The organism is Streptomyces sp. P9(2023), assembly GCF_032436795.1.
Taxonomy (GTDB): Bacteria; Actinomycetota; Actinomycetes; order Streptomycetales; family Streptomycetaceae; genus Streptomyces.
Map to the genome: position 1 here is coordinate 1 of NZ_JAUPWM010000034.1, position 54,585 is coordinate 54,585.

General features: G+C 70.7%; 57 protein-coding genes (1 of these 57 only partly in view). 29 read left to right on the forward strand and 28 right to left on the reverse strand.

Annotated features, from left to right (window positions below; genetic code table 11):
• Nucleotides 1–373: 373 nt before the first annotated feature.
• The 3 genes from Q5762_RS29470 to Q5762_RS29480 form a co-directional block, all read right to left on the reverse strand.
• On the reverse strand, nucleotides 374–1,582 hold the full coding sequence (locus Q5762_RS29470) for a DUF5667 domain-containing protein (protein ID WP_315895309.1): 1,209 nt from the start codon (nucleotides 1,580–1,582) through the stop codon (nucleotides 374–376).
• 298 nt (nucleotides 1,583–1,880) lie between these two features.
• Nucleotides 1,881–2,675 carry an ECF subfamily RNA polymerase sigma factor, BldN family gene (locus tag Q5762_RS29475; protein WP_315895310.1) on the reverse strand — a complete coding sequence of 265 codons (795 nt, stop codon included), beginning with the start codon at nucleotides 2,673–2,675 and terminating at the stop codon, nucleotides 1,881–1,883.
• 550 nt (nucleotides 2,676–3,225) lie between these two features.
• On the reverse strand, nucleotides 3,226–4,185 hold the full coding sequence (locus tag Q5762_RS29480) for an HAD-IB family hydrolase (RefSeq protein ID WP_315895311.1): 960 nt from the start codon (nucleotides 4,183–4,185) through the stop codon (nucleotides 3,226–3,228).
• 156 nt (nucleotides 4,186–4,341) lie between these two features.
• On the opposite strand from Q5762_RS29480, the gene Q5762_RS29485 reads away from it, so the two are divergent.
• The 6 genes from Q5762_RS29485 (at nucleotide 4,342) to hemB (ending at nucleotide 10,822) form a co-directional block, all read left to right on the forward strand.
• A complete protein-coding gene (locus tag Q5762_RS29485; RefSeq protein WP_399495292.1) occupies nucleotides 4,342–4,632 on the forward strand; it encodes a glutaredoxin family protein in 291 nt (96 codons plus the stop codon).
• 272 nt (nucleotides 4,633–4,904) lie between these two features.
• Nucleotides 4,905–5,696, forward strand: coding sequence for a redox-sensing transcriptional repressor Rex (locus Q5762_RS29490; RefSeq protein ID WP_315895313.1), 792 nt, complete (start codon nucleotides 4,905–4,907; stop codon nucleotides 5,694–5,696).
• A complete protein-coding gene (locus Q5762_RS29495) occupies nucleotides 5,693–7,048 on the forward strand; it encodes a glutamyl-tRNA reductase (protein ID WP_315895314.1) in 1,356 nt (451 codons plus the stop codon). The genes Q5762_RS29490 and Q5762_RS29495 overlap by 4 nt, the downstream gene beginning before the upstream one ends.
• Entirely contained in the window at nucleotides 7,045–8,031 is a 987-nt protein-coding gene (gene hemC / locus Q5762_RS29500; RefSeq protein ID WP_315895315.1) for a hydroxymethylbilane synthase, read from the forward strand. Before Q5762_RS29495 ends, hemC begins: the two co-directional genes overlap by 4 nt.
• Complete coding sequence (locus Q5762_RS29505; protein WP_315895316.1) at nucleotides 8,028–9,698, forward strand: uroporphyrinogen-III synthase; 1,671 nt, start codon at nucleotides 8,028–8,030, stop codon at nucleotides 9,696–9,698. Before hemC ends, Q5762_RS29505 begins: the two co-directional genes overlap by 4 nt.
• A 116-nt stretch (nucleotides 9,699–9,814) precedes the next feature.
• On the forward strand, nucleotides 9,815–10,822 hold the full coding sequence (hemB, locus tag Q5762_RS29510; RefSeq protein ID WP_315895317.1) for a porphobilinogen synthase: 1,008 nt from the start codon (nucleotides 9,815–9,817) through the stop codon (nucleotides 10,820–10,822).
• Here hemB and Q5762_RS29515 read toward each other — a convergent pair.
• Complete coding sequence (locus Q5762_RS29515; protein ID WP_315895318.1) at nucleotides 10,812–11,702, reverse strand: NAD(P)-binding domain-containing protein; 891 nt, start codon at nucleotides 11,700–11,702, stop codon at nucleotides 10,812–10,814. The genes hemB and Q5762_RS29515 overlap by 11 nt on opposite strands.
• A 175-nt stretch (nucleotides 11,703–11,877) precedes the next feature.
• On the opposite strand from Q5762_RS29515, the gene Q5762_RS29520 reads away from it, so the two are divergent.
• Nucleotides 11,878–12,147, forward strand: coding sequence for a DUF1876 domain-containing protein (locus Q5762_RS29520; protein ID WP_315895382.1), 270 nt, complete (start codon nucleotides 11,878–11,880; stop codon nucleotides 12,145–12,147).
• Nucleotides 12,148–12,226: 79 nt separating this feature from the next.
• Here the strand turns inward: Q5762_RS29520 and argS are convergent, their stop codons facing one another.
• The gene (argS, locus tag Q5762_RS29525) at nucleotides 12,227–13,987 is read right to left on the reverse strand and encodes an arginine--tRNA ligase (RefSeq protein ID WP_315895319.1); all 1,761 of its coding nucleotides are present in this window, start codon (nucleotides 13,985–13,987) and stop codon (nucleotides 12,227–12,229) included.
• A 200-nt stretch (nucleotides 13,988–14,187) separates the two neighbouring features.
• Between argS and lysS the strand changes: the two genes are divergently transcribed.
• On the forward strand, nucleotides 14,188–15,912 hold the full coding sequence (gene lysS / locus Q5762_RS29530) for a lysine--tRNA ligase (RefSeq protein WP_315895320.1): 1,725 nt from the start codon (nucleotides 14,188–14,190) through the stop codon (nucleotides 15,910–15,912).
• 162 nt (nucleotides 15,913–16,074) lie between these two features.
• On the forward strand, nucleotides 16,075–16,281 hold the full coding sequence (locus Q5762_RS29535) for a hypothetical protein (RefSeq protein WP_315895321.1): 207 nt from the start codon (nucleotides 16,075–16,077) through the stop codon (nucleotides 16,279–16,281).
• Nucleotides 16,282–16,351: 70 nt separating this feature from the next.
• Here Q5762_RS29535 and Q5762_RS29540 read toward each other — a convergent pair whose 3' ends face one another.
• From Q5762_RS29540 to Q5762_RS29550, 3 genes are all read right to left on the reverse strand, one after another.
• Nucleotides 16,352–17,578: a DUF2637 domain-containing protein gene (locus Q5762_RS29540; protein WP_315895322.1), complete on the reverse strand. Its 1,227-nt coding sequence runs from the start codon at nucleotides 17,576–17,578 to the stop codon at nucleotides 16,352–16,354.
• Nucleotides 17,579–17,750: 172 nt separating this feature from the next.
• Nucleotides 17,751–18,476 carry a DUF3558 domain-containing protein gene (locus tag Q5762_RS29545; RefSeq protein ID WP_315895323.1) on the reverse strand — a complete coding sequence of 242 codons (726 nt, stop codon included), beginning with the start codon at nucleotides 18,474–18,476 and terminating at the stop codon, nucleotides 17,751–17,753.
• A gap of 155 nt (nucleotides 18,477–18,631) precedes the next feature.
• Nucleotides 18,632–19,576: a DUF3558 domain-containing protein gene (locus Q5762_RS29550; RefSeq protein ID WP_315895324.1), complete on the reverse strand. Its 945-nt coding sequence runs from the start codon at nucleotides 19,574–19,576 to the stop codon at nucleotides 18,632–18,634.
• Nucleotides 19,577–19,750: 174 nt separating this feature from the next.
• Here Q5762_RS29550 and Q5762_RS29555 point away from each other — a divergent pair, with 174 nt between their 5' ends.
• On the forward strand, nucleotides 19,751–20,944 hold the full coding sequence (locus tag Q5762_RS29555; protein WP_315895325.1) for an RtcB family protein: 1,194 nt from the start codon (nucleotides 19,751–19,753) through the stop codon (nucleotides 20,942–20,944).
• A gap of 98 nt (nucleotides 20,945–21,042) precedes the next feature.
• On the opposite strand, the gene Q5762_RS29560 is transcribed toward Q5762_RS29555, so the two are convergent.
• Nucleotides 21,043–21,807: an SDR family NAD(P)-dependent oxidoreductase gene (locus Q5762_RS29560; protein WP_315895383.1), complete on the reverse strand. Its 765-nt coding sequence runs from the start codon at nucleotides 21,805–21,807 to the stop codon at nucleotides 21,043–21,045.
• Between the two features lie 60 nt (nucleotides 21,808–21,867).
• The gene (locus Q5762_RS29565) at nucleotides 21,868–22,203 is read right to left on the reverse strand and encodes a YnfA family protein (protein ID WP_315895326.1); all 336 of its coding nucleotides are present in this window, start codon (nucleotides 22,201–22,203) and stop codon (nucleotides 21,868–21,870) included.
• Between the two features lie 75 nt (nucleotides 22,204–22,278).
• Here Q5762_RS29565 and Q5762_RS29570 point away from each other — a divergent pair, with 75 nt between their 5' ends.
• A complete protein-coding gene (locus tag Q5762_RS29570; protein WP_315895327.1) occupies nucleotides 22,279–22,749 on the forward strand; it encodes a hypothetical protein in 471 nt (156 codons plus the stop codon).
• A gap of 21 nt (nucleotides 22,750–22,770) precedes the next feature.
• Here Q5762_RS29570 and Q5762_RS29575 read toward each other — a convergent pair whose 3' ends face one another.
• Nucleotides 22,771–24,153 (reverse strand): FAD-dependent oxidoreductase, encoded by a 1,383-nt coding sequence (locus tag Q5762_RS29575; RefSeq protein WP_315895328.1) that lies wholly within the window; start codon nucleotides 24,151–24,153, stop codon nucleotides 22,771–22,773.
• A gap of 127 nt (nucleotides 24,154–24,280) precedes the next feature.
• On the opposite strand from Q5762_RS29575, the gene Q5762_RS29580 reads away from it, so the two are divergent.
• Entirely contained in the window at nucleotides 24,281–24,841 is a 561-nt protein-coding gene (locus Q5762_RS29580; RefSeq protein WP_315895329.1) for a TetR family transcriptional regulator, read from the forward strand.
• A 34-nt stretch (nucleotides 24,842–24,875) separates the two neighbouring features.
• Nucleotides 24,876–25,361, forward strand: a complete 486-nt coding sequence (locus Q5762_RS29585; protein ID WP_315895330.1) for a MarR family transcriptional regulator — start codon at nucleotides 24,876–24,878, stop codon at nucleotides 25,359–25,361.
• 49 nt (nucleotides 25,362–25,410) lie between these two features.
• Here Q5762_RS29585 and Q5762_RS29590 read toward each other — a convergent pair whose 3' ends face one another.
• A complete protein-coding gene (locus Q5762_RS29590; protein WP_315895331.1) occupies nucleotides 25,411–26,148 on the reverse strand; it encodes a Mut7-C RNAse domain-containing protein in 738 nt (245 codons plus the stop codon).
• 113 nt (nucleotides 26,149–26,261) lie between these two features.
• Nucleotides 26,262–27,113, reverse strand: a complete 852-nt coding sequence (locus Q5762_RS29595; protein ID WP_315895332.1) for an NAD(P)H-binding protein — start codon at nucleotides 27,111–27,113, stop codon at nucleotides 26,262–26,264.
• A 180-nt stretch (nucleotides 27,114–27,293) separates the two neighbouring features.
• On the opposite strand from Q5762_RS29595, the gene Q5762_RS29600 reads away from it, so the two are divergent.
• Entirely contained in the window at nucleotides 27,294–27,737 is a 444-nt protein-coding gene (locus tag Q5762_RS29600; protein ID WP_315895333.1) for a GNAT family N-acetyltransferase, read from the forward strand.
• Here Q5762_RS29600 and Q5762_RS29605 read toward each other — a convergent pair.
• From Q5762_RS29605 to Q5762_RS29615, 3 genes are all read right to left on the reverse strand, one after another.
• A complete protein-coding gene (locus Q5762_RS29605; RefSeq protein WP_315895334.1) occupies nucleotides 27,734–28,312 on the reverse strand; it encodes a GNAT family N-acetyltransferase in 579 nt (192 codons plus the stop codon). The two genes, Q5762_RS29600 and Q5762_RS29605, sit on opposite strands and share 4 nt — an antisense overlap.
• 14 nt (nucleotides 28,313–28,326) lie before the next feature.
• Nucleotides 28,327–29,298: a helix-turn-helix domain-containing protein gene (locus tag Q5762_RS29610; RefSeq protein ID WP_315895335.1), complete on the reverse strand. Its 972-nt coding sequence runs from the start codon at nucleotides 29,296–29,298 to the stop codon at nucleotides 28,327–28,329.
• Nucleotides 29,299–29,361: 63 nt separating this feature from the next.
• Nucleotides 29,362–29,607: a hypothetical protein gene (locus Q5762_RS29615; protein ID WP_315895336.1), complete on the reverse strand. Its 246-nt coding sequence runs from the start codon at nucleotides 29,605–29,607 to the stop codon at nucleotides 29,362–29,364.
• A gap of 260 nt (nucleotides 29,608–29,867) precedes the next feature.
• Between Q5762_RS29615 and Q5762_RS29620 the strand changes: the two genes are divergently transcribed.
• Nucleotides 29,868–30,734, forward strand: coding sequence for an ABC transporter substrate-binding protein (locus tag Q5762_RS29620; protein ID WP_315895337.1), 867 nt, complete (start codon nucleotides 29,868–29,870; stop codon nucleotides 30,732–30,734).
• A gap of 171 nt (nucleotides 30,735–30,905) precedes the next feature.
• Here Q5762_RS29620 and Q5762_RS29625 read toward each other — a convergent pair whose 3' ends face one another.
• A complete protein-coding gene (locus tag Q5762_RS29625) occupies nucleotides 30,906–31,292 on the reverse strand; it encodes a MerR family transcriptional regulator (RefSeq protein WP_315895384.1) in 387 nt (128 codons plus the stop codon).
• Nucleotides 31,293–32,167: 875 nt separating this feature from the next.
• The gene (locus tag Q5762_RS29630; RefSeq protein ID WP_315895338.1) at nucleotides 32,168–32,761 is read right to left on the reverse strand and encodes a hypothetical protein; all 594 of its coding nucleotides are present in this window, start codon (nucleotides 32,759–32,761) and stop codon (nucleotides 32,168–32,170) included.
• Between the two features lie 256 nt (nucleotides 32,762–33,017).
• Between Q5762_RS29630 and hemL the strand changes: the two genes are divergently transcribed.
• The 8 genes from hemL (at nucleotide 33,018) to Q5762_RS29670 (ending at nucleotide 41,494) form a co-directional block, all read left to right on the forward strand.
• Nucleotides 33,018–34,325 (forward strand): glutamate-1-semialdehyde 2,1-aminomutase, encoded by a 1,308-nt coding sequence (gene hemL / locus Q5762_RS29635; RefSeq protein ID WP_315895339.1) that lies wholly within the window; start codon nucleotides 33,018–33,020, stop codon nucleotides 34,323–34,325.
• Nucleotides 34,322–35,017: a histidine phosphatase family protein gene (locus tag Q5762_RS29640; RefSeq protein ID WP_315895340.1), complete on the forward strand. Its 696-nt coding sequence runs from the start codon at nucleotides 34,322–34,324 to the stop codon at nucleotides 35,015–35,017. Before hemL ends, Q5762_RS29640 begins: the two co-directional genes overlap by 4 nt.
• A 309-nt stretch (nucleotides 35,018–35,326) precedes the next feature.
• Nucleotides 35,327–36,601 (forward strand): hypothetical protein, encoded by a 1,275-nt coding sequence (locus Q5762_RS29645; RefSeq protein ID WP_315895341.1) that lies wholly within the window; start codon nucleotides 35,327–35,329, stop codon nucleotides 36,599–36,601.
• Nucleotides 36,602–36,697: 96 nt separating this feature from the next.
• Nucleotides 36,698–37,303 (forward strand): TlpA disulfide reductase family protein, encoded by a 606-nt coding sequence (locus Q5762_RS29650; protein WP_315895342.1) that lies wholly within the window; start codon nucleotides 36,698–36,700, stop codon nucleotides 37,301–37,303.
• Between the two features lie 4 nt (nucleotides 37,304–37,307).
• Nucleotides 37,308–38,045, forward strand: coding sequence for a cytochrome c biogenesis protein CcdA (locus Q5762_RS29655; protein WP_315895343.1), 738 nt, complete (start codon nucleotides 37,308–37,310; stop codon nucleotides 38,043–38,045).
• A gap of 8 nt (nucleotides 38,046–38,053) precedes the next feature.
• A complete protein-coding gene (locus Q5762_RS29660) occupies nucleotides 38,054–39,829 on the forward strand; it encodes a cytochrome c biogenesis protein ResB (protein ID WP_315895344.1) in 1,776 nt (591 codons plus the stop codon).
• 11 nt (nucleotides 39,830–39,840) lie between these two features.
• Complete coding sequence (ccsB, locus tag Q5762_RS29665) at nucleotides 39,841–40,929, forward strand: c-type cytochrome biogenesis protein CcsB (RefSeq protein WP_315895385.1); 1,089 nt, start codon at nucleotides 39,841–39,843, stop codon at nucleotides 40,927–40,929.
• A gap of 37 nt (nucleotides 40,930–40,966) precedes the next feature.
• Entirely contained in the window at nucleotides 40,967–41,494 is a 528-nt protein-coding gene (locus tag Q5762_RS29670; RefSeq protein ID WP_315895345.1) for an SRPBCC domain-containing protein, read from the forward strand.
• A gap of 18 nt (nucleotides 41,495–41,512) precedes the next feature.
• Here Q5762_RS29670 and Q5762_RS29675 read toward each other — a convergent pair whose 3' ends face one another.
• From Q5762_RS29675 to Q5762_RS29695, 5 genes are all read right to left on the reverse strand, one after another.
• The gene (locus Q5762_RS29675; RefSeq protein ID WP_315895346.1) at nucleotides 41,513–43,051 is read right to left on the reverse strand and encodes a hypothetical protein; all 1,539 of its coding nucleotides are present in this window, start codon (nucleotides 43,049–43,051) and stop codon (nucleotides 41,513–41,515) included.
• Nucleotides 43,052–43,054: 3 nt separating this feature from the next.
• Complete coding sequence (locus Q5762_RS29680) at nucleotides 43,055–45,127, reverse strand: hypothetical protein (protein WP_315895347.1); 2,073 nt, start codon at nucleotides 45,125–45,127, stop codon at nucleotides 43,055–43,057.
• Nucleotides 45,128–45,213: 86 nt separating this feature from the next.
• Nucleotides 45,214–46,125 carry a 2-oxoglutarate and iron-dependent oxygenase domain-containing protein gene (locus Q5762_RS29685; protein ID WP_315895348.1) on the reverse strand — a complete coding sequence of 304 codons (912 nt, stop codon included), beginning with the start codon at nucleotides 46,123–46,125 and terminating at the stop codon, nucleotides 45,214–45,216.
• Complete coding sequence (locus Q5762_RS29690; protein ID WP_315895349.1) at nucleotides 46,118–46,570, reverse strand: nucleoside deaminase; 453 nt, start codon at nucleotides 46,568–46,570, stop codon at nucleotides 46,118–46,120. Before Q5762_RS29690 ends, Q5762_RS29685 begins: the two co-directional genes overlap by 8 nt.
• A gap of 31 nt (nucleotides 46,571–46,601) precedes the next feature.
• Entirely contained in the window at nucleotides 46,602–46,862 is a 261-nt protein-coding gene (locus tag Q5762_RS29695; protein WP_315895350.1) for a GntR family transcriptional regulator, read from the reverse strand.
• 163 nt (nucleotides 46,863–47,025) lie between these two features.
• On the opposite strand from Q5762_RS29695, the gene Q5762_RS29700 reads away from it, so the two are divergent.
• Together Q5762_RS29700 and Q5762_RS29705 are read left to right on the forward strand one after the other, a co-directional pair.
• The gene (locus Q5762_RS29700) at nucleotides 47,026–47,337 is read left to right on the forward strand and encodes a hypothetical protein (RefSeq protein WP_315895351.1); all 312 of its coding nucleotides are present in this window, start codon (nucleotides 47,026–47,028) and stop codon (nucleotides 47,335–47,337) included.
• Nucleotides 47,334–47,690, forward strand: a complete 357-nt coding sequence (locus tag Q5762_RS29705; protein WP_315895352.1) for a hypothetical protein — start codon at nucleotides 47,334–47,336, stop codon at nucleotides 47,688–47,690. The genes Q5762_RS29700 and Q5762_RS29705 overlap by 4 nt, the downstream gene beginning before the upstream one ends.
• A gap of 99 nt (nucleotides 47,691–47,789) precedes the next feature.
• On the opposite strand, the gene Q5762_RS29710 is transcribed toward Q5762_RS29705, so the two are convergent.
• The 3 genes from Q5762_RS29710 to Q5762_RS29720 form a co-directional block, all read right to left on the reverse strand.
• Complete coding sequence (locus Q5762_RS29710) at nucleotides 47,790–48,461, reverse strand: class I SAM-dependent methyltransferase (protein ID WP_315895353.1); 672 nt, start codon at nucleotides 48,459–48,461, stop codon at nucleotides 47,790–47,792.
• Between the two features lie 69 nt (nucleotides 48,462–48,530).
• Nucleotides 48,531–49,001 (reverse strand): hypothetical protein, encoded by a 471-nt coding sequence (locus tag Q5762_RS29715; RefSeq protein WP_315895354.1) that lies wholly within the window; start codon nucleotides 48,999–49,001, stop codon nucleotides 48,531–48,533.
• The gene (locus Q5762_RS29720) at nucleotides 48,998–49,171 is read right to left on the reverse strand and encodes a hypothetical protein (protein ID WP_315895355.1); all 174 of its coding nucleotides are present in this window, start codon (nucleotides 49,169–49,171) and stop codon (nucleotides 48,998–49,000) included. The genes Q5762_RS29715 and Q5762_RS29720 overlap by 4 nt, the downstream gene beginning before the upstream one ends.
• Nucleotides 49,172–49,290: 119 nt before the next feature.
• On the opposite strand from Q5762_RS29720, the gene Q5762_RS29725 reads away from it, so the two are divergent.
• Complete coding sequence (locus Q5762_RS29725; protein WP_315895356.1) at nucleotides 49,291–50,055, forward strand: helix-turn-helix transcriptional regulator; 765 nt, start codon at nucleotides 49,291–49,293, stop codon at nucleotides 50,053–50,055.
• 104 nt (nucleotides 50,056–50,159) lie between these two features.
• Complete coding sequence (locus Q5762_RS29730) at nucleotides 50,160–51,095, forward strand: DMT family transporter (RefSeq protein WP_315895357.1); 936 nt, start codon at nucleotides 50,160–50,162, stop codon at nucleotides 51,093–51,095.
• Here Q5762_RS29730 and Q5762_RS29735 read toward each other — a convergent pair.
• Both Q5762_RS29735 and Q5762_RS29740 read right to left on the reverse strand, forming a co-directional pair.
• Nucleotides 50,986–51,882: a LysR family transcriptional regulator gene (locus tag Q5762_RS29735; RefSeq protein WP_315895358.1), complete on the reverse strand. Its 897-nt coding sequence runs from the start codon at nucleotides 51,880–51,882 to the stop codon at nucleotides 50,986–50,988. The two genes, Q5762_RS29730 and Q5762_RS29735, sit on opposite strands and share 110 nt — an antisense overlap.
• Nucleotides 51,882–52,277 (reverse strand): PLD nuclease N-terminal domain-containing protein, encoded by a 396-nt coding sequence (locus Q5762_RS29740; RefSeq protein ID WP_315895359.1) that lies wholly within the window; start codon nucleotides 52,275–52,277, stop codon nucleotides 51,882–51,884. Before Q5762_RS29740 ends, Q5762_RS29735 begins: the two co-directional genes overlap by 1 nt.
• A gap of 89 nt (nucleotides 52,278–52,366) precedes the next feature.
• Here Q5762_RS29740 and Q5762_RS29745 point away from each other — a divergent pair, with 89 nt between their 5' ends.
• Together Q5762_RS29745 and mqnP are read left to right on the forward strand one after the other, a co-directional pair.
• Nucleotides 52,367–53,818 carry a menaquinone biosynthesis decarboxylase gene (locus Q5762_RS29745; RefSeq protein WP_315895360.1) on the forward strand — a complete coding sequence of 484 codons (1,452 nt, stop codon included), beginning with the start codon at nucleotides 52,367–52,369 and terminating at the stop codon, nucleotides 53,816–53,818.
• Nucleotides 53,815–54,585 carry the 5' portion of a menaquinone biosynthesis prenyltransferase MqnP gene (mqnP, locus tag Q5762_RS29750; RefSeq protein WP_315895361.1) on the forward strand. Its footprint extends 132 nt past the window's final position, so the window shows 771 of its 903 coding nt (coding positions 1–771); it begins with the start codon at nucleotides 53,815–53,817; its stop codon lies off the right edge, out of view. The genes Q5762_RS29745 and mqnP overlap by 4 nt, the downstream gene beginning before the upstream one ends.

The following is a 54,585-nucleotide window of genomic DNA, read 5'->3' on the forward strand; positions in this document are numbered from 1 at the left end:
CGGCCCGCCACGGTTCGACGGACGCCCGCCGCGGAGCGGCTGAACGCGGCGCAGCCTGCCGAAGCCCGTGAGGCCCCCTGGGGCCGAGCGGTGCGAGGGAGGCAGAGAAAGAGGGGCCGCTCTACAAGCTGCTGGTGCAGCGGCGGTCCGTGTTCTTCTGAGGCGTGGTGCCCGGATGTCGGCCCGCCACGGTTCGACGGACGCCCGCCGCGGAGCGGCTGAACGCGGCGCAGCCTGCCGAAGCCCGTGAGGCCCCGCTGCTGGTGCAGCGCAGGTCCGTGTTCTTCTGAATCCTCTGAGATCAGCTTGCTTCTGGGTGCAGCAGGGCCGCCCCTTCGAGTGAAGGGGCGGCCCTGCTGCGTACTGCTGTCGCCTAGCCGGTGCTCTCGCTGTCGATGCCGAGCCCGGGGAGCAGGCCCGGGAGTAGCGGCGGGAGGGTGACGTCCGGCATCGGGGGTGTCTGCTGGCTGCCCGAAGGCGTCGGCAGGGTGCCCGTCGGCGCGTTGTCGAGGAGTCCGCCCGTGTTGCCACCGAGCAGGCCGTCGTTCTCCGGGGAGCCCGTGCCCGAGCCGCTGCCCGAGGGCTGGGGCCGGGTGGAGCCTTCGCCGCCCGTGGAGGGGGCGGCGGGGGAGGACGGCGGGCGCTGGGTCTGCGTACGCGGCGGGTCCTGTTGCGGGGTGCCGGCGCCGCCGCTGTCGACGGCGCCCTTCTGCGGGGTGCGGGGGAGCATGCCCTGGAGCGGCTCGACCTCTTCGTCTATGGCGACGAAGACGTCGTTCACCTCGTTGCCGACGTCGCTCAGCTGGACCGGCAGTCGGTCGCGCAGGCCTACCCACGTGGAGCGGTGGGCCTGGGCGAACGAGTTGAGCCGGGCCATCGGGCCGATCTCGCCGTCCCGTTCGTACGCCTGGCGGAGCAGCCGGTGGCCTTCCGAGGCGTCGTGCTTCATGCCACCGAGGACCCGGCGGATCTCGCCGAGCGACTCGTGGTCGAGGTCGCCGAGGCGGCCCCGCTCCATGAGTCTGCGGGCCTCGCTGAGCCGGGTCGACGCCTGGTCCAGGTAGATCCCGCCCCGGTCCGCGTCGTCGTCGGCCATCCCGAGCTTGATGTCCTCCATGCCCCGCTTCAGCCCGTAGAGCGAGTCACCCGGCAGGGCGTCGGAACTCGCAGCGGCCACACCGCTGAAAGCGCCCGCGGCCACACCGACCGTGAGGCCGCCCGCGGCGATGCCCTTCGACCAGCGGGAGCGGGGGCGCAATTTCCGCAGCGGGGAGGCCCGGTGGGCACCCCGCCCGCTCGGTGTCCGTTGCTCCGGCACCGTAGGGCCCGTGCTTGCGCTCCCCTCCGCGAGCATCGCTTCCATGGCGGCCACGAGCTGCGCCCGTTGCACCACCTTGACCTCGGGGTCCATCTCCGGCTTCGGCAGTTCACCGAGGCCGTTCGCCAGAGCCAACAGCCGCCCCTGCTCGGCCGGTTCGGCCGACGCCTCGGGCTGCTCGGCCGTCGCGTCGTCGGGCGTCCGGTCATCCAGGGCCTGGGCGAAGGCGTTCGCCCGCCGGTGCGCCGATACGTTCGCGATCACTGGCGGCACCTCCTCTCGTCATGACGGTCGACTCCCCGGGGTGTCCGGAAGGTTGCACGCCTTGAACACATCCACACGAACGAGTGAGTGGCTGTGGGCATGGCGTGACCACAGGGAGCCTGCATCCCGCACAACGAGCGGCGCGGCACTTGGGTTACGCGCGAAAGATGATCGGACCAGTGCGTCATCGAGGCGTCACCGACTGTGAGTTGGGCGGGGGTCGGGGGACATGGGGGGAGGGGTTGGGGAGGGGGCGCGACACGGTCGGTGGGGGGCGCGTGTGGGGGGCGCGGAGCGGTCAGCGGGCGTCGTCCGGGAGTAGCCGTGCCAGCGTGCGCACGGCCCGGTACTGGAGGGTCTTGATCGCACCCTCGTTCTTGCCCATGGCCCGGGCCGTCTCGGCGACCGAGAGGCCCTGCAGGAAGCGCAGGGTCACGCACTCCTGCTGCTGGGGGTTGAGCCGGCGGACGGCGTCGAGGAGCGCGGCGTTGGAGAGGGACTCCAGGACCGAGTCCTCGGGGCTGCGTTCGACCTCGTTGGCGTCGAGCATCTCGCCGGTGGTCACTTCGAGGCGGAAACGGCTCGACTTGAAGTGGTCGGCGACCAGGTTGCGGGCGATGGTGACCAGCCAGGCGCCGAAGTCGCGGCCCTGCCAGGTGAAGGTGGAGATCCTGCGCAGGGCGCGCAGGAAGGTCTCGCTGGTCAGGTCCTCGGCCGTCGCCTTTCCGCCGACGCGGTAGTAGATGTAGCGGTAGACGGTGTCGCTGTACTGGTCGTACAGCCGGCCGAAGGCCTCGGCCTCACCGGCCTGGGCGCGTTCGACGAGGTCCATCATGCGCGCGCTGTCGCTGTCGGCGGTGGGGCGGCGGGCGGCGGTCGAGGTTCCGGTGCCGCCGCGGCTGCCCCTTCTGCCGACAGCGGCGGCTCCGCTCTCGGCGAGGGCATAGCAGGGACCGGCGGGTGCCGGTGCGGCGAAGGCAAAGGCGGGGACAGGGACGGCGTACGCGGTGGGGACGAAGCCGCGCAACTGGTCGATGACCGTTGCGCGCAGCGTAGCCAGGCCCGAGGCGTCAACCCCGACGTGTGGGTACACGGGACTCCCAGAGGCAGAGCTTCCATCACGTGCAGTGCGAAACCGTTCACTCGTCGTGGCGACGTGTGGGTTCCGTTGTGCGTCTGAGGAGAATAACGCTTCGTACAGGCAGCGCTACACCCAGTTGCTCAAATCATCGATTCCGTCGCATTGGTTACTGCTTGTGGACGGGATCAGTCGCGCTTCGTGACCGGTTATTGATCGGATTGCTTCCGACTGTGACTGCGCGCACGCTCTGTTGTGCTCAAGTGCTAGGGCGTGGAGTGATCCGCCCTGCGGCTGGGTAAGAAGCCGCGAATGCGCCCGAGTCGACGTGTGCGGCGGTGTTCGACCACGGACGGGTGAGGGGCGATGGTCCCGGGTTGTCGCAGGTGATCGCAGCCGAAACGTATCGGCAGCGGTGTGGCGCGCCGCGCGGGGCCGCGTTGAGCGGCAGCGGGCCAGCGACGGAGGGTCAGCGACGGAGGGTCAGCGACGGGGGTCAGCGACGGAGGGTCAGCGACGGAGGGTCAGCGACGCGGGTCAGCGACGGAGGGTCAGCGACGGAGGGTCAGCGGCGGCGGCGGTGCAGGGCGACCGCGGCGGCCGTGCCGCCCGCCAGCGCGCCGACACCGGCGGCGGCCGGGATGCCGACCTTGGCGGCCTTGCGGCCGGTCCGGTAGTCGCGCAGCCGCCACTCACGCGCCTTGGCGTGCTTGCGCAGCTTGGTGTCCGGGTTGATCGCGTACGGGTGGCCGACCAGCGAGAGCATCGGGATGTCGTTGTGCGAGTCGCTGTACGCCGCGCACCGGTTGAGGTCCAGGCCCTCGGCCGCGGCCAGGGCGCGTACCGCCTCCGCCTTGGCGGGGCCGTGCAGGGGCTCGCCGACCAGCTTGCCGGTGTAGACGCCGTCGACGGACTCGGCGACCGTGCCGAGCGCGCCGGTCAGGCCGAGGCGCCGGGCGATGATCGTGGCCGTCTCGACGGGCGCGGCCGTGACGAGCCAGACCTTCTGTCCTGCGTCGAGGTGGGCCTGGGCGAGCGCGCGCGTGCCGGGCCAGATGCGGTCGGACATGTACTCGTCGTAGATCTCCTCGCCGATGGACATCAGCTCGGAGACGCGGTGGCCCTTGACGATGGACAGGGCGCTGTCGCGGGCGTCCTGCATGTGCTCCGGGTCCTCGACGCCGGCCAGCCGGAACCAGGCCTGCTGCCAGGCGAACCGGGCCAGTTCGCGGCGCTGGAAGAACTTCCGCTTGTACAGGCCGCGGCCGAAGTGGAAGATCGCGGCGCCCTGCATCACGGTGTTGTCGAGGTCGAAGAAGGCGGCGGCCTCGGCGTCGCCGACGACGGGGAACTCGGGCTCGGCGGGCTTCGCCGGCTTCTCGGCCTCGGCCCGGGCCGCCGTCTCCCGTTCGGCTTCGAGCTGTTGCGAGGTCTTGCGGGCCGCCTCGGCGGCGGCCTCGCCTGCCAGGACGCTGCGCGCGGTGGCGGAGCGCCTACGGGGGGTGAGCCATCCCAGTGCGGCCATGTCGTGAGCATAGCCAGTCTGTTCGGAACTTCCCGACCTCTCGGGATGCCGAGGCGTGAACACTCCGCGACTCTCCTGTTAAACGGACAATGGGGGCAAGCTGGAGACAGGGGACTCGGCCCTCTGGGCCGGGGGCGGCGCCCGGCGCGGCGCAGAATGGACGGCATGTTTGGACGAGCGAAGAAGAAGGACCCCGCCGCCGATGCCGCCGCGCGGACGGTGACGCTGATCGGGAAGCCGGGCTGTCATCTCTGTGACGATGCCCGGGCCGTGATCGAGGCCGTCTGCGCCGAGACCGGGGCGCGCTGGGAGGAGAAGGACATCACCGAGGACGAGGAGCTCCACCGGGCGTACTGGGAGCAGATTCCGGTGGTCCTGGTCGACGGTGAGCAGCACACCTTCTGGCGGGTGGACGCCGGGCGGCTTCGGCGTGAACTGGGTGGCTGACGCGAAGACGGTTACCATCGTGGACGTTTTGTTGGGTTCCGGGGGCGTGGTCGTGAGGAGAGTGTGCGGTTTTGCCCCCTTCGGGTTTTCAACGGGCTGACGCGCTCCCCGGTTCCGTCCTGGCGCGAACCGGTCGCGTGACCCCGGTCACTTTGGCCGGACAAAACGGACACCATCTTTGTGCACGCGTTCACAAAGACATAGCCTGCATTCGACGGGGCGGTCTTGGGACACACGGCCGCCTGCAGCCCCGCTCATCCCGCAGGAGCACCGTGGCAACTGGCCGAACTCACCGACCGGCGACCCGTAGCCGAGGAATTCCCGAGGCCACCGTCGCCCGGCTTCCGCTGTATCTGCGTGCGCTCACCGCACTGTCGGAGCGCTCCGTACCCACGGTCTCCTCCGAGGAGCTCGCAGCCGCCGCGGGCGTCAACTCCGCGAAGCTGCGCAAGGACTTCAGCTACCTCGGCTCGTACGGGACGCGCGGTGTCGGCTACGACGTCGAATACCTCGTCTACCAGATCTCCCGTGAGCTCGGCCTGACGCAGGACTGGCCCGTCGTCATCGTCGGTATCGGTAACCTCGGCGCGGCCCTCGCCAACTACGGCGGGTTCGCCTCCCGTGGCTTCCGGGTCGCGGCGCTGATCGACGCCGACCCCGCCATGGCCGGTACGCCGGTCGCCGGGATCCCGGTCCAGCACACCGACGAGCTGGAGAAGATCATCTCCGACCAGGGTGTCTCCATCGGCGTCATCTCCACGCCCGCCGGCGCGGCCCAGCAGGTCTGTGACCGGCTCGTGGCCGCCGGGGTCACCTCCATCCTGAACTTCGCCCCGACCGTGCTCTCCGTGCCCGACGGCGTGGACGTGCGCAAGGTCGACCTCTCCATCGAGCTGCAGATCCTCGCCTTCCACGAGCAGCGCAAGGCCGGCGAGGAGGCGGACGCCGAGGCCGCAGCCGTACTCGCGCCGCCCGCGCCCCTCGCCGCCGCCGGCGAGACGCAGCCCAAGTCCACCGGTCGTAAGGGACCCGACGGGGACGTCCCCGCCGTGATGCCGGCATGAGCCTCCTCGTCGTCGGTCTCAGCCACCGCAGCGCCCCGGTCAGCGTCCTGGAGCGGGCCTCGCTCGCCGCGGACACCCAGGCCAAGCTGCTGCAGGACACCCTCGCCGCCGAGCCGGCCGCCGAGGGCGCGGTGCTGGCCACCTGCAACCGCATCGAGCTCTACGCCGACGTGGACAAGTTCCACGCCGGTGTCGCCGAGCTGTCCACGCTCCTCGCCCAGCACAGCGGCGTCGGTCTTGAGGAGCTCACCCCTTATCTCTACGTGCACTACGAGGACCGGGCCGTCCACCACCTCTTCTCGGTGGCCTGCGGGCTCGACTCCATGGTCGTCGGCGAGGGCCAGATCCTCGGCCAGATCAAGGACGCGCTCGCCCTCGGCCAGGACCTGCACACCGCCGGACGGCTCCTCAACGACCTGTTCCAGCAGGCGCTGCGGGTCGGCAAGCGGGCCCACAGCGAGACCGGGATCGACCGGGCCGGGCAGTCGCTCGTGACCTTCGGGCTCCAGCAGGTCGCCGACGGCGCGGATGTCGACGCCTGGGCGAAGGGCAAGCGCGCGCTCGTCATCGGCGCCGGCTCGATGTCCTCGCTGGCCGCCGCCACCCTCGCGCGGGTCGGCGTCTCCGAGATCGTGATCGCCAACCGTACGGCCCCCCGCGCCGAGCGGCTGGTGCAGATCCTCACCGAGCCCGGTGGTACGGGTGTGGCCGCCCGGGCGGTCGAGATGGTTGCCGTCGGCGACGAACTGACACGTGCCGACATCGTCGTCTCCTGCACCGGAGCCACCGGACTCGTCCTGACCGGCGAAGCCGTCGAGACCGCGATGGCCGGCCGTACGGCCCCGCTCGCGCTGCTCGACCTCGCCATGCCCCGCGACATCGACGCCGCCGCCCACCGCATGCCGGGCGTCCGCCTCGTCGACATCGAGTCGCTCGCCGAGGCCTCCGCCGACGCCCCCATGGCCGCCGACGTCGACCAGGTCCGCTCCATCGTCTCCGACGAGGTCGCCGCCTTCGGCGCCGCCCAGCGCGCCGCGCACATCACCCCGACCGTCGTCGCGCTGCGCACCATGGCCGCCGACGTCGTCGCCGGTGAGGTCGCCCGGCTGGAAGGGCGCCTGCCCGGCCTCGACGACAAGCAGCGCGCCGAGATCACCCAGACCGTGCGCCGGGTGGTCGACAAGCTCCTGCACGCGCCGACCGTGCGGGTCAAGCAGCTGGCCAGCGAGCCCGGCGGCGCCGGGTACGCCGACGCGCTGCGGACACTCTTCGACCTCGACCCGGAGACGGTCGCCTCCGTCTCCCGGGCCGACCTGAATGACGCCGACGTCAAGAACCGAGGGCGAGTATGACCGAGAGGGCACTGAGGCTCGGGACCAGGCGCAGCAAGCTCGCCATGGCCCAGTCCGGGCAGGTGGCCGACGCCGTCCGGCGGGCGACGGGCCGGTCCGTCGAGCTCGTGGAGATCACGACGTACGGGGACGTCTCGCGTGAGCACCTCGCGCAGATCGGCGGCACGGGCGTGTTCGTCGCCGCGCTGCGCGACGCGCTCCTGGCCGGCGAGGTGGACTTCGCCGTCCACTCCCTGAAGGACCTGCCGACCGCGCAGCACCCCGACCTGGTGCTGGCCGCGATCCCCGAGCGCGAGGACCCGCGCGACGTCCTCGTCGCCGGCCCCGGGGTGACGCTCGACCGGCTGCCCGAGGGCGCCCGGATCGGCACCGGTTCGCCGCGCCGCACGGCCCAGCTCAACGCGTACGCGCGCAGCCACGGGCTGACCATCCAGACCGTGCCGATCCGCGGGAACATCGACACCCGCGTCGGATACGTACGAGGCGGAGAGCTGGACGCGGTGGTTCTCGCCGCGGCCGGTCTCAACCGCATCGGCGGGACGGCGGAGCTCACCGGCTCCCTGTCGCTCGACCACCTGTCGGTCGACGCCGTCCTGCCCGCCCCCGGCCAGGGGGCCCTCGCGATCGAGTGTCTGGCGTCCGACGCCGACCTCGTCGCCGCGCTCGGCGCACTCGACGACCCGCACACCCGGGCCGCCGTGACCGCCGAGCGTTCCCTGCTCGCCGCCCTGGAGGCCGGCTGCTCGGCACCCGTGGGTGCGCTGGCCGACCTGCTGGCCGAGGATTCCGGCCGCGGGCAGATTGTCACCGAAATGCGCCTGCGTGGCGTCGTCGGCACCACCGACGGCTCTACGCTGGTGCAGCTGTCCACCACCGGTCCCGTACCCGCGTCGCACGACGAGGCGATGGCGCTCGGACGCGAACTCGCGGACGAGATGCTCGCCAAGGGTGCGGCCGGTCTTATGGGGGAGCGAGCACTTTGAGCCCCACCAGCCCGACCACCAGCCCCGCGCCCACGGCCTTCTTCGGCCACGGGAGCGTCACCTTCCTCGGCGCCGGACCAGGCGACCCCGGACTGCTGACGCTCCGGGCCGTCGAAGCCCTCGCCGGCGCGGACGTACTGATCGCCGAGCCCGAGGTGCTCGAAGTCGTCCGGTGCCATGCGCGCGCGGGGGTGAGCACGCCTGAGCTGACGGTTGTTGACGAGGCGTCAACAACCGCCGGTGTCCCCGTGTTGAGGGATGCGACCAATCTTGTCATGGAGGCCGCACGGGGCGGCAAGCGGGTCGTCCGTGCGGTGACCGGCGACCCCGGCCTCGACGGAAACGCAGGTCAGGAGATGCTCGCCTGCGCCACCGAGGGCATCCCCTTCGAGGTCGTGCCCGGCGTCGCGACGGCCGTCGGCGTACCCGCGTACGCCGGTGTGCCGCTGCGTGACGCGCAGGGGACGGACGTGCGCTTCGTCGACGCGCGGACGGCTGACGACCGTTGCTGGACCGAGGTCGGGGCGTCCGACGGGACCGTTGTCGTCTCCACCTCGCTCGACGCGGTGGCGGCGGCGGCCGGTGAACTGGTGGCGGCTGGCCGTAAGCCGGACACCCCGCTCACCGTGACCATCGGCGGTACGACGACCCGGCAGCGGACCTGGACCGCGACGCTCGGCACGATCGCCCAAGTCTTCAAGCAGGGCAAGGTGCTCCCGTCGCCCGAGGGCCACCGGCCGGTCATAGCCGTGGTCGGCGAGCGCAGCGCGCCGGCGCAGCGGGATCAGCTGGCGTGGTTCGAGTCCAAGCCGCTCTTCGGCTGGCGGGTGCTCGTGCCGCGCACCAAGGAGCAGGCCGCGTCGCTCTCCGACCAGCTGCGTTCGTACGGCGCGGTGCCGCACGAGGTGCCGACGATCGCCGTCGAGCCGCCGCGGACGCCGCAGCAGATGGAGCGGGCCGTCAAGGGGCTGGTGACCGGGCGGTACGAGTGGATCGCCTTCACGTCGGTCAACGCGGTGAAGGCGGTGCGGGAGAAGTTCGAGGAGTACGGGCTCGACGCGCGGGCCTTCGCCGGGATCAAGGTCGCGGCGGTGGGCGAGCAGACGGCCGCGGCGCTCGTGGACTTCGGTGTGAAGCCGGATCTGGTGCCGAGCGGGGAGCAGAGCGCGGCGGGTCTGTTGGAGGACTGGCCGCCGTACGACCCCGTTTTCGATCCGATCGACCGGGTGTTCCTGCCGCGGGCCGACATCGCCACGGAGACGCTGGTCGCCGGGCTGATCGAGCTCGGGTGGGAGGTCGACGACGTCACCGCGTACCGGACGGTGCGGGCGTCGCCGCCGCCGGCGGACACGCGTGAGGCGATCAAGGGCGGTGGCTTCGACGCCGTGCTCTTCACGTCGTCCTCGACCGTGCGCAACTTGGTGGGTATCGCCGGGAAGCCGCACAACGTGACGGTGATCGCCTGTATCGGTCCGGCGACCGCGAAGACCGCGGAGGAGCATGGGCTGCGGGTGGATGTGCTGTCGCCCGAGCCTTCGGTGCACAAGCTGGCGGAGGCGCTGGCGGACTTCGGTCTGCGGCGGCGGGCCGCGGCGCTGGAGGCGGGCGATCCCGTGACACGGCCGTCGGAGCGGCGGCCGGGGGCGCGGAGGCGTCGGACGACGTAGTCGTCGTCGCGTAGGCGTGAGCGTGGGGTGCGGGGCCTTTCGGGGTCCCGCACCCCACGCGTATACCCACAAGGGGTCGGTAAAGGCACAGCCGTGGCGGGCGTAGCCTCGGGAGCATGAACTCGTACGGAACCTTTCCCGGGGCGCGGCCGCGGCGGCTGCGGACGACTCCTGCCATGCGGCGGATGGTCGCCGAGACGCGGCTGAGCCCGGCCGATCTGATCCTTCCCGCGTTCGTGCGCGAGGGGATCACCGAGCCGCGGCCGATCGTCGCGATGCCCGGCGTGGTGCAGCATTCGCGGGACACCCTGCGGAAGGCCGCCGTGGAGGCGGTGGAGGCCGGGGTCTCCGGGATCATGCTCTTCGGTGTGCCGGAGGACGAGAAGAAGGACGCCGCCGGGACCGCCGGGACCGACCCGGACGGGATCCTGCAGGTCGCGATCCGGGACGTGAAGGCCGAGGTCGGTGACGAGATCGTGATCATGTCCGATCTCTGTCTCGACGAGTACACCGACCACGGGCACTGCGGAGTCCTGGACGAGCACGGGCGCGTCGACAACGACGCCACGCTGGAACGTTACGCCGAGATGGCCCAGGTCCAGGCCGACGCCGGCGTCCACGTCGTCGGGCCGTCCGGGATGATGGACGGTCAGGTCGGGGTGGTCCGCGACGCGCTGGACACCATCGGCAAGGAGGACGTGTCGATCCTCGCGTACACCGCGAAGTACTCCTCCGCCTTCTACGGCCCCTTCCGCGAGGCCGTCGGCTCCTCCCTCACCGGCGACCGCAAGACCTATCAGCAGGACCCGGCCAACATCCGGGAGTCCCTGCGGGAGTTGGCGCTCGACCTCGAAGAGGGCGCGGACATGGTCATGGTGAAGCCGGCCGGGCCGTACCTCGACGTGCTGGCCAAGGTCGCCGACGCCGTGGACGTGCCGGTCGCCGCGTACCAGATCAGCGGTGAGTACGCGATGGTCGAGGCCGCGGCCGAGAAGGGCTGGATCGACCGCGACAGGGCCATCCTGGAGACGCTGACCGGGATCCGGCGCGCCGGTGCGCAGATGATCCTCACCTACTGGGCCACCGAGGTCGCCCAGAAGCTCGGGCGCCAGTTCACTTCTTGATCAGCATTTCCACCCTGCGCGACATGCCGTCCTCCGCGTAGCCCTCCTCGACCGCACGGTCCAGGAGGGCCCGGAGCGGCTCGAAGAGCTCCGTGCTGACGCCCTGTGCCTCGAACGTCGCGATGAAGTTCGGGAACGCCGCCGCGCTCACGGCGATGCTGGAGACATCGGTGAGGTGGTTCCCCGAGTCGATGTCCCGGGCGATCTGGGGGACGCCGCCGAGCATCGCCGCGATCCACGGGACCAGCAGCTCGGCGTACTCCTCCGCGCCGATGTTCTCCGTACGGGCCAGGGCCAGCGCCTGCATCACGCCGTTGAACATGCCGTACATGCCGGTCAGCAGGCCGAGGTCGTACAGCGCCGCCAGGCCCGCGTCCTTGCCCGTCCACTTCGTGCCGCCGAGCGCCGCCAGGGTCGGGCGGTGCGTCTCGTACGCCTCCTCGTCACCGCTGTAGAAGACGTACGCCGCCGGGGTCGCGACCATCTGCGGGACGGCCATGATGCCGCCGTCCACGTACCGGGCGCCGAGGGCCGTGGCGCGGGCGGAGAGCGTACGGGCCTGCTCCGGCGTCCCGTTGGTGAGGTTGACCAGGGTCTTTCCGGCCGCCGAGTCGCCGAGCGTGGTGAGCAGCTCGTCCACGTTGTCGTTCGTCAGCAGGCACAGGACCACGAGCGGGCTCGCCGCCACCGCGTCCGCGACCGTGGCGGCGGGGAGCGCGCCCTGCGCGACCAGCGGGCCGGTCCTGGCCGGGGAGCGGTTCCAGACCGTCACCGGGTGGCCGGCCTTCAGGAAGGCGGAGGCGAGGGCGGAGCCCATCATCCCCAGGCCGAGCACGGAGACGGGGGCGTCGGACGCGGGGGCGGACGTGGTTTCGGACATGGGTGTGCTCCAAGAGAACGGGAATCGGAGGTTCTAGCCGTTGTCCGGCTCGCTTTCGATCCTTCTCCGGGGCCGTTCGTCCCACAAGTACCGACTTAATCGTCAGCTACGCACCGGTTGGTAAGGAAGGGCCGGGCGGCGCACCCTGGAAGTACCTCAGGAGGTGGTCCTCATGATGCACACACTTGTCGGATGGCACATCGAGATGGAGTTCCAGGAGGACGGTGACCGGACGAGGGCGGCCGCCATGGTGCGGTTGGGCGACGGCACCGAGTTCCGCGCCCAGGGCAACGCCCACCGGCACCCGTCCGACCCCGAGCAGTTGCGGGTCGGCGAGGAGATCGCGGGTGCACGCGCGCTCATGGACCTCGCCTCGCAGCTGCTCCAGAAGGCACACGTGGAGATCGACGAGGTGTCGGGACGGACGTCCCATCCGATCCGCTGACCGGAACATCGTGCGGGTCCGCTGTGGAAACGGGAAGGCCCCGGCACGGAGGAACCGTGCCGGGGCCTTCCCGTTCGACTCAGAGACGCTCGGGCGTCCGGATCCCCAGCAGGGCCATGCCCTGGTGGAGCGTGCGTGCCGTCAGGTCGCAGAGGAAGAGGCGGTTCTCCGCGACCTCCTTCGGCGGCTCCGGCTTGATGACCGGGCACTGGTCGTAGAACGTCGTGTACAGCGACGCCAACTGGTACAGGTACGCGGCCAGCTTGTGCGGGGCGTAGTCGCTCGCGGCCTCGGCCACGGCCTCGCCGAACTGGTCCACGTGCAGACCCAGGGCGCGCTCCGCCGGGGCCAGCTCCAGCTCCGGGTGGGCGAGCGGGGTGCGGTCGCCCGCCTTGCCGAAGATCGACTTGATACGCGCGTACGCGTACTGGAGGTACACCGACGTGTCGCCGTTCAGCGACACCATCTGGTCCAGGTCGAACTTGTAGTCCCGCGCCGCCGACGTCGACAGGTCCGCGTACTTCACCGCGCCGATGCCCACCTGGGCACCCCGCTCGGCGATCTCGTCCTCGGTCAGGTCGCGCGCCTTCTCCCGGACCACCGTCGCGGCCCGGTCGATCGCCTCGTCCAGCAGGTCCACCAGCCGGACCGTCTCGCCCTCACGGGTCTTGAACGGCTTGCCGTCCTTGCCGAGGACCGTGCCGAAGGCCAGCTGGACCGCCTTCACGTCCTCGTTCAGCCAGCCGGCCCGGCGGGCGGTCTCGAAGACCATCTTGAAGTGCAGGGACTGGCGGACGTCCACCACGTACAGCAGCGTCGACGCCTTCAGGTTCCGCACCCGGTCCCGGATCGCCGACAGGTCCGTCGCCGCGTAGCCGTAGCCACCGTCGGACTTCTGGACGATCAGCGGCGTCGGGTTGCCGTCCGGGCCCTTGACGTCGTCGAAGAAGACGCACAGTGCGCCCTCGGAGCGGACCGCGACGCCCGACTCCTCAAGGATCCGGCAGGTCTCCGCCAGCATGTCGTTGTACCCGGACTCGCCGACGATGTCGGGGTCCCGGACGTCCATGTCGAGCTTCTCGAAGACGGAGAAGAAGTAGATCTTCGACTCGTCGACGAACTTCTGCCACATGGCGAGCGTCTTCGGGTCACCGGCCTGGAGGTCGACCACCCGGCGGCGGGCCCGCGTCTTGAACTCCTCGTCGGAGTCGAAGAACCTGCGCGCGGCCTTGTAGAGGCGGTCGAGGTTCGACATGGCCTCTTCGCCGGACACCTCTGCGTCCTTGTGGTCCAGCTCGTGCGGGTGCTCCTCCAGGTACTGGATGAGCATGCCGAACTGGGTGCCCCAGTCGCCGATGTGGTGACGTCGGACCACCTGCTCGCCGGTGAACTCCAGGATCTCGACCATCGCGGCACCGATCACGGCCGACCGGAGGTGGCCGACGTGCATCTCCTTGGCCACGTTCGGCTGGGCGTAGTCGATCACCGTCGTGCCCGCGTTCTCCGCGAACGGCACGCCGAGGCGGTCGTCGGCGGCGCGCGCGGCGAGGGTCCTGACGATCGCCGCGTCGGTGACCGTGATGTTCAGGAAGCCGGGGCCCGAGACCTCGATCTCCTTCAGCACGTCGTTCGCCGGGATCCCGTCGACGACCTTCGTCGCCAGCTCACGCGGATTGCCCTTGAGCTGCTTGGCGAGTGCCAGGATGCCGTTGGCCTGGAAGTCGGCCCGGTCGCTACGTCGCAGCAGCGGGTCGGCGGAACCGGCCTCCGGCAGAGCTGCCGAGAGACCTTCCGCGAGACGCTGCTGCACGGTCGAAGCGAGGGAAGGGACCGAGGCCATGAGCTTCCGTTCCTGTCGGTGGTTCAGTGGTGGGCTATATCGCTTGTCAAGTGTCCCATGGGCGGGCAACGTGTTTTCTCCACCTGTGGACAAACCTCCAGGCTGTGGACAACCTCCGAGTCGCCCTCTCCGTCTGGGAGAATGACTGACGTACGGCCGCAAGGCATCCGAGAGAATCAAGGAAGAAGGACGTACCGACCGTGGCTCAGAGCAGCACCGAGACCGACTGGGTCTCCCGTTTCGCGGACGAGGTCATCGCCGAGTCGGAGCGACGTGCGCCTGGCAAACCGGTCGTCGTCGCCTCCGGACTCTCCCCCTCCGGCCCGATCCACCTGGGCAACCTCCGCGAGGTCATGACCCCGCACCTGGTCGCCGACGAGATCCGCCGCCGCGGCCACGAGGTCCGGCACCTGATCTCCTGGGACGACTACGACCGGTACCGCAAGGTGCCGAACGGCGTCGCGGGCGTCGACGAGTCCTGGGCCGAGCACATCGGCAAGCCGCTGACCTCCGTCCCCGCCCCGGCCGGCTCGCCGCACGCGAACTGGGCGGAGCACTTCAAGGCCGCCATGGTCGAGTCGCTCGCCGAGCTGGGCGTCGAGTACGACTCCATCAGCCAGACCGAGCAGTACACCGCCGGTACGTACCGCGAGCAGATCCTGCACGCCATGAAGCACCGGGGCGACATCGACGCCATCCTCGACCAGTACCGGACGAAGAAGGCGCCGAAGAAGCAGTCCCAGAAGCCCCTCGACGCCGCCGAGCTGGAGGCCGAGGAGGGCTCCGGCGCGGCGAACGAGGACGACGGCTCGGGCGGCTCCGCCGGCTACTTCCCGTACAAGCCCTACTGCGGGCAGTGCGAGAAGGACCTGACGACCGTCACGTCCTACGACGACGAGACCACCGAGCTCGTCTACACCTGCACGGCGTGCGGCTTCGGCGAGACCGTCAAGCTCAGCGAGTTCAACCGCGGCAAGCTGGTCTGGAAGGTCGACTGGCCCATGCGCTGGGCGTACGAGGGCGTCATCTTCGAGCCCTCGGGCGTCGACCACTCCTCGCCCGGCTCGTCGTTCGTCGTCGGCGGCCAGATCGTCCGCGAGATTTTCGACGGCGTCCAGCCGATCGGCCCCATGTACGCGTTCGTCGGCATCAGCGGCATGGCCAAGATGTCCTCGTCGCGCGGCGGTGTGCCCACCCCGGCCGACGCGCTGAAGATCATGGAGGCGCCGCTGCTGCGCTGGCTGTACGCGCGCCGCAGGCCCAACCAGTCCTTCAAGATCGCCTTCGACCAGGAGATCCAGCGGCTCTACGACGAGTGGGACAAGCTGGAGGCCAAGGTCGCCGACGGCTCCGTGCTGCCGGCGGACGCGGCGGCGCACGCGCGGGCCGCCCGCACCGCCGCCGGTGAGCTGCCGCGCACACCGCGCCCGCTGCCGTACCGGACGCTCGCCTCGGTCATGGACATCACGGCCGGACACGACGAGCAGACCCTGCGGATCCTCACCGAGCTGGACCCGGAGAACCCGGTGACCTCGCTCGACGAGGTCCGCCCGCGCCTCGACCGCGCCGAGAACTGGATCACCACCCAGGTCCCGGCCGATCAGCGCACCATCGTCCGCGACGAGCCGGACGCCGAGCTGCTCGGCTCCCTCGACGACGAGGGCCGCGAGTCCCTGCGCCTCCTCCTGGAGGGCCTGGACACGCACTGGTCCCTGGACGGCCTCACCACGCTCGTCTACGGCGTCCCGAAGGTCATGGCCGGTCTCGACCCCGAGGCCAAGCCGACCCCGGAGCTGAAGGTCGCCCAGCGCTCCTTCTTCGCCCTGCTCTACAAGCTGCTCGTCAGCCGCGAGACCGGGCCGCGCCTGCCGACGCTGCTCCTCGCGGTCGGAGCCGGGCGCGTGCGCAAGCTGCTCGGTGCGTAGCCCTTACGGAGTGAGGCGAGGGCCGTCACCGGGATTCCGGTGGCGGCCCTTCGCCATGGGCCCCGGCCGCGGTGGACCAGCCGGATTCTGCGACCTTCGGACTAGGCGCGGTTCCGACGTGGGCACGACGAAACACGGCACCCCGCACGGGACCGTGGAGACATGAAGAACGAAGTCATCGCAGTCATCGGATGGATCGCCCTCGTCCAGGGCGGACTCGGAGCGGGCGGGCAGCTCTTCGGGGACAAGGCCTGGGGACTGCTCCAGAAATGGTGGGAGATCCCCACCGCCGGATACGTCGTCCTGGCGCTCGCCGGCCTCGCCCTCGCCGTCTGGGGCGAGAGCGCGAAAAAGCGGGCCAAGGCCTGAGCGACGCTCGGGCCGAGGCCTGAGCGACGCGGCAGCCGCTCGGGCCGACGGGCGACGCGGCAGCCGCCGGTCACGCGATGTGGTTCTCCGCCAGCTCCGTCTCCATGCGCTGCCTCAGTCCGGGCATCAACTGGCGGAGCAGCGAGGCGCTGCGCGGGTGCTGTACGCCGTAGCGGTCACTCAGCAGTATGTCGAGCTGCTCCACGCTGGGCGGAAGCTGGTTCTCCCCGTAGTACGTCAGCAGCGCCTTGTACGCCACCTCGGTGAAGTCCTCCATCGGCGGGTCCTGGTCCACGTACTCCGGGTACTCCTCGAACTGCTCCGGGCCTCGTTCCTGACGCGGGTCGGGGATCGGGAGTTCCTCGGGGCCGTAGGGCACCGCCACCGGTGTCGGCTCCAGGCCTTCGACGATCTGGGGCTCGTACGTCCCTTCGTATGCCTCCGGAGGCAGCTGCGCGGCATGGAACCACGGGCTTCCCTGGTCCGGCTCCTGCTGGGCGGAGCCCTGCGGCAGCTGGGGCGTGGGCTGGGCCGCCGGGACCGGCACCGGTACCGGGACCGGCACCTGCTCGGCCTTGGCGAGCGTCGGCTGCGGCGGCAGCAGAACGGGCTCGATGCCCGCCGCCGCCAGCCCGGCCGGCGCCGTCTCCGCCAGCGGCACCCCGTACTTCGCCAGCCGCAGCGGCATCAGCGCCTCCACCGGCGCCTTCCGCCGCCACGCCCGTCCGAACCGCGCCTGCAGCCGGGCCTGGTAGATCAGCCGGTCCTGCTCCAGCTTGATCACCTGCTCGTACGAACGCAGCTCCCACAGCTTCATCCGCCGCCACAGCCGGAACGTCGGGATCGGAGAGAGCAGCCAACGCGTCAGCCGCACGCCCTCCATGTGCTTGTCGGCGGTGATGTCGGCTATTCGGCCGACCGCGTGGCGGGCCGCCTCCACCGCGACGACGAACAGCACCGGGATGACGGCGTGCATGCCGACGCCCAGCGGGTCCGGCCAGGCCGCCGCGCCGTTGAAGGCGATCGTCGCCGCCGTCAGCACCCACGCCGTCTGGCGGAGCAACGGGAACGGGATCCTGATCCAGGTCAGCAGCAGGTCCAGTGCCAGCAGCACACAGATACCGGCGTCGATGCCGATCGGGAAGAAGTACGAGAAGTCGCCGAAGCCCTTCTCCACGGCGAGCTCGCGCACAGCGGCGTACGAACCCGCGAAACCGATACCGGCGATGACCACCGCACCGGCGATCACCACCCCGATCAGTATTTTGTGCGTGCGTGTCAGCTGCACCGCGGCCACCCGCGATCCCCTCCCGTCAATCCACATCTCGCGGGCACAGCGTGGCACATGCGCGAGGAGCCCGGCCCCCGGGGGAGGGACAGGCTCCTCGAAAACATACGCAAATACGGGTTAACGCCGGGTTTACGCGACGCCCGGCGGCCGACGAGCCGCCGACGAGAGGTCGGTCGGCCTACTTGTTCGCCGCCGCGACGGCCGCGACGGCCTCCTTCGAGGCCTTCACCGCACCGTCCATCATCGTCTTGTCCGAGGGTCCGTCGGCGCCCGCGTAGCCGGCGCCGTTGTACGTGAGCAGCACCAGGACGTTGCCCGTGCGGGCCACGACCGAGGCGTACTCGAAGTCCTCGTCCGTCTTCTTCAGCTCGTACGTCACGGTCTTCGACTGGTCGCCGATGCCCGAACCGTCCGCGGTCTTCACCTTCTTCGCGCCCTCGGCCGCCTGCACCTTCGCGAGCTCCTTGGCGAAGTTCTCCTGGGCACGCTGCTCGCCGCTGCCGAGGGAGGCGTCCGAGGTGTAGCGGTAGAAGGAGACGTCGAGCCAGCGGTACTGCGAGCCCTTCACGCCCTTGTCGTCCAGACCGTTCCACGAGCAGCCGCCGCGGCTGTCGGTGTCGCTGGACGCGGCCGCCGTGCCGTTCTTCGTCTTCGCCTTCGGCACCAGGCTCGCCGTCGTCTTCGCGGAGATCGACTTGCAGACGTCCGGCAGCTTCGCGAACTTCGCGGGCTCGACCGTCTTCGTCGACTGCTGCGGGCTGGGGGTCGCCGACGCCGAACCCTTGCCCTTGTCCGGCGTCGCCGACCCGCCGTCGGAGTCCGAGGAGCAGCCGGCGACGACGAGCATCACCGGGACGGCTGCGCAGGCGAGTATGCGGGTGAGTCGCGGGGCTGATCGGTGCATGGTTCCTTCAGTCGCTTGTCGTACGGCCCGGGTGCGGTCCGGGTGCGGTCCGGGTGGTGCGGTCCGGCCAGGCGGCCACGGTACGCCGACACGTTACGTGGTCCGGCAGGTGTCGCGGGGCGATCCCGGAGCGGGCCCAAGGGACACCCGTGCGGCTACTCCTCCAGGCGCTCGGCCAGCAGACGGGCCAGGCTCCGGGCCTTTTCCTGCAGTTCCTGGCTGTCCGGGGGCTCGGCGGAACCGGTCGCCTGCTCCACGTACTCGACCGTCACGATCACGTTGGATGTGCGGAACACCACGCTCACGGTCCGGTGCCGGCCGTTCGCGCCGCCCGCGCTGAGCGCGTCGTCGAGGAACGCGACCTGGCCCAGGCCCGCAAGGACCCGGGGCTCCAGACCGGTGGTGGGAGCGCCGGCGCCGGTGGGCGTCGCGCTGCCGCCGGGGGTCCCGCTCTCGGTGGCGCTCGGGGCGACGCTGGGGGTGCCACCGGGGGTGCCACCGGGGGTGCCACCGGGGGTGCCACCGGGGGTGCCACCGGGGGTGCCACCGGGGGTGTCACTGGGGGACCCGCTGGGACTGCCGGGCGTGGTCGTGGTCGTGGTCGCGGTCGCGGGAGATTCCGGGGGCTCGGGGGTCTGCGGGGTGGTGGGCGGCTGGGGGAGGTCCGCCGCGAGCTGCTTGCGGGAGAACACCTCCTGCGCGCGGTCGTCGTCGCTGACGGTCGGGTCGTACGACACCACCCGCTCGATGTCGAGCCGCAGCCGGTGCGTGGCGTCGGGCGTGTCGGCCTGCCAACTGCAACCGACACGGCGGTCGGTGTCGTACGTGACGGCCGCCGTACCGCGGTACGCCGCGTCCCGCTCGTCGTCGGGGAGCTGGGCGGCACCGGGGAGGAGGTCGCGGAGCGTGTTCTGCGGGACGGCACGGCACGGCTCGAAGAGCGTGCGGTAGCGGCCGGGGGGAGCGGCGGGGGCGGCCGGTCCGGCCTTGGAATCGACGTCGTCGGCGCCGGAACCGCCGCCCGCGGAGCATCCGGTGAGCCCCAGGACCAGCGCCGCGCCGAGCGCGGCCAGACCGGGTACGTACGCCTGTCGCTGCACGCTGCCAGGCTCCCTTCTCCCGAGGATTTCCCCGAAAACCCTTTGCCGCCGGATACCGGCCGGTGGACACAATGTCTATCGCACGCGCTGCCGTTGATGCCGGTCCGTCGTCACCTGTACGGGCCTTGGAGCCGGTTTTTGCGTTATCTGGCTTTGTGGGGGAATTGAGGAAGTATGTCGTATGTAGAGGTACCGGGTGCGAAGGTGCCCATCCGGATGTGGACCGATCCTTCCATGATCGACGACGGCGCGATGCGCCAACTCCACAACACCGCCACGCTGCCGTGGATCAAGGGCCTGGCTGTCATGCCGGACGTGCATTACGGCAAGGGCGCGACGGTCGGCTCGGTGATCGCGATGCACGGGGCGGTCTGTCCGGCGGCGGTGGGCGTGGACATCGGCTGCGGGATGTCGGCGGTGAAGACGTCGCTGACGGCGAACGACCTGCCGGGGGACCTGTCGCGGCTGCGGTCGAAGATCGAGCAGGCGATTCCGGTGGGGCGGGGGATGCACCGGGACGACGTGGATCCGTCGCGGCTGTTCCAGTTCCCGACGGCGGGCTGGGACGACTTCTGGTCGCGCTTCGACGGGATCGCGGAATCGGTCAAGTTCCGTCATGAGCGGGCCCATAAGCAGATGGGAACGCTCGGCAGCGGAAACCACTTCATCGAGTTCTGTCTCGACGAGGCGGGTTCGGTCTGGCTGATGCTGCACTCCGGGTCGCGGAACATCGGCAAGGAACTCGCCGAGTACCACATCGGCGAGGCTCAGAAGCTGCCGCACAACCAGGGTCTGGTCGACCGGGACCTGGCCGTCTTCGTCGCGGACACCCCGCAGATGGGGGCCTACCGGAACGACCTCTTCTGGGCGCAGGAGTACGCGAAGTACAACCGCGCGATCATGATGGCGCTCTTCCAGGAGGTCGTGCGCCGGGAGTTCCGGAAGGCGAAGGTGACCTTCGATCCGGTGATCTCCTGCCACCACAACTACGTGGCGGAGGAGCGGTACGAGGGCATGGACCTGCTGGTCACCCGTAAGGGAGCGATCCGGGCCGGATCCGGGGAGTTCGGGATCATTCCGGGCTCGATGGGCACCGGTTCGTACATCGTGAAGGGGCTCGGCAACGAGGCGTCCTTCAACTCGGCCTCGCACGGCGCCGGCCGGAAGATGAGCCGGAGCGCGGCGAAGCGGCGGTTCTCGACGCGGGACCTGGAGGAGCAGACGCGGGGCGTGGAGTGCCGTAAGGACGCCGGTGTCGTGGACGAGATCCCCGGCGCGTACAAGCCGATCGAGAAGGTGATGGAGCAGCAGCGGGACCTGGTCGAGGTGGTCGCGAAGCTGAAGCAGGTCATCTGCGTGAAGGGTTGACGGCCTGGGGCCCGTCGGGGGCTTCGTTCCGGGCTTCGCCGGGGGAAGGAAGGGGCTGGTGCCGGGCACCGGCCCCTTCTCCGTGTGCGGCCGGGGGCTCAGAGCTCGCGGTGGACCTTGGTGTTGGAGGCCTGGGCGCGGGGGCGGACGACGAGGAGGTCGATGTTGACGTGTGGGGGGCGGGTGCAGGCCCAGGTGATGGTGTCGGCCACGTCGTCCGCGGTGAGGGGTTCGGCGACGCCCGCGTAGACCTTCGCGGCCTTCTCGGTGTCGCCGCGGAAGCGGGTGGTGGCGAACTCGTCCGTCTTGACCATGCCGGGGGCGATCTCGATGACACGGACGGGGGTGCCGACGATTTCGAGGCGGAGGGTCTCGGCGAGGACGCGGGCGCCGTTCTTGGCGGCGACGTAGCCCCCGCCGCCTTCGTAGGTGGAGTGGCCCGCGGTGGAGGAGAGGATGACGACCGTGCCGTCGCCGCTCGCCGTGAGGGCGGGGAGCAGGGCCTGGGTGACGTTCAGGGTGCCGATGACGTTGGTCTCGTACATCTGGCGCCAGTCGTCGGGGTCGCCGGTGGCGACGGGGTCGGCGCCGAGCGCGCCGCCGGCGTTGTTGACCAGGACGGAGATGGACCGGAAGGCCGTCGCGAAGGACTGGACGGCTTCGCGGTCGGTGACGTCGAGGGGGTACGAGGTGGCCTGGTGGCCGGCCTCGTTGAGCTCGGCGGCCAGGGCCTCGATGCGGTCCTTGCGGCGGGCGGTGAGGACCACGCGGTAGCCGGCGGCGGCGAGCTGCCTGGCGGTGGCGGCGCCGATTCCGCTGCTCGCTCCGGTGATGACGGCGATCTGCCTGGCGGCGGCGGTCATGGGGTGCTCCTCGCGCATGTGGTCGATTGTGTCGATCGTCCGGTCAGGATAGGTCCCTGGTCAGCGGCCGCGGGGCGCGTACATGATCACGGCCATGCCTGCCAGGCAGATCAGTGCCCCGGTGATGTCCCAGCGGTCGGGGCGGTAGCCGTCGGCGACCATGCCCCAGGCGATGGATCCGGCGACGAAGATTCCGCCGTAGGCCGCGAGGATGCGGCCGAAGTCGGCGTCGGGCTGGAGGGTGGCGACGAAGCCGTAGATGCCCAGGGCGGCGATGCCGGCGCCGATCCAGATCCAGCCGCGGTGTTCGCGGACGCCTTGCCAGACGAGCCAGGCGCCGCCGATCTCGAAGAGGGCGGCGACGACGAAGAGGGCGGCGGACCGTGCGATGAGCATGCGGTCAGGGTGCCATGGGACACGCTGACTGATGGATAGTCAGAATATGTGCAGATTCGTCGGTATCGTCTGGGTATGGGTCCAATGCGCAAGGCGCTGCTCGGTGCGGTTCTCGCGGGTGTGGTGGTGGTCGGGTCGGGTGCGGGTGCCCGTGCCGTGGGGGCCGAGGCCGATCTCGCCCATCATGGCCATCTCTCCTTGTGGGAGGGGCGGGTCGGCGTCTGGCTGGTGAGTGAGAACCACGGGCCGTCGGACGTGGCCCAGGCGACGGTGCGGCTGGCCTTCTCCGAGCCGATGGCGGGTGGGCAGGAGCTGCCTCCGTCCTGTCTGTGGGCGAGCGACCGGGCGGTCGCCTGCCGTACGGGTGAGCTGCGGGCCGCCGGGGCGGTCGAGGAGCTGGCGCTCGATCTGCGGACGGCGGGGTCTCCGGACGAGGTGACGGTCGACATCTCGACGATCTGGACGGACGGCACCGACGACGGGAACCCGCGGAACGACCGGCATCGCGTTCTCGTGCTCGCCACGGGTGATCCGTACGTCTTCTGATGCGCCGCCGGCCCGCCGGGGTCAGTACGTGTAGCCGTCGGGGCGGACCAGGAGCGTCGTGCGGCGGGTGGGGTCGGTCCAGGTGGCCCGCACGAGGCGGACCGGTGTGGTGGGGGCGGCGGGCGGTTCGGGGGTGGTGCCCTCGGGGGCGATGAGGACGAACTCGCCCTCGCGCAGCAGCTCGTAGAGCCTGCCCTCGCGCAGCTTCAGGTCCGGGACGCGCCGGGTGTGCCGGCCGTACGTGATGCCGATGCCGCTGATCATGCCCATCGCCTTGGCCGACGCGGGGCGGACGGTGTTCAGGAAGTGTGAGGCGAGGGCCCGGACCGTGCGCAGGAGCGGGCGGTGGGCCATGGCGAGCCGGACGATGGTGCCGCTGCTGCGGAGTACGGCGGCGCCGACCGGATGGCGTTCGGACTGGTAGCTGTCGAGGAGGGCTTCGGGGTCGGGAGCTGCGCCGCGCAGGACGGCGGTGAGCTTCCAGGAGAGGTTGGCGGCGTCCTGGAGGCCGGTGTTCATGCCCTGGCCGCCGGCGGGGGAGTGCACGTGGGCGGCGTCGCCGGCGAGGAAGACCCGGCCGACGCGGTAGGCGGGGGCCTGGCGCTCGTCACTGTGGAAGCGGGAGATCCAGCGGGCCTCGTGCATGCCGTAGTCGGTGCCGAGGGCGAGGCGGGCGATCTCGCGGACCTCGTCGAGGTCGACGGGCTCGCTGTCGGGGACCTGGCGGGTGCGGTTCCAGCCCATGACCCGGTACCAGCCGTCGCCGAAGGGGGCGATGAAGGCGAAGGCGTCTCCGGTGCCGTTGACCGTGAGCAGTCCTTCGGGCTTCTCGGTGAGGCGGACGTCGGCGAGGACGATGGAGCGGATCACCGAGACGCCGGGGAAGGGCAGGCCGAGGGCGTTCCGGACGGCGCTGCGGACGCCGTCGGTGCCGACGAGGTAGCGGGCGCGGAGGGTGGTGGGGGTGCCGTCGGGGCCGGTGATCTCGGCCGTGACCTGGTCGGTGTCCTGCTTCAGTTCGCGCAGTTCCGTTCCGTAGCGGAAGTCCACACCTGTGGACACGGCGCGCTGTTCGAGGAGTCGCTCGACCTCGTACTGGGGGGTGATGAGGAGGTACGGGAAGCGAGAGGGGAGGCGGGTCAGGTCGAGGGTGAGGCGGCGGAAGAGGCGCAGTTCGGTGATGGGGGTGCCGGTGGCGATCAGCTGGTCGGCGAGGCCCCGGGCGTCGAGCTGCTCCAGGGTGCGGGCGTGCACGCCGAAGGCGCGGGTCATGTTGCTGATGCCGTGCGGGCGGCGCTCGACGAGGGTGACCCGGTGGCCCGCGGCGGCGAGGTCGCCGGCGAGGAGCAGTCCGGTGGGGCCCGCGCCTACGACGAGGACGTCCGTGTCGATGTGGTGGTTCATGGCTGCCTCCAGTTGGGTGCGCGTGCCATCAACGGTTGTTGGCCAACACCTGTTGGTCAACGCTTGTTGGCAAATGTAGAGCCGGTCCGCCTGGTGCGTCAACACCTGTTGGCCTACAGTTGTTGGCATGACGACCGCCCGCCGCTCCGACGCCACCCGCGCCGCGATCCTCGAAGCCGCCCGCGAACGCTTCGCGGCCGACGGCTACGAGCGCGCCACCATCCGTGCCATCGCCCGCGACGCCGGGATCGATCCGTCGATGGTGATGCGCTACTACGGCAGCAAGGAGGGGCTGTTCGCCGCGGCGTCCGACTTCGAGCTGAACCTGCCCGAGCTCGCCGCCCTGCCGTCCCGGCACATCGGCGCCGTCCTGGTCACGCACTTCCTCGAGCGGTGGGAGCGCGACGACGTCCTGACGGCGCTTCTGCGGGTCGGTGTCACCAACGCGGCGGGCGTGGAGCGCATGCAGGCGGTCTTCGCGGGGCAGCTCGGGCCGATCGCCCGCGGTGTCTGCCCGGACCCGGCCGACGCGCCGCGCCGAGCCGCGCTGGTCGCCTCGCAGATCCTCGGTATGGCGCTCACCCGCTATGTGCTGCGGTTTCCGCCCGCGGTCGAGATGTCCAGGGACGAGATCGTCGCCTGGCTGGGGCCGACCGTTCAGCGCTACCTGACGGCCCCCGAGCCGTAGAGCGCGGCGAGTTCCTGCTTCGTACACTTTCTGCATGCCGCAGAAGAATTCCGCCCGGCGCGAGGGCCTCATGGGAGAGCTGTACGGGGAGTCCCGCCGCTACATGGCCGCCTACGCGCTGTTCAACCAGGCCGTCGCCGACCGTCTGCGGCTCCACCCGACCGACGTGCAGTGTCTGAACCTGCTGTCCCTGGAGTCCGGCCCGGTGACCACCGGTCGGATCGCCGAGCTGACCGGGCTCACCACCGGCTCCGCGACGCGGCTCGTCGACCGCCTGGAGCGGGCCGGCTACGTCACGCGCGAGCGGGACGCGGAGGACCGGCGGCGGGTCCTCGTCGCCGTGGTGCCGGAGCGGATGGCGGACCTGGGAGCGTTCTGGCGGCGGCTCAACGACGCCTGGGGCACGATGTTCGACGCGTACAGCGATGCCGAGGTCGCCCTGCTCATCGCCCATATGCGACGGACGGTCGAGCTCAGCGCCGCGCAGGTCGAGCGGCTGCGGACGGGCGACCTCGACTGACCCGAGGCCGGGCCGGGCGTGGCGCCGGGGCTGCCCGGGCCGTCCGAGGTCAGCGGGTGGTGGCGTCGCCGAATTCCCGCAGTGCGTCGGTGACGATCGCCTCCAGGCGGGCGTGGTGGGCGCCCCGCCAGTACACCCGCTCGCACTCCGTGCACCGGGCGAAGACGTCGTACGTCTTCTCCGTGCCCTGCTCCAGCCGCTCGCGCACCGAATCCTTGTCGGCGTCGGTCAGCGGCCCGTTGCAGGCGGTGCAGCGGGTCCAGGGAGCCAGGGGCGGCGCGAACCGCTCCAGTACGTCTCGGAGTTGGGCGTCGGGCTGGTCGCTGTACACATAGGCGCCCGCCCACAGCTCCCGCCTGCGCAGCAGCCCCCGGTCCCGGGAGAGCATCACGCGCCGCTCCTTCGCGGAGAGCGCCGCCAGCGCGGGGTCGCCGATGTCCTCGCTCTCGTACGCCGCGTCGACCCCGAGCAGCCGCAACCGCCGCGCGAGCGTGCCCAGGTGGACGTCGAGGAGGAACCGGAGCGGGGCGCCGGGCACCGGCTGGGGACGCTCGACGCCCTGGACCTCGACCGTCTCGCCGGCCGCCGGGACGTGGGACGCCTTCACCGGACGCCCGTCCACCAGCAGCCGCCCGGCCTCGGTGAGCGGAACGCCCAGGGACTCGACGACATGGCCGAGCGTGGAGGCGCCGTCCGTCACCACGGCCGTGTGCCCCGCGCGGCGCTCGGCCGAGACGAAGAGCCGCAGGCCGGGGGCGAAGCTGATCTGGATCTCCGGTCCGTTCACGGGGACAGGATGTCACCGCGGCCTGCCGGGCGGCCAGGGATTTCGGGTGCGGCGCCGGCGTCCGTGGCGACTCGGGCGGCTGGAGGTGTCGTCCGCTGGACGTGTCGGGGCGGCTAGGGGTGGAAGCCCTTCGCGTGGTCGGCGGCCCAGGTGGCGAAGGTTCGTGCCGGGTGGCCGGTCAGCTCCTCCACGGTCCGGGTGAGCGGCGCGGGGCGGCCGTCGTTCGCGGCCCAGTAGGAGAGCAGGGCGTCGGCGACGGGCTCCGGGAGGAAGTCGGCGACGGACGCCCTCCACTGCTCGGGCGTGACGGCGACGGACGCGGCGGGCCGGCCCGTCGCCTCGGCGAGTATCGCCAGCTGCTCGCTGAATGTCAGTGACTCGGGGCCGGTCAGCAGATACGAGGAGCCGCGCAGCCGAGGCTCGGTCAGGACCGCGAAGGCGGCCTCGGCGACGTCCCGCTCGTGGATCGGGTCGCCGTGCGCACCGGGGTGCGGCAGCTCCACCGGGCGCCCGGCCCTGATCGCCCAGGACCACTGCAGGGCGTTGGTCGCGAACGCGCCCGGCTGGAGGTGGGTCGCCTCGACGTCACCCCGGGCGGCAGCGGCCTCCAGGGCGCGCTCGGCTGCCAGGTGCGGGGCGGCGATCGGGTTCTCCGCCGCGTCCGGGGCGAGCACGGAGCTGGAGGAGAGCAGGGCGATGTGCTGGACGCCGGCCGCACGGGCCCGGGCGGCGAAGGTCTCGATGTGCGAGGCCTCCGCGTACAGGAACACGGAGTCGACGCCGTCGAGCGCGGTGTCGAAGTCCGCCGGATCGGAGAGATCGCAGCGGACGGTGTCGACGCCGCCGGGTGGTGACAGGTCCGCGGGGTTCTTGGAGGCGGCCCTGACCTTGAGGCCCGCGTTGTGCAGCAGCTCGATGAGGGTGGAGGCCACGCGGCCGCGGCTTCCGGTGACGAGGACGGTCATGACGAGGTCCCTTCGGGTAGGTCGGTCGGAAAGATCGAATCGATCCACGCGAGCCACGTGAGTAATTGGCTGCATGAAGAAGAATCTGCGTTACGCAGATAAATATCCGCGAGCGGCCGCCCCCGCGTCAACCCTGATAAACCCCTGAGGCCGGGGTCGTCCCCGAGATACCGTCGCGGCATGAAGATCATCGACGTCGAACCCGGCGACCCGCGCCTGGAGTCCGACCTGCTCCCCGTCCTGCGCGAACTGCGTCCGCACCTCACGCCGGAACTCTTCAGCGGCGTCTATCGCGACGGCCATGCCCAGGGCCTGCGCTTCAGCGCCGCGTACACGGACGACGGCGCCTGCGCGGGCGTCGCAGGCTGGCGGATCATCGACAACACCGGCGCGATCCGCAAGCTCTACGTCGACGACCTGGTCACCGCGTCGGCCGTCCGGTCGACCGGCGTGGGCCATGCGCTCCTGGCCCACCTGGAGCGGCACGCCCGCGCCGCCGGCTGCCACGAACTCAACCTGGACTCCGGCACCCAGCGCACCGCCGCCCACCGCTTCTACCTGCGCGAGCGCCTCGACATCGTGGCCTTCAACTTCGCCAAGAAGCTCACCCCCCAGGACGGTTAGGCCAGGCCCTCCACGCAGTCCAGGCCCAGGCCCAGGTCCAGGCGCCAGTCGTTGCAGTGCAGGGCGTGGCCCGGCGGGTACTCTAGCTCGCGCTCGCCGCGCAGTTCGAAGCCGGCCTTGCGGCACACCGCGTTCGACGGCGCGTTGTCCGTCGACGGGAACGCGTGCAGGTAGCGGTACGTGCGCTCGGCGCGGGCCAGCGCCGCCACCGCGCGCGTGGCCGCCGTCGCGATGCCGCGTCCCTGGTGTCCCGGCAGCACCGTCCAGCCCGTCTCGTACACCGGCTCGCCGTCCCAGGTCTGCTTCCAGAAGCCGATGCTGCCGACCGCGACCTCCTCGGGGAGCAGCACGATCCGGAACATCCGCCCCGCGTCCGTGCGCTCGGCGCTCAGGTCCACGTAACGCCGGTGGCGCTTGCCCAGCGCCTCGTCGGTCTCGGGGCCGCCGAGGTGCTCCATGAGGGCGGGGGCGTTCATGTCGCGCAGCAGCCAGAAGTCGTCCTCGGACCACGGCTCGAGCCGTATGGGGGAGCTGTGCACAACCCCGTCGGGGTTCGATGCGCTGGTGGTGTCCATTGCCGCACCGTAGATCACGGGTCTGACACCTGGCGGGCGTAGGCGGTGGGCGGCACCCCGACCGTCGCCGTGAAATCCCGTACGAGATGGGCCTGATCGCTGTAGCCCAGCTCGGCCGCCAGGCCGGCCCAGTCCGGTGAGCCCTGGGTCTCCGCCGCCTCGGCGCGCTCCAGGGCCTCGTGGATGCGGTAGCGGAGGATGACCCATTTCGGCCCGACGCCGACGTAGTTGGCGAAGAGCCGTTGGAGCGATCGGCTGGACAGTCCTGCCGTGCGGGCCAGTTCGGAGACGCGGCGGATCGACCGGTCCGTACGGACCGCCGCGACCAGGGTCATGGCCTGCGTGGCCTGCGGATCGGGGACGGGGCGGCGGGCGAGCAGGAAGGCGTCGAGCGCCGCCACGCGCGCGTGGTCGGTCTCCGGGCCGAGGATGGCCTCCAGGCAGCCCGCGTCGGTGTCCGTGAACACCTCGTCGAGCGGGACGCGGCGGCCCGTCCAGTCCGACACCGGCCGGTCGGGGGCGAACGGGCGGAAGCCGCCCGGGCGGAACTGCACTCCGCAGACCCGGCCGACGCCCGTGAGCTTCTTCGTGAACAGTTCAAGCCCGATCCCGGAGACCTCGGCCGAGGTGTGGGCGGAGGGGTCGGCCGAGGAGGCGTCTCCGTAGCGCTGGAAGACGACGTTCACGGAGGGGTGCGGGACGACGTGGGACGCGTACGGCTCGGACAGCTCCCAGTCGATGAGCCAGTAGTGCTCCAGATACGGGCGCAGCTCAGGCGCCGGATAGTGACGGCGGAACCGGACGCGGGTGAGGAGTTCGGCGGGGTCGACGATTCCTCGGGTGTCACGGCGTGGGCCGGGAGGGTCGCCAGGTCCGGGCTTGGCGGGAGGGTCGCCGGGCCCGGGCCTGGCGGGAGGGTCGCCAGGTCCGGGCTTGGCGGCAGGGTCGGTAGGTCCGGGCCTGCCGGGAGGGTCGGGGGCTTGCATGGCGGGGAGCCTAGGGGGAGCCGCTGACAGGCCGGGCGACATCCCGCGTCCCCGCCGTCCCCCTCAGCGCAGGCGGCCCGCCGACCCCACCGAGAGCCGTGACACGACCTGGCCGAAGGCGTTCTCCTCGGCCGGGGTGAGCGACACGGTCTCGTGGGGGTGCCAGACCCGTTCCAGCGGGGTCGCCGCCCGGGCGCGGCGGGCGCGGGCGCGTAGGCCGAGCGCCACCCACGCGACGGTGGAGACGGCGAGCAGCCCGATGAGGGTGATCGCACGGGGGTCCGAGAACTGGCCCGGCAACGACGACATGGCTGACTCCGGGGAGCGAGGGCCGGTACGGGGGCGCGCCCTGGCAGACGGCGCGTGCGTACGGCGTTGACGATTCCTGCTATTTCCTCCCGATCTGTCCAGTTAACACTACGGTGGGGGACTTTCGGCAGGGGGTACGGGACCTTGGTCCTGGCCGGTGCCGGTGGGCCGGAGGCCCTCTTGTGCGGGCCGGGGAAGGCCCGTAAGGGTGGCGGGGCAGGCAGGGCGAGGGCGGATTCCGGCCGGGGAGGAGCAGTCGCATGTCGGATATGCAGGACATGGAGGCGTGGGGGTTCACCGACGACAGGGGTACGGCGCTGGAGGCCGTACGCGCGCCGCGGCGGGTGGTGGCCTATGTACGGGCGGGGGCGGCCCTGCTCGACCTGGGGGTGACGCCGGTCGCGGTGTACGGCTCGGGGCACGACGGCGACACGCTCGACCCCGTCAAGGCGGGGCGGCTGGCCGAGGCGGGGGTTCCGTATCTGGGCCCGGGGCGGGCGCTGGACGCGGCGCGGCTGGCGGACCTGCGGGCGGATGTGGTCGTCGACGTGACGTACGACGGGAAGAGCGCGTACGCGTTGGACGAGGGGGTTCCGGAGGGGGCGGGGGTGCCGCTGGTCGCTCTGTCGGTGGGCAACGAGTTGGCTCTGGCGGCGATTCTTGGGCGGTTCGGGGAGTTGGCGGGTGCCTTGGGGGCGGTGGCCGGTGCCGGCGGTGGTGGTGACGTGGGGGGCCTTGCTGCGGCGGAGGCGGCGCTGCGGGGCACTGCGTCGGAGGTGGACGTCGCCGTCCTTGCGCTCTCGGGGGCCGGGGCCGGCCAGGTTCATCTGGCCCGGCCGCATGCGTGGCCCGAGCTGGTCCGGCTTCAGGAGCTGGGGGTACGGGTGGTTGATCCCGGGCCCGGTCCTGGGGCGAACTGGCTGACGGCCGATCGCGAGCGGGTGGCTGCGTTGCGGCCGGGGCTTGTGCTGTTCGACAGCCGTGAGCATGCGGTGGGGGCGGGAGCGTTTCCGTCGCCTGGGGGCGCGCGGGTGGCGCCTTGGAATCCGGAGACGCCGCCCAGTTCTTTGGCGTACGCCGCGTTCTTCCTGGAGCTTGCGGAGGCGCTTCGGCGGGCGGCAGCCTGATCGGGCCCGGGCTGCCCCGGGGGCGGGGCCTGGGGTGGACGGTCCTGAACGGGCGCCGCCCTCGTGGGTTGTGCCCACCCTTACCCTCCCCCTAGGACTTCGTCCTGGGGGGACCCCCAGCGGGACATTTGCCCACAACGGGGGTGTCGCCCTGCGGGGCCACCCGCCCCCCTACGCCAGTCGCGCCCTCAGGGAGGCCGCGAAGTCTTCTGCTCTTGCCAGTTGGGTGCGGAGTTCCGCCACGCGTTTCGTGGCTGCTTGTTCGTAGTGGTGGATTCGGGTGGTCAGGGTCGTGCGCTCCGTGGGGGAGAGACGGGGGTCCGCGAGGCGGTCGACTGCCTTGAGGAGGTCGCGGGTCTCGTCGATCGTGAAGCCCAGGGGCTTCATCCGGCGGATCACCATCAGCCGGTCCACGTCCGCGTCCGTGTAGAGCGGGAAGCCGCCCTGGGACGAGGCCGAGGGGACGACGAGGCCGCTGTCCTCGTACTGGCGGATCGTCCGCAGGGACAGTTCCGTCCGTGCGGCGACCTCGCCGATCTGCATGGGTTCGCCGGCCATGCGCACTCTGCTCACGGTGCCCGTCCTTCCCGCGCGGCTTCCGCGCCCTGCATGGTTAATTGTCCTAACTTCAGCACTTATGAGAGCTGGAAGTGCGGCGAAACGCCTGCTCGTGGGAAGGCCTTTGGACAGCGGCCGGCTCGGCGACACCCTGCTGCCCAAGCGGCTCGCCCTGCCGATCTACTGCAGCGACCGCTCTCGTCCGTCGCGTACGCCACCGAGGAGATCCTGCTGATCCTCGCCCTCGGGGGCCGGCCGTACTCCATCTGGCCTGGTACGCGGCGGTCGGGATCGTGATCCCGCTTGTGGTCGTGGGTCGCCTCCTAACCGCAGACCTGCCACACCTACCCGGGCGGCGGCGGGGCCTATGTCGTCTCCGCCGAGAACCTCGGCCAGACCGCCGCGCTCACCGCCGCCGGCGCCCTGCTCATCGACTACGTCATGAGGCGGGCTGGGGCGGGCGTCGGGCGGTACGGCGACCCTGCACCCCGCCTCACTCACGGCCGTCACGGTCGCCGAGGACCTCGCGAGGCGGAGGTGCTCCGCGCCACGTGGGAGGGGCACGGCATCGACGTACCGCTGCGGGTGCTCAGCTCCCCGTACCGCTCCGTCGCGTCCAGCCGGTCCTGCGCCACATCCGCGACGCGCCCGAGCGGACCGAGGACTCGGTGGTGTCGGTCGTCATCCCCGAGTACGTCGTCGGGCACTGGTGGGAACAGCCCCTGCACAACCAGAGCGCCCTACGGCTCGAGGCCCGGCTGCTGTTCATGAAAGAACGTCGTCGTCATCGACGTCCCCTACCGGCTCGAATCCGCCCGCGAGCCGGCCGCCGAGCGGGCAAAGCCATCAGGGACGCGGAGAAGTGAGCAGGCCGCCTACGGCCAGACCAGGCAGTACGGCTGGTGGCCCGCCTCGTGCAGCCGGTGCGAGAAGTCCTGCCACTCGTGGAGCAGCTGGTAGACGTTGAACGCGTCGCGCGGGCCGCCGCGGTCCGGGACGGTGGACCAGATGAAGGCCGCCGCGCCGACCGACTCCTCGCCGATGCCGCGCAGCGGGTCGACCACGGTCATGGGCAGCTTCACCACGGCGTAGTCGGGGTGGAGGACCACCAGTTCCAGCGGGGGCACCTTGTGCAGGGGCATGCCCTGGATGCCCGTGAGGACCATCGCGGCTATCGTCTCGGGCTTGATCTTGCTGAACATGCCGCCCATGCCGAGCTCGTCGCCGCCCAGCTCCTCCGGGCGCATCGAGATCGGGACGCGGGCCGCCGTGGCGCCGTCGGGTGCGCCGAAGTACTTGTACGTCACCCCCAACCGGCCACTCCCGCCCTCCGTCGTGGGTTCCGTCGGCCCCGTGGACCCTGTGGACTGCACGGGCTCTTCCGTACGCCGTCGCCGGTGCCTCCCCCGCCGGGCAGGCTCGGGACCCAGATCGTCCGTCCCCTCACCCAGTCCGCCACCGCGATGCATATCTCCACCCGACTGCTTTTTAGGCAACACGACCCCCGCCGCGCAACCCGATCATCGTGACAGTGACCTCCCCCACGCTCTCGCGGTGAAACACCTGTCCGCAAGAACGTCCGGCCCTCTGACACCATGGATTCCGTGAGCCATCCCAATGACGCCCCAGTTTCGCAGACGCGGAGCATCGACGCCCCGGCGTAAATCACAGGGGGCCCACGCCTTCCCTCCGTACTCGCAGCCGTACTCGCAGGTCAGGACCACAGTGCCGTATTCATACGAAGCCCCAGTCTCACAGACGCTTTTCGACCGCGCGTCCCTCGTGACGCCCGGCGGCGTGAACTCACCGGTGCGCGCCTTCCGGGCCGTGGGCGGAACGCCCCGGTTCATGGTGTCCGGTACCGGCCCGTACCTCACCGACGCGGACGGCCGGGAGTATGTCGACCTCGTCTGCTCGTGGGGGCCGATGATTCTCGGCCACTCCCACCCCGAGGTGATCGCCGCCGTGCAGGCCGCCGTGGCCCGCGGCACCTCCTTCGGTACGCCGGGGGAGGGTGAGGTCGCCCTCGCCGAGGAGATCGTCGCCCGGATCGAGCCCGTCGAGCAGGTCCGGCTCGTCTCCTCCGGTACGGAGGCCACGATGTCCGCGATCCGGCTCGCCCGCGGCTTCACCGGCCGGGCGAAGATCGTGAAGTTCGCCGGCTGCTACCACGGCCATGTGGACGCGCTCCTTGCCGCCGCCGGCTCCGGTGTGGCCACCTTCGGCCTGCCCGACACGCCCGGCGTGACCGGTGCACAGGCCGGCGACACGATCGTCCTGCCGTACAACGACCTGGAGGCCGTGCACGAGGCATTCCACCGGTACCCGGGCGAGATCGCCTGTGTGATCACCGAGGCCTCGCCGGGCAACATGGGCGTCGTCCCGCCGCAGCCGGGCTTCAACCGGGGCCTGAAGGACGCGTGCGCGAAGAACGGCGCCCTGTACATCTCCGACGAGGTCATGACGGGCTTCCGGACCTCCCGCGCCGGCTGGTACGGCGTCGACGGCGTGAAGCCCGACCTGATGACCTTCGGCAAGGTCATGGGCGGTGGCTTCCCGGCCGCGGCCTTCGGCGGCCGCGCCGACGTCATGGGGCGCCTCGCCCCGGCCGGCCCCGTCTACCAGGCGGGCACCCTCTCCGGTAACCCGATCGCCACCGCCGCCGGCCTCGCGCAGCTGCGGCTGCTCGACGACGCCGCGTACGAGAAGGTCGACGCGGTCTCGAAGGAGATCCAGGGGCTCGTCACCGACGCGCTCACCAAGGAGGGTGTCGCGCACCGGCTGCAGACCGCCTCCAACATGTTCTCCGTCTTCTTCACTGCCACCGAGGTCCGGAACTACGACGACGCGAAGAAGCAGGAGGCGTTCCGCTTCAACGCCTTCTTCCACTCGATGCTGGCCGACGGGGTCTACCTGCCGCCGTCCGCGTTCGAGTCCTGGTTCGTCTCCACGGCCCACGACGAGCGGGCCGTGGAGCGCATCGCCGCGGCCCTGCCCGCCGCCGCCCGTGCCGCCGCGGAGGCGACCGCATGAGCGTCTCGGAAAACGGCAGCGACGACATCACCGTCGTCCACCTGATGCGCCACGGCGAGGTGCACAACCCCGACGGCGTCCTCTACGGCCGCCGCGCCGGCTACCACCTCTCCGAGCTCGGCCGCCAGATGGCGGACCGGGTCGCCGAGCACCTGGCCGACCGGGACATCACGCACGTCGTCGCCTCCCCGCTGGAGCGGGCGCAGGAGACGGCCCAGCCGGTCGCCAAGAGCCACGGCCTGGACCTGGCCACGGACGGGCGGCTGATCGAGGCCGGCAACGTCTTCGAGGGCAAGACCTTCGGCGTCGGCGACGGGGCCCTGCGCAAGCCGGGCAACTGGAAGCACCTCACCAACCCGTTCAGGCCGTCCTGGGGCGAGCCGTACGTCGAGCAGGTCGTCCGGATGATGGGCGCGCTCGACGCGGCGAAGGACGCGGCCCGGGGGCACGAGGCGGTCTGCGTCAGCCACCAGCTGCCGATCTGGATCGTGCGGAGCTTCGTGGAGAAGCGGCGGCTCTGGCACGACCCGCGGCGGCGGCAGTGCACGCTGGCCTCGCTGACCTCGTTCACGTACCGGGGCGACAAGATCGTCTCGGTGGGCTACAGCGAGCCGGCGCGTGATCTCGTCCCCGCGCATCTGCTGGCGGGCGCGAAGCCGGTGAAGGGGAAGACGAAGGCCTTCGGCGCGTAAGCGCTCCACGGGGGAGCGGGAGGAATCCTGCGGGCCGGTGCGAAGGGTGCCGGCCGACCGTGGCTGGTCGTGCAGTTCCCCGCGCCCCTAGGGGGCGCCCCCCCACGTAGAGGTTCTGTGTCGGCGAGGTGCCCCGAGTTCGGGCACCAGTCCACCGGGTACACCGTCAGGGCGATCGGATGATCATAAGTCATCTGGTCGCCCTGAAATTTTTGTGCTAATTCCCGGAACCTACGTGTTCCTCCCGGCATCTCACTCATTGTCGGTTTGGATGACCTTCCGGTCATAGGAAACGCGAATGGGGACGTCATGCGCGGGATCACTCGAAGGAGCCTTATCGGGGCGGGAGTTGGCGCCGCCGCCGCGGTCGGGATCGCCGGATGCAGCGGCAACGGATCGGGCAAATCGGGCACTTCCGGGCCCGGTAAGGGTGGTGACGTCTCGGGATCCCCGAGCGCGCCCGGGCCCACCGAGGAAGAGGCCAAGCTCATCGGTGACGGTTCCACCGCCGACACCGGAAAGCAGCCGAACCAGCCCGACGCCCCCGTCCCGCTCGAACCCGGCCAGACCCCGCCCCAGTTCGTGATCTTCTCCTGGGACGGCGCCGGCGAGGTCGGCAACGGCCTCTTCCCGCGCTTCCTGGAACTCGCCAAGAACCACGACGCCGCGATGACCTTCTTCCTCTCCGGGGTCTACCTCCTCCCGGAGTCCAAGAAGAACCTCTACCGCCCGCCGAACAACCGCGTCGGCGCCTCCGACATCGGCTACCTCACCGACGACCACATCAAGGACACCCTCAAGAACGTCCGCCAGGCCTGGCTCGACGGGCACGAGATCGGCACCCACTTCAACGGCCACTTCTGCGCCGGCTCCGGCTCGGTCGGCAACTGGACCCCGGCCCAGTGGCAGAGCGAGATCGACCAGGCGATGAAGTTCGTCACCGAGTGGAAGACCAACAGCGGCTGGACCGACCTCGACCCGCTGCCCTTCGACTACAGCAAGGAACTGGTCGGCGGCCGCACCCCCTGCCTCCTCGGCCAGGACAACCTGCTGCCCACGGCCAAGCGCCTCGGCTGGCGTTACGACGCCAGCTCGCCCGGCGGCCGCCAGATGTGGCCGGTCAAGCGGAAGGGCATCTGGGACCTCCCGCTGCAGGCCGTGCCGTTCCCCGGCCACTCCTTCGAGGTCCTGTCGATGGACTACAACATGCTCGCCAACCAGTCGAAGAACACCACCAAGGGCATGCCCTCGCGCTACCCCGGCTGGCGCCGCCAGGCCACCGACGCCTATCTCAACGGCTTCAAGCGCGCCTACGAGTCCAACCGCGCGCCCTTCTACATCGGCAACCACTTCGAGCAGTGGAACGGCGGCATCTACATGGACGCCGTCGAGGAGGCGCTCAAGGGCATGGCGGGCAAGAAGGACGTCCGGCTCGTCTCCTTCCGCCAGTTCGTGGACTGGCTGGACGTGCAGGACCCCAAGATCCTCGCGAAGCTCCGTACGCTCGAAGTCGGCCAGTCGCCGGCCGGCGGCTGGAACGCCTTCCTGAAGCCCGCGGGTAGCAGCACGCAGCCGGCGGCATAAAGCTGCGTGCGTCCCTTAAGCCCCCTTGACAAGGGGCTTTACGGGCGCCCAGGGGGGCGCCCAAGATCTCCCAAACGCTCATGCGAAACTTTTCACATGAGCCTTAGCCGTGCCCCTCGACGCACCCTGCTCGCCGTCGGAATCCTGTCGGCCGCCCTCGCTCTGTCGGCCTGCGGCGCGGACTCCAACGGCAAGTCGGGCGGCGGCGGCGGAACCAACTTCGTGACCAACACGGGCGGCATCTCCACCGTCGCCAAGGGCGAGCGCACGGTGCCCAACAAAATCGCGGGCGAGACCCTCGAAGGCGAGAAGCTCGACGTCGCCGACCTCAAGGGCAAGGTCGTCGTCCTGAACGTCTGGGGATCGTGGTGCGGCCCCTGCCGCGCCGAGGCACCGCACTTCGCCAAGGTCTCGAACGACCTCAAGGCCAAGGGCGTGGAGTTCGTCGGCCTCAACACCCGCGACTTCAACAAGCAGCAGGCGCTCACCTTCGAAGAGGACTACAAGGTCCCCTATCCGAGCCTGTACGACCCCGCCGGAAAGCTGATCCTCAACGGATTCCCCAAGGGCACGCTCAACCCGCAGGCCATCCCCTCCACCGTCGTCCTCGACAAGGACGGGAAGATCGCCGCCCGCTCCCTCATGGCCCTCGACGAGAAGAAGCTCCGCTCGATGATCGAGCCGCTTCTCGCGGAGCAGTGATCTTGTGAACGAGACGGTCTTCAGCGGCGCGCTGCTCCTCGCCCTGCCCATCGCCGTGCTCGGCGGCCTGGTCTCCTTCTTCTCCCCGTGCGTCCTGCCGCTCGTCCCCGGCTACCTGAGTTACGTGACCGGGGTCACCGGCACCGACCTGGCCGAGGCCAAGCGCGGCCGGATGGCCGCCGGCGCCTCCCTCTTCGTCCTCGGCTTCTCCGCCGTCTTCGTCTCCGGCGGCGCCCTCTTCGGCTACTTCGGCTCGACGCTCCAGGAGTACCGCGACACCCTCAACACCGTCCTCGGTGTGCTGATGATCGCCCTCGGCGTCTTCTTCCTCGGGCTCCTGCCCCGGTTCACCCAGCGCGAGTTCCGCTTCCACAAGAAGCCCGTCACCGGACTCGCCGGCGCACCGCTGCTCGGCGCGCTCTTCGGCATCGGCTGGACCCCGTGCATCGGCCCGACCCTCGCGTCCGTCAACGCGCTCGCCGCGCAGGAGGCCAGCGCGGGCCGCGGCGCGCTGCTGACCGTCGCGTACTGCATCGGCCTCGGCGTCCCCTTCATCCTCGCCGCGGTCGCCTTCCGCAAGGCGATCGGCACGTTCGGATGGGTCAAGAAGCACTATGTGTGGGTGATGAGAATCGGCGGCGGCATGATGATCGTGACTGGTCTGCTGCTGCTCACAGGAGCGTGGGACAGCATGGTCTCCACGATGCAGGGCTGGTCCAGCGGCTTCACGGTGGGGATCTGAGAGTTCTGATGAGCAAGACCGAAACAACCCAGGAGCAGGACAACCTCGGCGAACCCGGGGCTCAGCTCTCGACCGCGCCCCGCGAGGAGACCGCCGCCGAGGCCATCGTCGCCGGCCCGACCCTCGGGGTCGTCGGCTGGATCCGCTGGTTCTGGCGCCAGCTGACCTCGATGCGGGTCGCGCTGATCCTGCTCTTCCTGCTCTCCCTCGGCGCGATCCCGGGCTCGCTCATCCCGCAGACCAGCGCGGACGAAGTGAAGGTGCAGACCTTCCAGAAGGCCCACCCGACGCTCACGCCGATCTACGAGAAACTCCAGCTGTTCGACGTCTACAGCTCGGTGTGGTTCTCGGCGATCTACATACTGCTCTTCGTCTCCCTCATCGGCTGCATCGTCCCGCGCAGCTGGCAGTTCGTCGGCCAGCTCCGCGGCCGGCCGCCCGGCGCCCCCGGCCGCCTGACCCGGCTGCCCGCGTACACGACCTGGCGGACCGATGCCGAGCCCGAGCATGTCCGTGAGGCCGCGCTCGGCGTCCTCAAGGGCCGCCGGTTCCGCGCGCACATCGTCGAGGACGCCGTCTCCGCCGAGAAGGGCTACCTCCGCGAGGCGGGGAACCTGCTCTTCCACATCGCGCTGATCGTGATGCTCGTCGCCTTCGCCTGGGGCCAGCTCTTCAAGTCCGAGGGCGGCAAGCTGGTCATCGAGGGCGACGGCTTCTCCAACACCCTCACCCAGTACGACGACTTCAAGTCCGGCTCCCTCTGCAGCACGGAGGACCTCGCGCCCTTCGGCTTCACGCTGGACAGCTTCACCGGTACGTACGAGAAGAGCGGCCCGCAGCGTGGCACCCCGCGCACCTTCGAGGCCGCCGTCACGTACTCCGAGGCCGACGGTCCGGACAAGAAGGCGGTCATCCGCGTCAACGAGCCTCTGAAGGTCGGCGGCTCCAAGGTGTACCTGATCGCCCATGGGTACGCGCCCGTCGTCACCGTCAAGGACGGCCGGGGCAAGGTCGTCTTCCAAGGCGCAGTCCCGCTGCTGCCGTTCGACAGCAACGTCACCTCCACCGGCGCGATCAAGGTGATGGACGGCTACCGCGACAAGAACGGCAAGAAGGAGCAGCTGGGCTTCAAGGCCTTCTTCGTGCCGACGTTCGCGGGCGTCGGCAAGGGGAACATGTTCTCCCAGTTCCCGGCGCTCGACTTCCCCGTCATGGCCCTCACCGGCTACCGCGGCGACCTGCGCGTGAACTCGGGGCTGCCGCAGAACGTGTACCAGCTCGACACCTCCAAGATGAAGCAGTTCAAGGTCGAGGGCGGCACCGGCAAGGCCAACCGGCTGCTGCCCGGCGAGACGATGACCCTGCCCGACGGCGCAGGCTCGATCACCTTCGAGAAGGACATCAGGGAGTGGGCGAGCTTCCAGATCTCCCAGCAGCCGGGCAACGGCCTCGCCCTCGCGGGCGCGATCGCGTCGCTCTTGGGCCTGACCGGCTCGCTCTTCATCCAGCGCCGCCGGGTCTGGCTGCGGGCCGTACGGGGGAAGGACGGCGTCACCGTCGTCGAGATGGCGGGCCTTGGCCGGAACGAGTCCGCCAAGCTCCCGGAGGAGCTGGCCGCTCTCGCGGTCACGATCCACGCACAGGCGCCGACCGCGCCGGAACCCGCGGAAGCCGAACCGGCGGACGCCGAATCCGCAACAGCAGAACCCGCCGAAGCCGAACCTGCCGAACCCGCCGAAGCCGAACCTGCCGAACCCGAAACCGCCGAAGGGGCTGAGAAGTGAATCTCGCCGCCGTGAGTCTCGCCGCCGAGACCAACGAGAGTCTGGCGCAGTTGAGCAACTCGCTCATCTACTCCTCGATGGCCGTCTACACGCTGGCCTTCCTCGCGCACATCGCCGAGTGGGTGTTCGGCAGCCGCAGCAAGGTCGGCCGTACGGCCGCCGCGCTGACCACGAAGACGGCGACGGCCGCCGCTCCCGCCGTCACGGTCCAGGTGAAGACGGCCGCCGGAGGTACCGCCGTCCTCGACAAGCCCGTGGTCGTCACCCGGTCCGGCGCGGGCGCCCGCGACGTGCCCGACGGCTCCGGCGCGGCCGGCGGCACGGTCAAGGGCGACCTGTACGGCCGTATCGCCGTCTCGCTCACCGCGCTCGCGTTCCTGATCGAGGTCGCCGGTGTGCTCTCCCGCGCCCTCGCGGTGCAGCGCGCGCCCTGGAGCAACATGTACGAGTTCTCCACCACGCTCTCCACCGTGGCGGTGGGCGCGTACCTCGCCTTCCTGCTCGCGAAGAAGAGCGTCCGCTGGATCGGTCTGCCGCTGGTGACGACCGTCCTGCTGGACCTGGGCGTCGCCACGACCGTGCTCTACACCGAGAGCGACCAGCTCGTTCCCGCGCTGGACTCCTACTGGATGTGGATCCACGTCACGACCGCGATCTTCTGTGGCGCGGTCTTCTACCTCGGCGCGGTCGCCACGGTCCTGTACCTCTTCCGCGACTCCTACGAGAACAAGCTCGCGTCAGGCGGCAACCCCGGCTCCTTCGCCCGCTCGGTCCTGGAGCGGCTGCCCTCCGCCACCTCCCTGGACAAGTTCTCGTACCGGGTCAACGCGGCGGTCTTCCCGCTGTGGACCTTCACGGTCATCGCCGGCGCGATCTGGGCCGGCGAAGCGTGGGGCCGCTACTGGGGCTGGGACGCCAAGGAGGTCTGGGCGTTCATCACCTGGGTCGGCTACGCGGCGTACCTGCACGCCCGCGCGACGGCCGGCTGGAAGGGGCGGAAGGCCGCGTACATCGCGCTCATCGCCTTCGGTTGCTTCCTCTTCAACTACTACGGCGTGAACATCTTCGTGAGCAGCAAGCACTCGTACGCGGGCGTCTGAGCTGGCACAGCACCCTCCCCGGCGTGACGCTAGAGGTATGAGCGAGATACCTCGGGGCAGGTGCGAGACCCACGACGGCAACCTGCATCACCTGCGGTACGTGATCGATCTGCCCCACCCGCTGGTACGGGTGTGGGCGGCGGTCGCCACGCCGGAGGGCCTGCCGCAGTGGCTCTGCGCGGCGGATCCGCTGGAGCCGAGGCTCGGCGGAGCGGTGACGCTGCGCTGGCTGAATGGGGACGTGGTGGTCTCGGGGACGGTGACGGCCTGGGACCCGGAATACGTGGCGGAGTACACGGTCGAGCCGACGCACGGCCGGATCCGGTTCCACCTGGAACCGTCCGGCGGCGGCGGGTCGACCGTGCTGCGTTTCACGAACGAGTTCCGTGCGGCGCGCGAGGAGAAGCTCGACGTCATGGCCGGGTGGCACGAGCACTTCGAACGCCTTGCGCGGGCGCTGGACGGCCACCCCACGGACTGGCGCGAGTGGTCGCCCGACCGGTGGCAGCACCTACGGGACCTGTACGAGCGGGACGAGGCCCCCTGGCCGAAGTGGGAGCCGTAAGCCCACAGCGGGGGGTGGTCAGCCCCTCCTCGGCGGCAGGCACTCCTTCGTCGGGGGCCTGCCCTCCGGCCAGGCGATCTGGACGAACCTCTGCGAGCCGTCCTCGGCCAGTTCGACGATCGGGACCGCCTTGTTGAACGGGTTGCCGTAGTTGTCCAGGCAGATCCAGCCGCTGGCGCCGTCGACGCGGAGGGAGCCCTTCACCTGGGGCCACTGGGTGCCCACGTCCGCCAGTTGCGGGTACTGGGCGCCCTGCGGGGTCGCCTGGCGGATGGCGTGGACGGCCGTCGCCATCGCGTCGTACGCCACGATCGCCTGGCCGTCCGCCAGCGGGACCGGCTTCTTCGACGCGCGGGCCATGTCCGCGACGAACGTCTCGTACGCGGCCGTCGAACCGCCCGTCGTCGGGACCGGGCGGCCCGGGGCCGGCTTCCAGGCGTCGGGGTGGGCGAGGGAGGCGTAGCGGACGGTCAGCTTGGCCTTCAGGGCGGCGCGGTTGAGTTTGCTGTCCGCGCCCAGGTACGAGCCCTCGTCGCCGGTCAGGATCGTGAAGGGCCGCTCCGCGCAGCCGCGCGCGCCGAGCGCGTTGATGAACTGCCGCAGCTGCGTATGGCGGCCCGCGAAGAAGACCGTCTCCGCGCGCGTGTCGCAGATCAGATGGGTGATCTGGCGGAAGGTGTTCGCGGTCGTGCCCTCCTCCGTCGGATCGGCGGGGGAGGTGAAGAGCTGCGGTTCGTACGGCGCGCCCTTGAGGGAGGCCGAGAACGCGGCCTTCAGGGTGTCCGTGTAGTGGTCTCCCGTACGGGTGTCCTGGACGAGCAGCGCCTTCGCCGCATTCACCTCGCCGAAGTGGGCCAGGGCCTTGGCCTCGTCGCCGTTGGTGGGGGAGACGCGGGCGAGGCCGGGGAAGCGGTTCTTGCCCGCGCCGGGGCCGTTGGCGATGTCGTCGGCGGTGATCGTCGTGCCGACGACGGCGATGCCCGCACCCGTAAGGGCCTGCACCGCCTGCCGTATCTCCGCCGAGGAGGTGGCCACCCCGGAGACCGCCCGCAGCCGGTCGTCCCCGCCGGTCATCGTCTTCAGCCGCTCGACCGTCGTACTCCAATGAGCGTTGCCCTTGCCGGTGTTGGCGAGGACGAGCCGGATCTTCGGGGTCTCGCTGTTCGACTCGTGGTTGGCCCGGTACTGGCGGGCGTACGCGCCCTGGATCTCGTGCAGGACCTTGACCCGCATCCCGCTGTCCGTGCTCGTCAGTGGCAGCAGCAGGGCGACCGTCGCGTACTCGCCGGACTTCAGGGTGCGGTTCTCGTCGCGGATCAGCCCGGTGATCTCGGTCAGCGACGGGACGCCGAAGTCGTACCCGTCGCCGTTGACGCCGACGCACTCGGAGCTGCCGGACGGGCGCTCGACGCCCTGGGCGCAGGAACGGTCCTCCGGGGTGAGGGCGCGGTCGATGGCGTACCCGGCGACGGAGCCGAGGACGGCGACGGCGACCGCTGTCGTGACGATCTTCTGCCGGGCGGTGTACCAGAGGCGGTAGCGCAGCGGGCCGACCATGGCTCAGACTCCGTTCTCCGTACCGGGCGGGAGCGAGAGCCCCCGCCAGGCGCGGATGTCCCTCGGCCAGTGGGTGGCCGCGTCCCACAGCGGACTGTTGCCCGTCCGGTGGCGGCCGGAGAGCTGGCGCAGCTCGTGCGCCAGCTTCTCGGTCACCTCCTCGTCGGGCAGCGCGAGCGGATCGGTCAGCAGCCAGACGGCGTGCAGCAACCGCCTGAGGCTGAGGTGGAGTTCGACGGTGTCGTCGTCGAACGTGGCGGGCAGCGGATCGCCCGGTGCCTGCCCGAGCGCGAGCGCCCGGCGCGGGTCGGGCCGCCCGGCCCGGTGCCGGTCGCGGGGGTACGGCGCCGAGGCGATGAAGCGGAGCCGGCCGAGCCAGCCGAGGACGTCCGCCTCGGGGAACGTGACGCGCAGCTGGGTCACGGCGTCGTCGGTGCGGCCGAGGGCCAGTTCCTGGTGCAGCCGGTACGGGATGGGCCACGCGTCGGGCCCGGGGGCGTAGTGCCGGTGCAGGGTCTCGTGGACGGCGCGCCAGGTCGCGTACTCCTCGCCGTCCTCGAACCGCAGCCGGTGCAGCAGCAGGGCGCGCAGCAGCGGGTCGGCGACGAAGTGTTCGGGCCCCTCGGGCCAGTCCTCGGCGCGCAGCAGGTCCCGTACGCGCAGGGCCATGTCGCCGTCCAGGGACTCGCCGCGCAGCCGGGTGCGGGCCAGCAGCCGGGCCGACTCCTCGTCGTGGGCGGCGGCGAGGACGGCGAAGGGGCCGTGTCGCAGCCGCGGCAGGAGCTCTTCGAGGAGGGTCGGGGCGACCGGTACGGGCGCGCTGTCCTCACGCAGCTCCACCGTGAGGTCGAGGAGCGCGCCGGGGGTGAGCGACGACTTCTGGTCGGCCGGGGCCTCGCCCGCCGCCCGGCCGAGCAGCACCACGCCGAGCGGCCGTCCGCCGGTCAACCGGTGGACGGCCCGGGCGAGTTCGGCCGGGGTCCGGCCCGCCGGGTCGAACCGGTCGAACGCGGACTGCGCCTGGGCGGGCGACAGCGGGGGCAGCTCGACCGCGAGGATGCCGGAGGTGACGTCCGGGCCGCGCGGGCAGGTCGCACGGTGCGCGGTCTCGGGCAGCCGCAGCCGGGTCGCGTGCCGGATGCCGTCGTGGTCGCGGACGCGGGAGGCGGCGATGACGACCACCCGGTCGCGGCGGCCGTCGGCGCGGGCCCGCAGGATCGGTTCGACCAGGCGGCGGCCGAGCGGCTCGTGGGCGTTGTCGAGGAGGATGACCGGCCGGCCGCGGCGGGCGCCCCGGTTGGCCAGGCCGGTGAAGGCGCGGACCAGGTCCTCGATCAGCGCGGCGACGAGGAAGTCCTCGGCCTCGCGCCGCCGGCGGCCGCCCTGCTCGAAGTCCATCGCGAGCTGCTGGAGCCCGGCCTTGCCGCGCCCGCCCGCGTTGCGGTAACTCCCGTACCAGCTCTCGGCCTTCTGCTGGAACCGGCCGAACACCTCCTCCAGGACCGTCTCGACGGTCGCCTCGGCGAGCAGTCCGGCCATCGGCGCGGTGGCCTCGGCGAAGTTGGCGGCGAGCTTGGTGAGGACCTTGGTGACCCAGTTCGCGGCGGCGCCCTTGGCCGCGTCGACGGTGGAGAGGACCGGTCCGAGCCGTTGCAGGTCGCGCCGGGCCCGCTCGTCGTCCTCCTGCGACCAGCTGATGGAGGCGACGGCGACGAGACCGAGCGAGAGCCGGGGGAACTGCACGGGCTTGGCCGCGAGCACGCGCGGCGCCAGCTGGACGGCGAGCTCGGCGAGCGCGCCGGTGAGCGGGTTCCAGCCGGGGCCGTGGTCGGCGGGCGGTTCGACGCGCGCGCAGTCGATGAGGGCGAGCGGGGTGGCGGCTTTGTAGGCGTTACGGAGCTGCTTGAGCAGGGCGGTCTTGCCCATGCCCCGGCCCCCGGTGAAGACGGTGACGGGCGGGTCGTCGGCGTGTTCGTACGGGGTACGGCCGTAGCGGTACGGCGTCAGCCCGACCAACCGCGCGGCGAGCCCGGCGTCCTGGAAGACCGCCTCGCGTCCGTACAGCTCTCTGTCCACGTACCGTCACCCCCGTCACAGTCAACTCCAGGATATCGACGGCGTGTTGGGAATGCGGCAGGCTTTTCGAGTCTGGTGCGGGGGAGTTACCGGCCCGTTGCGATCGCGTCGAGCCGGCCCCGGAGGTAGGCGTGGGAGTCGATCCCGTGGATCGTGGTGCCGGGGTCGCACTCGTAGAAGTACACGAGCGAGATCAGCTCCTCGGTGGGCGCGTCGGCGGGCGGCGGAAGGACGCGATGCCGACCGGAGCGCCACCGCCCGCCGGTCCAACCGGCCATCACATCACCGATGTTGACGGTGAAGGCGTCGGGATCGTACGGAGCGTCCTGCCAGCCGTGGGCGTCGGTGAACACCTGAAGCCCACCCTTGCCGGCCTGCCGGTCGAGGACGGTCACCGTCCCGAAGTCGGTGTGCGGCCCGATCCGGAACTGACCGGGCTCGGGCTCGCCGGTCCGCTCGCGCCCGGGGTACCAGTTGATGTTGAACCCGAAGGTCGGGTGGCCGGTGTGCCGCGTGAAGAAGTCCCGCTCCTCGCCGAGGGCGACGCCGAGCAGATCGAGAACCCGGTCCGACAGGGTCCGCATCTGCGCGAGGTACGTCTCGACGAGCGGCTTCAGCCCGGGTACCTCGGCGGGCCAGGTGTTCGGCAGGAACCACTCGGCGTCCACGACGGGGTCCCCGGTCGGCTCGTCGGCGGCGAAGGAGAGCGACTCCTTCAGGTCGGGCGGGGTGACGGTCCCCTCCGCGTACGCATTCGCCTCCGCGCCGGGCCCGAGCCACCCGCGCCCGCCGACCCGCACGGCGTACGGCTCCTTGACGGCGGCGGGGAGATGGAAGAACCGCCGGGCGACGTCCCGGATCTCTTTCCGAAGCCCCGGGTCGACCCCGTGCCCGGTGACGAGCAGGAACCCGGCGTCGCGCAGGGCGAGGTCGACGGCGGGGAGCTGGGGGGCGGGGTCGCGGCCGAGATCGATGGTGGGAAGGCCGGCTTCAGTCATGACCGATGTCCTCGTTCCAGAGGGAAGGGTGGGTGGCGACGAACTCCCGCATGAGCGCGACGCACGCGGGGTCGTCGAGCACGAGGACCTCGACCCCGTGCTCGACCAGCCAGTCCTGCCCGCCCCGGAAGGTCTCCGCCTCCCCGACGACCACCCGCGAGATCCCGAACTGCCGCACGAGCCCGGAGCAGTACCAGCAGGGCGAGAGGGTCGTGACCATGGTCGTCCCCGCGTACGACCGCTGCCGCCCGGCGGACCGGAACGCGTCGGTCTCGGCATGAGCCGCCGGGTCCCCGTCCTGCACGCGCCGATTGTGCCCACGCCCGAGGAGGGCGCCGTCGGCGCCGTAGAGGGCGGCGCCGACGGGGATCCCACCTTCGTCCCGTCCGGCCCGTGCCTCATCGAGGGCGGTGCCGAGCCACCGCCGTGCGTGTTCCAGGTCCACGGGGGGACTCTTCCCCGGCGGGGCGCCGGACTCACGCCTCGGTCGAGGGGCCGTTCTCCTGGGCGGGAAGAACATAGGAGCCCTTGCCGGGCACGGTGACGATCAGACCGCGCTCACGGAGTTCCCGCATGGCCCGGCGGGCGGTCAGTACGGCGATGCCGTACTCCTCGGAGAGAACGCCGGGCGTGGGGATCATCCGGTCGGGGGCGAACTCCCCAGAGGCGATCTTCGCTGCGATCACGTCGGCCAGCTGCATGTACAGCGGGCGTGCCGACTTCGGATCAAGACTCATGGGCCCAACAGTAGATAGTCGTACAAATACACGTTGGGATGGCTCTAGCTACATCGTGATGCATCACTGTGCATCACGCATTACGGTGGGCGCGGACGTAAGTCCCCGGCGACCGCTGGTACCGGTCCCGGGGCATGGCCACCAACTGTTGGGAGTTGATGACGTGCGGAACCCTATCGTCTGCGTACTGATGTGGCTGCTGATCCTGGCCCTGCCACCCACCGGCAGGCACCGCCCCCGCCAGGCCACCCAACGCCACCGCCACACCCCGCGCCAGGCGGCACCGGCTCCGACGTGGCGGTCACCGTACGCCCGGGAGCAGGCGATGCTCCTGGACGGCGCCGGCTCGCCATTGGAGCGCCCCTACCTGACGGCGGCCGCTCGTGTGCAGCGCAGGCGGCGGCGGGCGCTGTGGCTGGCGACGGTCGGGGTGGACGTCGACCACCGGAACATCCATGCCAGGGTTGCCCGATGAGCCGCTGTGGGGCGAGGCGGTCCGTGCTCGCGATCCCGGAGGTGGTGCGGCCGGTGTGGGGTGGGTCGGTCTGCGTGCTGGACGTGGGGCACGACGGCCCGCACCGCGACCGCGCGGGTGACGGCTGGTGGGTGACGCCGGAGATCGCCGACGCGGTGAGCCTGTCCCTGGTGACCCTGGCTCTGGCGGCCGGTGCCGAGCCGGAGTTCCGGTCACCGCGCTGCACCGTCGGCCGCCACGACCGCTGCGGGGACGGGGTCCCTCGGGAGACGGGGGTGCGGGAAGTCCGCCACCTCGCCTGCGGCTGCACCTGCCATCAGGCGCGCCCTACCGTCCCAGGCGCACGCGCGTGAGGCGCCGGCCTGGCTGACGACGGCAGGAGTGGTCGGTTGATGCCGAGTGTCGGAGCGCGGGCGGCGGCTTGGGGAGGCTGCCAGCGGGATGGGGCTGGTTCACGCGGCTCTGACGCCCCGGACGAGCAGAGTCCCCGTTCGCTTCCCCGCCGGGGGCTCGATCACCTCGGCCGTCACGTCAGTGAACCCACTCCGCCGAAGAATCTCCGCCCAGGTGTCGGCCTCGTAGTCCCACCGCTTCACGTACAGGGGCTCCGCCCCCTTCTCCGGTGGCTGCATCTGGGACGCCTGCGGTCCGTAGCAGCCGGTCAGGGCAGGGGGGTTGTGGGAGAACGCGTAGACGCCTCCGGGCGCCAGGCACGCATGGACCAGGGGCAGCAACTCGGCGGGATCGGTGAACCAGGCGGCTCCGAAGACCGAGCAGACAGCCGCGAACTCGTCCGTGCCTGTCGCGAGGAACTTCTCGGCCGTCTGCTGCCTCACATCGAGGTGCGGCCAGCGTTCACGCGCCTTGGCCACCTGGACGGGCGAGATGTCCACGCCGACTGCTTCGGCCCCCAGCGCGACCAGGTGAGCGAGGTTTCCGCCGCTGCCACAGCCGAGGTCGAGGACCCGCGCGCCGGAGAGGGTGCCGAGGATCTTCTCGTCGGGCCCGTGATCGGGCCACTGCGTCCAGTTGAACCACGTTGCGGCTCCGGCCGCGTTCGCCTCCTTGCGTCCCGGCCTGGCCGCCCCCCACACGTCCCACGCGCCGGATTCCTGTTCGCTCACCCTCGTCCTTCCACATGCTGAGGGCCCGCCCGCCGACCGGAGGTCGAGGGGCGGGCGATGTCGCCGTGCCTACTTCTTGCCGCCCACCGGGCTGTCCGTGCAGCCCGAGTGACACTGCGTGCACTCGGCGGCGTCCGGCCACAGCTCCTGGTCCAGGTCGAAGCCTGCCGCACGGATGGCGGCCACGGTGCGATTCCGGGCCCCCTCGGGGCCGCCCGTCTCGGTCGCGTCGGGAACGCCCGGGTGGTGGTGGATGAACCGGCCCGCGTGCCGGTCGCAGAAGTCCTGGTACGCCTGGGTGCGCAGCAGGAACGCGTGCCAGCCCCAGTCGACTTGCTCGGACGGGGACAGCGGTCCGTCGGTCATCGTTCCCGCGATCAGGAAGGCGACGGTCTGGCCGATGATCCGCTCGGCCAGGACCCTGCTCGTACCCGGGTGCGCCTCGATCACGTCGGCGACCAGGGCCCGCCACACCTCTCGGGGCAGGAGCGTGCGGGGCTCGGTGCGGTGAATCGGGGGATGCTCAAGTGCGATGGTCACCTGAAGGTCCCTTTCCTCTTGGCGGAGCGCTGCGGGCAGCAGCGCGGGCATGTGCAGACCGGCATCACGCTGGTCGTCAGCGGCGGGCCGCCCTCGCCCTCGTACAGGGTTCGGGGCTTTGTGCGGGTCCCGTCAGCTCTGACCGTGTAGGCGTCGATGCGGATCGGCATGGCATCCATCGTCCGCATGGGGCCAGGTCATCGCGACGGCAGGAATGACGTCATTCGGGCGTCACCCGTGGGCGTCAAATCGGTGTCATTCGGCTGCTGTTGGGACTACCGTCGAATCCATGACGACCGCCGCGACGAACGATGTTCTGCGGGCCGTGCGGATCAGCCTGCGCATGAGCCAGGACGACTTAGCGAAAGCGCTCCGCACAGCCGGCGAGGAGCTGGGCGAGCCGAACGAAGCAAGCAAGCGTCTCGTCCAGCGTTGGGAATCCGGCACCAGCCGCGCTCCGCGCCCCGTATACGCCCGTGCTCTGGAGCACGTCACGGGGCGCCCCGTCGAAGCCCTGGGCTTCACCCTGCCCGTGCCGCAGGCACGCGTCCATCCCGATTCCGCAGGAGGCCACGACATGGACCTCGGCCCCGAAGGCATTCAGGCGGCGACCGCCACACAGCTGCCACCGCAGGGCATGAACTACTCGGGCATCTGGCTGTCACGGTACGAGTTCTTCAGTTCCTCGCGCGGCGAGACACTGGAGGCCAAGCACTACGTCGTACTGCTCCAGCACGGCGCCCGGTTGACCGGCCAGAGCCTGCCCGGAGCGTCCAGCAACCCGGACAGCCCGCTCACCCTGGACCTGACCATCGACCGCAGCGTGGTCACCGGTTCATGGACCGAGCAGACCGCCGCCGAGGGCTACTACCAGGGCGCCCGCTACCACGGCGCGATCCAGATGCTCGTGGAGCCGACCGGCCGCCGTATGGCAGGGAAGTGGGTCGGCTTCGGAAAGGACTTCGACGTCAACACCGGCCCGTGGGAGCTGAGGCTCGTCGACACCTCGACGTCAAAGGCGACGCTCCAGAAGTACGGCCGCGCTCCGGAGTGAGCGACGCGGGCCGGGCCTGCCATCGGCCGAGTCGATGGCCCCATCGGCAGGACGCCCCACTGGCTCGTGGACCGGCGACGGGCCGTCTCCGTAGCGTCGGGGGCATGAGACACGAGACGCGCGGAACCGTCGAACTGACCCTTGCCATGGTGCTCTCCGGCACCCTCGGCATCTTCGTTGTCGAGTCAGGGGCATCGCCCTTCAACGTCGTGTTCTTCCGGTGCCTCTTCGGGGCCGTCGCCCTCGGGCTGTACAGCCTCGTCAGGGGGTACTTCACCGGGCACGGGTTCACGGCCAAGAAGCTCGGGTCGGCCGCGCTCGGTGGGGTGTTCATCGTGTTCAACTGGGTGTTTCTCTTCGAGGCCTACGAGGCCACCTCGATCTCCTTCGCCACCGTCGTCTACCACACCCAGCCGTTCTTCCTCGTTCTCCTCGGTGCCGTGCTCTTCCGGGAGCGGATCACCGCCGCCAAGTTCGCCTGGCTCGGGGTCGCCTTCGTCGGGCTCCTGCTCGTGTCCGGTGTGCGGCCCGGGGACACCGCTTCCCTCAAGGGGCTCGGGCTCGCCCTCGCCGCCGCCGTGCTCTACGCCCTGTCGACCGTCGTCACCAAGCGGATCACCGGCGTCCGGCCCCATCTCATCGCCCTCGTGCAGGTCCTCGTCGGGCTTCCGCTGCTACTGCCCTTCGCCGACTTCGGAGCCATGGCGGGGACCGGCGCCCGGTGGGGGTGGCTCGTCGGGCTCGGTGTCATCCACACGGGCCTGATGTACGTGCTGATGTACGCCGCCTACCAGAAGCTGCCCACCGCCAAGATCGCCGTGCTCGCCTTCACGTACCCCGCCGTCGCCATGGTCGCCGACTGGGCCGTGTACGGGCATCACATCGGGCTCGTCCAGGCCCTCGGTGTTCCGCTGATCGTGCTCGCCAGCCTCAGGGTGACTCTTGCGGGCCCTGCTCGGCCACGAGTCGCCGCGCCTGCTCCACGAACAGCCGCACATGCGCCGGAAGCCGCTTCCCCCGCCGCCACGCGATCTGCGTGAACAGGGTGAACGGGACCTTCCAGTCAAGCTCCACCAGCGCCCCGGACGCCAGCTCCTCGGAGACGGTGATCCGGGGCACCAGGGCGATGCCCAGGCCGCCCGCCACGCCCCGCTTCGTCGCCTCCAGCGTGCCGAACTCCATGAACGGCGGCGCCCATTCGCTGAGCTCCGCCTCGAACAGGTCGCGGTACGGGCAGCCCGGCTCCGTGCCCATCAGTTGCGCCGCCGCCAGGTCCGGGGCAGTCAGGTTCGTACGGCCTGCCAACGGGTGACGCGGGGAGGCCACCAGGACCAGCGGCTCCTCCGCCAGGACCTCCGCCTCCAGGCCCGCGTGTTCCGTCTCCGGTTCCATCAGGAAGCCGATGTCGTACGTCCCCTGGCGCAGCGCCTGCCGTGTCTCGTCGCCCAGCGTCGGGCGCAGCGACAGCTGGACCTTCGGGTAGCGGTGGTGGAAGAGCTCAAGCAGCGGCGGCAGCCGGTAGGAAGTGAGGGACTCCATCGTGCCGATGGCGATCGGGCCCACCGGCTCCTCGGTCTCCACGACCGCGGCCCGCGCCTCCTCCGTCAGCTCGATGATCCGGCGGGCGTACGGCACGAGGCGCTCGCCCGCCTCCGTGAGCCGGATACGGCTGCCGAGCCGTTCGAAGAGCTCCACGCCGAGGGAGGACTCCAGGGCGCGGATCTGGGTCGTGACGCTGGACTGGGCGTACTGGAGTTCCGTAGCCGCCCTCGTGAAGGAGAGGACCGTCGCCACCTTCTCGAAGGTGATCAGGAGCCGGAGCTCCATCAGCTGCCGCTGTCCTTGGCGTCGCCGTCCTGCTCGCGCTTCTTCAGCTCCTCCTCGCGGCGGCGCAGGTCCGCCTCCCAGTCCTTGAGGACGGACTCGTCCTTCTTGTTCTCCTCGCGGATGGACTGGAGGAACTCGGGGTTGTCGTCGGGGGCGACCCACTCGCTGCGGTGGTTACGGTGCCATTCCGAGGGCGTACGGCCGCCGACGGGGGGCTTGCGCATCTTGCCCGCCGCGAACCAGACGATCGGGCCGACGATCCAGAACAGCAGGATGATGATGACCCAGACGACCTTGGGCAGGTGTTTGGCCTCGTCCTCGGGGGTGTTGAGGCAGTCGATGAACGCGTAGATCGTCAGCGCCAGCGGCAGGATGTACATCAGCGCCCTGAGCATGTGCGACAGCCCCCTGGAAACAGTGGCGGGGTTCGATTCGTCGGCCCCGGTGACGAGTCAAGCCTAGCCGGTGGCCGATACTGGGCCCCATGGCTTACGACGATCTCCGCTCGCTGCTCAGGGCGCTGGAGCGCGAAGGCGACCTCAAGCGCATCAAGGCCGAAGTCGATCCGTACCTGGAGGTCGGGGAGATCGTCGACCGGGTGAACAAGGCGGGGGGCCCGGCGCTGCTCTTCGAGAACGTCAAGGGCTCCGCCATGCCGCTAGCGATGAACGTCTTCGGGACCGACCGGCGGCTGCTCAAGGCGCTCGGGCTGAAGTCGTACGAGGACATCAGCGACAAGATCGGCGGGCTGCTCAAGCCCGAGCTGCCGCACGGCTTCGTCGGCGTACGGGAGGCCTTCGGCAAGCTGGGCTCGATGGTCCACGTGCCGCCGAAGAAGGTGAAGGACGCGCCCGTCCAGGAGGTTGTCCTCACCGGGGACGACGTCGACCTCGACCAGCTCCCCGCGCTCTTCACCTGGCCCAAGGACGGCGGGTCCTTCTTCAACCTCGGGCTGACCCACACCAAGCACCCCGAGACCGGCGTCCGCAACCTCGGGCTCTACCGCCTCCAGCGGCACGACAAGCGCACCATCGGCATGCACTGGCAGATCCACAAGGACAGCCGGAACCACTACGCGGTGGCGGCGGCGAAGGGCGAGCGGCTGCCGGTCGCGATCGCGTTCGGCTGCCCGCCGGCCGTGACGTACGCGTCCACCGCGCCGCTGCCGGGTGACATCGACGAGTACCTGTTCGCGGGGTTCGTGCAGGGCAAGCGGATCGAGATGGTCGACTGCAAGACCGTGCCGCTCCAGGTGCCGGCGAACGCCGAAGTCGTCATCGAGGGGTGGCTGGAGCCGGGCGAGATGCTCCCGGAGGGTCCCTTCGGCGACCACACCGGGTTCTACACGCCGCAGGAACCGTTCCCCGCGCTGAAGATCGACTGCGTGACCATGCGGAAGCGTCCGCTGATCCAGTCCATCGTCGTCGGCCGGCCGCCCACCGAGGACGGGCCGCTCGGCCGGGCCACCGAGCGGTTCTTCCTGCCGCTGCTCAAGATCATCGTGCCGGACATCGTGGACTACCACCTGCCCGAGTCGGGCGGCTTCCACAACTGCGCGATCGTCTCGATCGACAAGAAGTACCCGAAGCACGCGCAGAAGGTCATGCACGCCATCTGGGGCGCGCACATGATGTCGCTGACGAAGCTGATCATCGTGGTGGACAAGGACTGCGACGTCCACGACCTGCACGAGGTGTCCTGGCGGGCGCTCGGGAACACCGACTACTCCCGTGACCTGACCGTCGTCGAGGGCCCGGTGGACCACCTGGACCACTCCTCGTACCAGCAGTTCTGGGGCGGCAAGGCGGGCATCGACGCGACGAAGAAGCTGCCCGAGGAGGGCTACACCCGGGACGGCGGCTGGCCGGACATGGTGGAGTCGGACCCGGCGACGGCCGCGCTCGTGGACCGCCGCTGGAAGGAGTACGGCCTGTGACCACCGCGGCCGTACCCGGCGCCCAGCCCGGGCGTACCAAGGCGTTCCTCCGCCTGGTGATGATCGAGCACTCGGTCTTCGCGCTGCCCTTCGCGTACATCGCCTCGCTGACCGCGATGTTCCAGCTGGACCGGAGCATCCACTGGGACACGCTGCTGCTCGTCACCGTCTGCATGGTGGGCCTGCGGACCTTCGCGATGGCCTGCAACCGGATCATCGACCGGGAGATCGACGCCCGTAACCCGCGCACCGCCGGCCGCGAGCTGGTGACCGGCGCGGTGTCGGTGCGGTCGGCGTGGACGGGGGCGGGGATCGCCGTCGTCGTCTTCCTCGGCGCCGCGGCCCTGCTCAACCCGCTCTGCCTGGCGCTCGCGCCGCTCGCCGTCGTGCCGATGGTGGTCTATCCGTACGGCAAGAGGTTCACGAACTTCCCGCACGCGATCCTCGGCCTCGCGCAGGCCATAGGGCCGATCGGGGCGTGGCTCGCGGTGACCGGGGAGTGGTCCTGGGAGGCGGTGATCCTCGGGCTCGCGGTCGGGATCTGGATCGGCGGCTTCGACCTGATCTTCGCCTGCCAGGACGTCCAGGCCGACCGCGCCGAGGGCGTCATGTCGGTCCCCGCCCGCTTCGGCGTCCCGGCCGCGCTCTGGGGCGCGCGGGTTTCGGCGGTCGTCACGACGGGGCTGCTGGTCTGGTACGCCCTGGCCACGGACGCGGGGCTGTTCTTCTGGATCGGGCTCGTGATCGTGATCGCCGCGTTCTGCTAC

Bases quoted from the DNA above. Each gene is read 5' to 3' on its own strand.
- Q5762_RS29480 (WP_315895311.1), bottom strand. From the start codon at position 4,185: ATGGCCGCACTGGGATGGCTCACCCCCCGTAGGCGCTCCGCCACCGCG.
- Q5762_RS29485 (WP_399495292.1), top strand. From the start codon at position 4,342: ATGGACGGCATGTTTGGACGAGCGAAGAAGAAGGACCCCGCCGCCGAT.
- Q5762_RS29495 (WP_315895314.1), top strand. From the start codon at position 5,693: ATGAGCCTCCTCGTCGTCGGTCTCAGCCACCGCAGCGCCCCGGTCAGC.
- hemC (WP_315895315.1), top strand. From the start codon at position 7,045: ATGACCGAGAGGGCACTGAGGCTCGGGACCAGGCGCAGCAAGCTCGCC.
- hemB (WP_315895317.1), top strand. From the start codon at position 9,815: ATGAACTCGTACGGAACCTTTCCCGGGGCGCGGCCGCGGCGGCTGCGG.
- Q5762_RS29515 (WP_315895318.1), bottom strand. From the start codon at position 11,702: ATGTCCGAAACCACGTCCGCCCCCGCGTCCGACGCCCCCGTCTCCGTG.
- Q5762_RS29520 (WP_315895382.1), top strand. From the start codon at position 11,878: ATGCACACACTTGTCGGATGGCACATCGAGATGGAGTTCCAGGAGGAC.
- argS (WP_315895319.1), bottom strand. From the start codon at position 13,987: ATGGCCTCGGTCCCTTCCCTCGCTTCGACCGTGCAGCAGCGTCTCGCG.
- Q5762_RS29535 (WP_315895321.1), top strand. From the start codon at position 16,075: ATGAAGAACGAAGTCATCGCAGTCATCGGATGGATCGCCCTCGTCCAG.
- Q5762_RS29545 (WP_315895323.1), bottom strand. From the start codon at position 18,476: ATGCACCGATCAGCCCCGCGACTCACCCGCATACTCGCCTGCGCAGCC.
- Q5762_RS29555 (WP_315895325.1), top strand. From the start codon at position 19,751: ATGTCGTATGTAGAGGTACCGGGTGCGAAGGTGCCCATCCGGATGTGG.
- Q5762_RS29560 (WP_315895383.1), bottom strand. From the start codon at position 21,807: ATGACCGCCGCCGCCAGGCAGATCGCCGTCATCACCGGAGCGAGCAGC.
- Q5762_RS29565 (WP_315895326.1), bottom strand. From the start codon at position 22,203: ATGCTCATCGCACGGTCCGCCGCCCTCTTCGTCGTCGCCGCCCTCTTC.
- Q5762_RS29570 (WP_315895327.1), top strand. From the start codon at position 22,279: ATGGGTCCAATGCGCAAGGCGCTGCTCGGTGCGGTTCTCGCGGGTGTG.
- Q5762_RS29575 (WP_315895328.1), bottom strand. From the start codon at position 24,153: ATGAACCACCACATCGACACGGACGTCCTCGTCGTAGGCGCGGGCCCC.
- Q5762_RS29580 (WP_315895329.1), top strand. From the start codon at position 24,281: ATGACGACCGCCCGCCGCTCCGACGCCACCCGCGCCGCGATCCTCGAA.
- Q5762_RS29585 (WP_315895330.1), top strand. From the start codon at position 24,876: ATGCCGCAGAAGAATTCCGCCCGGCGCGAGGGCCTCATGGGAGAGCTG.
- Q5762_RS29595 (WP_315895332.1), bottom strand. From the start codon at position 27,113: ATGACCGTCCTCGTCACCGGAAGCCGCGGCCGCGTGGCCTCCACCCTC.
- Q5762_RS29600 (WP_315895333.1), top strand. From the start codon at position 27,294: ATGAAGATCATCGACGTCGAACCCGGCGACCCGCGCCTGGAGTCCGAC.
- Q5762_RS29605 (WP_315895334.1), bottom strand. From the start codon at position 28,312: ATGGACACCACCAGCGCATCGAACCCCGACGGGGTTGTGCACAGCTCC.
- Q5762_RS29610 (WP_315895335.1), bottom strand. From the start codon at position 29,298: ATGCAAGCCCCCGACCCTCCCGGCAGGCCCGGACCTACCGACCCTGCC.
- Q5762_RS29615 (WP_315895336.1), bottom strand. From the start codon at position 29,607: ATGTCGTCGTTGCCGGGCCAGTTCTCGGACCCCCGTGCGATCACCCTC.
- Q5762_RS29620 (WP_315895337.1), top strand. From the start codon at position 29,868: ATGTCGGATATGCAGGACATGGAGGCGTGGGGGTTCACCGACGACAGG.
- Q5762_RS29625 (WP_315895384.1), bottom strand. From the start codon at position 31,292: ATGGCCGGCGAACCCATGCAGATCGGCGAGGTCGCCGCACGGACGGAA.
- Q5762_RS29630 (WP_315895338.1), bottom strand. From the start codon at position 32,761: ATGCATCGCGGTGGCGGACTGGGTGAGGGGACGGACGATCTGGGTCCC.
- Q5762_RS29640 (WP_315895340.1), top strand. From the start codon at position 34,322: ATGAGCGTCTCGGAAAACGGCAGCGACGACATCACCGTCGTCCACCTG.
- Q5762_RS29645 (WP_315895341.1), top strand. From the start codon at position 35,327: ATGCGCGGGATCACTCGAAGGAGCCTTATCGGGGCGGGAGTTGGCGCC.
- Q5762_RS29650 (WP_315895342.1), top strand. From the start codon at position 36,698: ATGAGCCTTAGCCGTGCCCCTCGACGCACCCTGCTCGCCGTCGGAATC.
- Q5762_RS29660 (WP_315895344.1), top strand. From the start codon at position 38,054: ATGAGCAAGACCGAAACAACCCAGGAGCAGGACAACCTCGGCGAACCC.
- Q5762_RS29670 (WP_315895345.1), top strand. From the start codon at position 40,967: ATGAGCGAGATACCTCGGGGCAGGTGCGAGACCCACGACGGCAACCTG.
- Q5762_RS29675 (WP_315895346.1), bottom strand. From the start codon at position 43,051: ATGGTCGGCCCGCTGCGCTACCGCCTCTGGTACACCGCCCGGCAGAAG.
- Q5762_RS29685 (WP_315895348.1), bottom strand. From the start codon at position 46,125: ATGACTGAAGCCGGCCTTCCCACCATCGATCTCGGCCGCGACCCCGCC.
- Q5762_RS29695 (WP_315895350.1), bottom strand. From the start codon at position 46,862: ATGAGTCTTGATCCGAAGTCGGCACGCCCGCTGTACATGCAGCTGGCC.
- Q5762_RS29705 (WP_315895352.1), top strand. From the start codon at position 47,334: ATGAGCCGCTGTGGGGCGAGGCGGTCCGTGCTCGCGATCCCGGAGGTG.
- Q5762_RS29720 (WP_315895355.1), bottom strand. From the start codon at position 49,171: ATGCCGATCCGCATCGACGCCTACACGGTCAGAGCTGACGGGACCCGC.
- Q5762_RS29725 (WP_315895356.1), top strand. From the start codon at position 49,291: ATGACGACCGCCGCGACGAACGATGTTCTGCGGGCCGTGCGGATCAGC.
- Q5762_RS29730 (WP_315895357.1), top strand. From the start codon at position 50,160: ATGAGACACGAGACGCGCGGAACCGTCGAACTGACCCTTGCCATGGTG.
- Q5762_RS29735 (WP_315895358.1), bottom strand. From the start codon at position 51,882: ATGGAGCTCCGGCTCCTGATCACCTTCGAGAAGGTGGCGACGGTCCTC.
- Q5762_RS29740 (WP_315895359.1), bottom strand. From the start codon at position 52,277: ATGCTCAGGGCGCTGATGTACATCCTGCCGCTGGCGCTGACGATCTAC.
- Q5762_RS29745 (WP_315895360.1), top strand. From the start codon at position 52,367: ATGGCTTACGACGATCTCCGCTCGCTGCTCAGGGCGCTGGAGCGCGAA.